This is a genomic window from Flavobacterium denitrificans DSM 15936 (assembly GCF_000425445.1).
GTDB lineage: Bacteria > Bacteroidota > Bacteroidia > Flavobacteriales > Flavobacteriaceae > Flavobacterium > Flavobacterium denitrificans.
This window is the reverse complement of the sequence record NZ_AUDL01000004.1, coordinates 519,042-576,712: the sequence shown is the minus strand read 5'-3', so window position 1 is coordinate 576,712 and position 57,671 is coordinate 519,042. Positions and strand designations below refer to the sequence as shown.

Sequence of the window (57,671 nt, the reverse complement as noted above, 5' to 3'; positions counted from 1 at the left end):
CTTCTACTCTTTCAACAGAAACAAAAATATCTCCGTTTAATTCGTTGCCAACTGTATAATCAAAACTGATAATATCAGTTAGTGTGTCGTGGTTTAAATATTCTACATTAATCTTATGCAGGTATTCATCATCACAAAAAATATAATTTATCTCTCCCTCATTCTTCTTTTCAGAAACAATAACAGCGCTCAACCAATCTGTAAAAGCTTGCTCGTTGTCTAAAGAAAATTCGGTTTCGTAATTAAAGTTTATCATTTTGTATTAAAATATTCTTGAACCTTTTGATTAAAATTCGAGCGCAAAGGTAGCGATTGTCTATTTAAAATTTCTACACTATTTAAATAATCAGTTAATGAGCTTGGTAAAGCATTTGAACGATTCGAAAATTCAGACTTATTTGTTTCAGATTGACGCTTCGTATCTTGCCCTTGTTCCTGAACTGCATTGTTTAATTTTAATAATTCTTGCTGAATATTTAAAATTCTTTGCAGGTTTTCATTCTTAAATCCTTTATTTAAAATCTGTTTTTCCGAAGCTTTCATTTGTTCGATTGCATTTCTTCCTTGCGCATCTAAACCTTTTTTAGCTAACTCTTTTTGAAGTGCTTCTCGAAGTTTAACTTGCTCTTTATAAATCTCCATTATCTTTTCGGCATCTCCTTCTCCATCATTTCCTTCGTTTCCATTCTTGCCATTTCCTCCTTCTTTACTTCCTTGTCCGTTTTTGCCTTGACCATTCTTTCCGTCTTTTCCGTTTCCATCTTTTCCTTGCTGACCATCTTGACCCGGTTTTCCTTCTCCGGTTTTTCCTTGCTGACCAGTTCCGGGTTTATCACCTTGCTTCATTCCGTCTTTCATTTTATCAGCAAGACCTTTTTGTTTTTGAATAATATCTGGAAGTTGCATTCCTTGTCCGTCTCCTGGTTTTGGTTTTCCAGCTCCAGGATTAGCCATTGACATCTGCATATTATTTAAAAGGTCGCTTAAAAAATCGGCCAATTTGTTTGCAGATGAAACAGCGTATTGCTGATGCGAAACTCCTTTTGGGATTTGAACATCGGTTAAAACCTCAATCGCTTTGTCCATATTATATTGTACGTTTCCAATTTCCTTCGTTACATCTTCTGCAATTTTTGGATTTCTTAAAGACATTGCAAACAAACTATCATCAACATGACGGAACTGTTGTTTTAAATTCTGCTGAATTTTAATGTTCTTCGTATAAGCGGAAGAACCTAATTTCATCGATTTAAACTGTTTCATTACATCTTCCTGAGACAATGAAAAAGCTAAAAGATTATCCAGAATCTGACGAAGCATTGCAACATCTTCTTCCAATTGTTCTTGTTCTCCACCTTCCATGGTTGAACTCATTTGTTCCGCCATCGACTTCATTTTCTTAGAAGCACTTTTTTGTTTTGGCTTAGCCGAAGAAGTATTCTTTTTACTTAATTCCTCCGAAGCTTTATTCAAATCATTCTCTACGTCTTTTTCTTTGGAAGCATCTTTCGGAATATCCAAAGGAGATTTCAAAGTATTGTTTTCATCTTTCAAATCTTTAAGATCTTCCTGAATTTTATCAAATGATTTATTGATATCGTCTTGCTTCTCTTTTGTGTTTTCAGCATCTTTATTAGAAAGTTCTTCTTGCTTTTCAGCCAACTTATTTAGCTTCTCTGCAACTTGCTCTGCTTTCTTTTCTACATAAAAACGCTTGGTTAATTCGACTAATTGTTCTAAATTACGAGATTGATTTTTACTGATTTGTTTGAATTTATTCATCTTATCAAACAACTCTTCGCTGTTTAATTTGTCGTTTAAGTTCTTTAACTCATCCATTAATTTCTGATTTTTCTCTAAATCTTTCTCGGCATTATCCAAACGCTTTTGTAAATCTTCGGCAGTTTTATCTTTCTTATCGGTATTGTATTTGTCTAAATTCTTATTCATTTTTTCAGCAAACTGCTTCATCATTTCGTCTTGTTGTTTTTGACGTTTGATAAAATCATTTACTTTTTGCTGATCTTTAAACTCTAATTTATCTTTTTCTTTTCCGGTATTTTTTAGTTTATCCATTTCAGAAAATTGCTTTTCCTGATTCTTTAATGATTTAGATAAACTATTAATATTGGCATTTTGTTGTTGCAATTCGGCATCATGAACTTCATCAGTTGTAGCAACTCTATCTGAAAATGTAGAAGATTTTGTGCTCTTAAATCCGTGCAATGCATCGTTGTCAAAAACCTCAAAATAGTATTCGTACGATACTCCTTCTTCAACTGCAAGATTACTCGGGAAGTTAAAAACGAACTGATCAAATACTCCTTGCTTTACAGGAATAGTTCCGCGTTTTGCAGTTTGAGGTTTGTTTCTTTCGTAATAAACAATCTGTAATTTTGATAAACCGTAGTCATCTCCTAATCTTCCTAAAACATAATTTTTATCTAACTTTAAACTATCCGGTGCTGGCGAAACTGCAATTGTTGGATGCTGATCTTTAATAACTGACAACTGATAGTCTAATTTCTCGTAATTTTTAACCTTATTATTCGAAGTAAGAATTTGATATTCTGTATTTTGATTGATATTTTTAGCCAATTTAAACTCATTTTCGGCCTTATTAAACTTCAAAATCGAGTTTTCATCTTTCCAAACTACTTCTTGAGTGGATTGTGTTTTCATTTTCCATATTACAATTGTACCTTCTGGTACGATTGCATTTCCGGTTCCTTGAATGGTTTCTGATTTCTTTTTTAGATAAGATGGAAAATTCAAAACCATTTCGAAGTTGGCAATTGATGGAACTGTAATAACTTTTAATTCATATTCATTTGATGAAACTGAATTTCCTTCAAAAGAAAATGCCATATCCGAAGTTGGTTTTTCAATCTTGAATTCGAACTTTCCAGTTTGAGAAGATTCCATAAAATAGCTTTCGTTGCCAATATGGATCATCACATTTTCCGGGACAACGTTTCCTTCAGTTTCTACTTTTACAATAAAATCTTTGTTTTGTTCGGTTTGAAGTTTGTCATTTAAAACCACAAATTTGAAAGGAGCTGGTGGTAAAAAAGCAGAATTGAAATGTACTACTCTATTAAAACTTTGCGAAATTATATTACTATTTCCGGAAACAAAAAACACTGCAAAAAGCAAAACCGGAATTAAAGCTAATGGCAAATACTTTTTATTTGAATTAAAATTGATGGCATTTCCAAACGGAATTGGTTGCAATGAATTTGCTTTTTGTTCTATCGAAGCCAACATTAATTCTGAACTTTCTGCTGAATTTTCATTAGAAGAAAGCTGTAAAAAGTTCGTTAGTTTGTCACTTACTTCCGTAAAATGATTTCCAATAATTGCCGAAGCCTGATTATAATCGATTCCCTTTTGAAGTTTAAATAACTTAAAAATCGGAAACAAGATAAATCGAAACAATAGAAAAACTTCTACTGCAATAAATATCCAGAATAAAAATGTTCTTCCTAATGGTTTTAGCCAAAGAAAATACTCAATAAAAAGCGTAAATAAAAAGTACAATAATCCCAAACCAATAAAAAGAAGTCCTCCTTTTATCAATTCGTTCATATAATATTTCTTTATAAATCCTTCTAACTTCTGATATATTGCAGATGATGTTTTCAAAATAAAATCTCTTTTAATTATAACCTATAAAAGTACTAATTTTAATTAGAAAATGATCAATTAGAAAATTAGTCAATTAAGCTACAAACAAGACATTACTAATTAGAAAATGATCAATTAGATAATTAGAAAATTGAGTTACAGGAAAGCATTATCCTCTTAAACTTATTGTATTATTAAATAATGGTAATTAAAAAATTAAGCCAAAAACAAGACATTATCTAATTAAACACATTTTCTAATTCTCTAATTAGAATCGTATCTTTGCATCAAAATTATAAACAAATGTCAAAGCAAGTTCGCGTGCGTTTTGCACCAAGTCCGACTGGACCATTACATATTGGCGGAGTTCGTACTGCCCTATTTAATTATTTATTTGCAAAGAAACATAACGGTGTTTTTTATCTGAGAATTGAAGATACAGATCAAACTCGTTTTGTTCCAGGTGCCGAAGCTTATATTATGGAAGCGCTGGAATGGTTAGGAATTTCTCCTGAAGAAACCGTTGGAAAAAATGAAAAATTTGGTCCGTACAGACAAAGTGATCGTAAAGATTTATACCAAAAATATGCAGATGACTTGATTAATTCAGGTTGGGCTTATTATGCTTTTGATACTCCCGAAGCTTTAGATGCTCACAGAAAACAACACGAAGCTGAAGGAAAAACATTTATTTACAATCACCATAATCGTGAAAAACTGGATACCTCTTTAGTAATTTCTGCAGAAGAAACTGCGAAGAGAATTGCAAATGGAGAGCATTATGTAATCCGTTTTAAAACTCCAGTTGATGAAACTTTACATTTGAAAGACATCATTCGTGGAGATGTAAAGTTCGAAACCAACCTACTTGATGATAAAGTTCTTTTCAAAAGTGACGGAATGCCAACGTATCATTTAGCTAATATTGTGGATGATCATTTGATGGAAACTTCACATGTAATTCGTGGTGAAGAATGGTTGCCATCGATGCCACTTCACGTTTTATTATACAGAGCTTTTGGTTGGGAGGCTCCAGAATTTGCACATTTACCTTTGATTTTAAAACCAGTTGGAAACGGAAAATTATCTAAAAGAGATGGTGATAAATTAGGATTTCCTGTGTTTCCATTAGAATGGAAAACCGAAGAAGGAATTTCATCTGGTTACAGAGAAAAAGGATTTTTCCCGGAAGCAGTTGTAAACTTCCTTGCTTTGTTAGGTTGGAATGACGGAACAGATAAAGAATTATATTCATTAGAAGAATTAGTTGAGGCTTTCGACTTAAGCAGAGTTCATAAAGCGGGAGCAAAATTTGATCCGGAGAAAAACAAATGGTTCAATCACCAATATTTAATCAAACAAAATGATGCCGATTTAGCGAAGAGCTTCTCTCCTATTTTAGTTGAAAAAGGTGTTGATATTTCAAAATATGACGTTACAAGAATCGTTTCTTTGATTAAAGAAAGAGCACATTTTGTTTCTGAATTTTGGGATTTAACCGATTTCTTTTTCCAGGCACCAACATCGTATGATGAAAAAGCAAGCAAAAACTGGAAAGAAGATACGCCAGCTTTAATGCAAGAATTGATTTCGACTCTTGAATATATTGATGGTTTTGATTCTGCAAATATCGAAGCAATCGTAAAAGATTGGTTAACTAAAAATGAAATTGGAATGGGTAAAGTGATGCAACCTTTCCGTTTGAGTTTGGTTGGAGCTCTTAAAGGTCCTCACCTATTTGACATTGTTGAAATCATCGGGAAAGAAGAAACAATTTCGAGAATTCAGAAAGCGATTGCTACTTTATAAAATAATTTACCATTAAGATATTAAGAAAATTAAGCTTTTCTTGATGGTAAAAAATAGTATAAGATTTAAGTTCATAAAGCTAGCTTAATTCTCTTGACAAAGCTTGACTTAATTATCTTAATGCCTTTAATGGTTCAAAAAAACAAACGCTAAGCAACATCACAAAAATGTTCTTAGCGTTTTTTTAATGCTTTAAAATTTATTTTTAGAAGAATTTTCGTAATTTACGAGATCAAAAAACTAAATTAATATTACCATGGGTACAGCATTTATTATTGTAATAGTCTTCGGATTATTTATTTTATTGTCATCTTTCTTTACAGTAAAACAACAAAGTTCTGTCATTATAGAGCGATTTGGAAAATTTCAGAGTGTCAGAAATTCAGGATTACAACTTAAAATTCCGTTGGTTGATAGATTGGCCGGACGCGTAAATCTGAAAATTCAACAGCTCGATGTAATAATCGAAACCAAAACTAGAGACAACGTTTTCATTAAAATGAAAGTTTCAGTTCAATTCAAAGTAATTCAAGAAAAAGTATACGAAGCATTTTATAAACTAGAATATCCGCATGATCAAATTACTTCATATGTATTTGATGTGGTTCGTGCCGAAGTTCCAAAACTAAAATTGGATGATGTTTTTGAAAGAAAAGATGATATCGCAGTTGCAGTAAAACGTGAACTGAACGAAGCAATGTCAACTTACGGATACGACATCATCAATACTTTGGTAACTGATATTGATCCAGATATTCAGGTAAAAAATGCAATGAACAGAATTAACGCAGCCGATAGAGAAAAAACAGCTGCTGAATTTGAAGCAGAAAGTTCAAGAATCAGAATTGTTGCAAAAGCAAAAGCCGAAGCTGAAAGTAAACGTTTACAAGGTCAAGGTATTGCAGATCAACGTCGTGAAATTGCAAGAGGTCTTGTAGAAAGTGTTGAAGTTTTAAATAAAGTTGGTATAAATTCTCAAGAAGCTTCTGCCTTAATTGTTGTCACACAACATTATGATACATTACAATCTATTGGTTCAGATGCAAACTCAAACCTGATTTTATTACCAAATTCTCCTCAAGCCGGAAGTGATATGCTGAATAATATGGTTGCTTCATTTACAGCATCAAACCAGGTTGGAGAAATGATGAAAAAGAACAATAAAAAAATTGAAAAACATAAACCTACTCCACCACAATCTGGTTACGAAGATGATACTCAAGATACTCCACAACAATAATTAAAAAACAAAAAAGAGGCTTAATCGCCTCTTTTTTTATTTATAAACCAACCAATTATGTACGGTAAAATTGATTGCAGGATTTTTACATAATGATTTGAAAAGTATTCTGTATAAGATGAAACAAAGCCATTTACAATTTTTTGTGGTGTTATACAGTCTTTTGTCTTCTGAAAACTTAAAACTAATTTTTGATAATTTATATCTTTTTCCAACTTCAAAATTTCCAAATCTCGATCAATTTCTGCGTACGATGCGTATTTTTTCCTTTCCATAATTCTTAGTCATTAAAAAAGATTTCTGAAAACTTCTCTAAAATCGGACCTTCAACAAACTTATCTTTAACAAAGAAAAGTAAGATGGTAAATAAAAGATAGATCCCTCCTACTGCCAAAAATCCCAAAGCATTGCTTCCAAAAAAAGTCCCAAAAGCATAAGCTAAAGCAATTGATCCAAACAGCAAAACCATACTAAAACACAATAAAATCAAAGTAAATTTAAAAATCAAAGTTGTTGATTTCATTGCAACTTTAAAGCCCCACAGTTTATAATAAGCCAAATGACTCTCAATATATTCTTTAGCTTGGTCCTGAACATTTTCAGTATTTTCTTTTAACTCTTCAAAAGCCATAATTCTGATTTTAAATAAAAAACACATTACTGTCATAAAGATAATCAAGTAATGTGTTTTTAGAATGATATTATTTTTGAAGTTTTGCGTTCTGAGCTTTCAAATCAGCCAATTTAGATTCTAAAAAAGTAATTACCTCTTCTGTTTTATAACTTACATTTGAAAGTAACTCTGTCAATGTACCATCAAGATTTTGAGTTGCACTAGTAAATTTTTCACGAAGAACTTCAGAACTAGCATCAAAAGAATCTTTCAAATTATTTTTAGTATCATCAATACCTTCTTTAATTCTTGCTCTTGTTTTTGATCCTTTATCCGGAGCAAATAAAATTCCGATCGCCGCACCAGCAGCGGCAGCGGCTAAAATTGCAGCTGCAGTATTTAAGTTCTTTGACATAATATTAAAATTTAAATGATTAATAAAGGTAACCTTTTTTAAAATATAAATTACTGAATAAATGCTATTTACAAAAAATTAACATGATAATTAATACATATAAGCAACTGCTTCATATTTTCCATCAGCTTTTTGAACATAACTCACAAAAGGATAACCTTTTACAGCTGATTGTGTCTTGATTCTCATTGCCGTATGATTCTGATTTGCAATAGGCGGTTCACCTTTCGTCTTAGTCGATACTCCTGAAAAATTAGCAGCTTCTTTTAATCCTACTGTCTTTTCTTGAGGCAAAACAGTTACCATTTTGTAATCGTCCTTTGAATCAACTACTATTTTATCAGATATTTTTTGAGTTTGATTTGTTTTTTTATTCGTAATTTTTGAAACCGCATATTTACTGATCTTTACTTCTTCAGCGCTTCCGTTTTGAGAATAATAAATTAAACCATTTTCATTTTTTATGAAATTAACATCAAGTTCTTCACCATTGTGTTTTGTAATTTGATGTGTTTGAGAAATTGCAACATTTGCAAATAATAATGCTAGCGTAAAATATAATACTTTCATGATAATTAAGATTTAAATTAAAAATTAAAAAATTGCCAGATATTGAAATATAAAAAACAATAACAGCCTAAAACCAATATTATGGAATCTCATCATTATGAAAATAATTTGAAAAATACCTTTTACGCGAAATATTATCAAAATCATATCACAATAAAAATTAGAACATAAAATTGTCTTCTCAAGAATTCAATTCTGAATAACACCAAAACTAAAAAAAATCGTCTTTTTTAAATCATGATGAAATTCAACTTGGAATCTAATCGGAAATATTAATTTTTAAAAAATCAACTCTGACTTTTTGTATTGAGATAAAAATACCAACTTTATAAACAATTGTATGTTAACAACCCGTTAAACTGACAAAAATGATAGTAAAAACTTAAATAAGAACTAAAAATAGACAATAATTTAAAAAACGAGTTATCTATCCAACCTTTTAAAATCATCGCTTAAAATCAATTTATGAAGGTTAATTTTAATAAAACAAAACTATATTATTTATAAAAACAATCATTTTTATAAATAATAGAAATAATATATAAATTTATAAAACATAATAATTAAAAATTATAATAAAAAACCAGTCAAAAAAGTGAAATTTGACTCCAATTTTAAAATTCATTTATTTTAAAAAATTTGAAAGAAAAAATTTAAAAAACTAAAATAAGGCTCATAAAGAAACTATCTTTTAAAAAACGAATTATTAACCCACAAAAATTTAATTTCACCTTAAAATCAATTTATGAAAGTCAGTTTTAATATATTTTAATTATAAAATTTAAAAATTCTATAATTAAAATATATAATAAAAAAAAGCGCTTATACAAGCGCTTTTAATAATTTTATTTGATAGTGTTACTTTATTATTTCAGAGAGAATTTCAATTTCTCTCTCCGAGGCATTTTTTGGTGGATTTGAATGTAATTTCAATATTTCCTCTAAAAATTGATTTTTGAAACTTTCGCTTTCAATATCTCTTAAATTTAAAAGTGCTTTTGATCTAACATAAGTTGATTCACTTTTTAAAGACATTGAATACAATTTCTTAATATCTTCTTCTTCAAAATCAGTTGATTTCCAGTTTGAATATTTCAAAATAAACTGAGAAAACAACAACGAAGCTTTATTATTGTTGATATTCTTCTTCAAAGAATTCTGTAAAAGTGAAAAAGTAGAGATATTTTTGATGTTCTCCCCTATTGCGCTTTCAATTGCAATACGCTCTGGTTTCGTCTCAACTTTAAAATATTTGTTGATATCTTTCAAAGAATTATTAATGCTGTTTTCTTCTTTTTTGCCTTTTTCTTCCCAAGCATCTTTCAATCCAACAGTTTTGTTAAATACTAATTTTGAATCAGTTGAGTCTTTATCAACAGTAAAATATCCTAAACGTTGAAACTGAAATTTATCTTCATTTTGAGCTGATGCTAAACTTGGTTCAACATATCCAGTTACAATTTCCAATGAATTTGGATTCACAAAATCTAAGAAATTTTTCTCTTTATAGCTGTCGGGAGCTTCATCTGTAAACAAACGATCGTATAGACGAACTTCTGCTTCTAATGCATGTTGAATTGAAACCCAATGTAATGTTCCAGACACTTTTCTTTGGCTTGCTTCTGTCCCGCTTCCGCTTAAAGAATCAGTATCATATGTTACATGAATTTCAGTAATATTCCCATTTTCATCTTTTATAACAGATTCACCTTTAATGATATAAGCATTTTTAAGACGAACTTCTTTTCCTAAAGTCAAACGGAAAAATTTAGCTGGAGCTTCTTCTAAAAAGTCTTCTCTTTCAATATATAATTCACGAGAAAAAGGCACTTTTCTGAAACCAGCACTTTCATCTTCTTGATTATTTTCAGCTTCTAACCACTCCTCTTTTCCTTCAGGATAATTGGTAATTATCAGTTTTACAGGATCTAAAACAGCCATTACACGAGGTGCAATTTTGTTCAAATCTTCACGAATACAAAATTCTAAAACTGATACATTGATCAAATTATCACGTTTTGCAATACCAATTGTGTTAGCAAAATTACGCAAAGATGCAGCTGTATAACCACGTCTTCTCAACCCAGAAATAGTCGACATTCTTGGATCATCCCAACCGTTAACATGCTTTTCTTTAACTAGTTGCTGTAATTTTCTTTTACTAACAACGGTATGTGATAAGTTACGTCTGGCGAATTCTCTTTGTTTTGGACGCAGTTTATTATCATCAAAAATCTGATCTAAAAACCAATCATATAATTCACGGTGAGGCAAGAATTCTAGTGTACAAAATGAGTGTGAAATTTGTTCCAAATAATCACTTTGTCCATGTGCCCAATCGTACATTGGATAGATTTTCCAAGCATCTCCAGTTCTGTGGTGATGTTTGTGCAAAATTCGGTACATTATAGGATCACGCATCAACATATTTGTTGATTTCATATCAATTTTTGCACGAAGAATATGTGTACCAGCCTCAAATTCACCCTTTTTCATTCTTTCGAATAAATCTAAGTTTTCTTCAACAGAACGATTTCTGTACGGGCTGTCAGTTCCTGGAGTTGTTGGAGTTCCTTTTTGAATCGCCATTTCTTCAGAAGTCTGACTATCAACATACGCTTTATTTTTTTTAATTAATAAAACTGCCCAATCGTACAATTGTTGGAAATAATCAGATGCATAACATTCTTCTGCCCAAGTATAACCCAGCCATTCTACATCTTTTTTAATAGCATCCACAAATTCCTGTTCTTCTTTTTCAGGGTTTGTATCATCAAAACGTAAATTCACAGGAGATTGATAATCAATTCCTAAACCAAAATTTAACGCAATAGAACTCGCGTGCCCAATGTGTAAATAACCATTAGGTTCTGGTGGAAAACGAAAGCGAAGTTTAGTATTTGAAAGACCTGATTTTACGTCTTCCTCTATGATTTGTTCAATAAAATTGAGTGATTTCTCTTCTGATGCCATTATTTTATAGTAATTTTAGCAAAGATAAAAAAAAGGTTTCAGGTTTCAGGTTTAAAGTTATTTAAGTGGCGCAAAACATGAAATGTTAAACCTCAAACTCGAAAATAATTTAATTATTATTTTTGTATAAATATTCAGAATTATGAGACAATTAACCGTTACAATTCCAGACGATTTTTACGAAACTTTTGTTAGTTTTTTCAAACATGTTCCTGATGTTTCTATAAATGAAAACGTTGAAAATGAAATTCCGCTATGGCAACAAGAAATGGTTTTGGATCGTATAAAGAATGCTAAACCAGAGGATTATGTAAGTTGGGAAGAATCTAAAAAAAGACTCAACGCTAAATGGAATAAAAAATAATGTTTGAAATACTTATTCTCTTACGAGCTGAATTAGAAGTAGATGAAATTGCAGAATATTATGAATCACTTTCTAATGGTTTAGGAACAAAATTCTTTAATGAATATCAGGATTATGTAGATACTTTAAATACTTTTCCTTTTTTTGAGGAAAAATATAGTAATGTTAGAATTTTACCATTAAAGAAATTTCCATATACAATTCATTTTACGGTGGATGAAAACTTAAAAATAGTTTCTGTACAAGCTGTAACATCCAATTATCAAGATCCAAATATTACTAGAATAAAACTATAAAAATGGGAGTTATTAAATTAAAAAACATTCGCACTTTTTCGTACCACGGATGTTTAATTGAAGAAGGAAAAATTGGATCTGATTATACTGTTGATCTAAAAATTAAAACAAATCTTCAAAAATCGGCAGAAACAGATCATCTTTTAGACACTGTTGATTATGTACATTTGAATAAAATTGTTGAAGAAGAAATGGCAATTCGTTCGCATTTATTGGAACATGTGGCTAAAAGAATCAATATTCGTGTACTTGCTGAAATAGAAATGGTAGAAAAAACTACAGTTTGGGTTTCTAAAATTAATCCGCCTATTGGTGGTGATGTTGAAACAGTTACCATAAAAATGACGGAAATTAGAAAGTAATTTTAAAAACTAAAAAGGTATTTTTTCAAAATACTTCATATGAAACTTTTGAAATTTAAAGATTTTAGTTACTTTTGCCATCCGTTCAAGCAATGGCGTCGTGGCCGAGCGGCTAGGCTGGGCTCTGCAAAAGCTCCTACTCCGGTTCGAATCCGGACGATGCCTCTAAAAGAGATACAGAAATGTGTCTCTTTTTTTTATGTTTAATTTTTAGAAAAAATTAGATAAAGATTTACGTTCGAATCTGGACGATATCTCAAAACCTCATAAAGCAATTCGAAATTTTTAATAATTTGTAAGAAATATTTTAATTAAAAATATTATTTGTAAGTTTTTTTATATAAATTTAACTAAACTTACAAACCACAGCTTATGAAAAATTTTAGACGCACAACAATTAGATTATTTTTATCTTTATTAATAACTTTATTTTTAAGTAATTGTCAAGATGAAGAATATGAAAAAATAGATCAACCTAAAAGTCTATTACAAACAGTAAGCAAAGATGACGCTATTCAATTTTTAGAACAGCAAAAAAATCGTTCTCTTACTTCTAAATCAGATCAAGTAACATCTCTTACATATGATTATGATCACATTACACAAGAAGAAATTACAAATAGTACAGAATTACTAACTGTAATACCATTGCTCACTAATAATGCACAAGAATATAGCAGAGTACTTATGGTAACAATTCAAAATGAACGACAAACTGTTGTGTATAGTATGTATCCTGAAACAACTATGAATACATCAAATTTTTCAGGTACAATTATGATTCGCACATTAGAAGGCGATTTTATCAACGGTTATAGAGTAAAAAACGGAGAAAATATTTCTCAATTTTTCTCTACAGGTTCAACAAACAAAAGCTCAGGCGCAATAGGTCTTAAGGAGGTAGTAATACAAAATAATTACCATGCTCCAAATTACTACATAAGCTTTATTACGATCTTTCAAATGGGATCTTATTATTACAATAATGTCTATACCCAATTGTACCACAATAGGTGGAATTATGGTGGTAGTTATAATTATGGATATTCGACTTCAGGTTATTTTGATAGCTTTCCATGCGATCAATTAAAAAAAGCAGTTGATCCACTTAATATAAATAATATGATGCCAAGCATAGAATGGTTAAAAACAAAAGTTAGTGAAGCACAAAATAACAAAGAATTTGGAGTAGAAGTAAAAATGAGGATGAATCCCGACCAAACCTATACCAATATCTACAACCCAATAGAATCTCCAAACGAGTTTAATGTTGAGTTAACAACCGGAGGAACTTATATTGGCGGATGGCATACACATCCTTCAAATGCTGACAAAATGTTTTCGTTTGGCGATGTTAGTTTTTTACTTGATGCCTACATTAATGCATCTGATAGTAGAAAAGCTACTGTTTTTTATGGAGTAGTAGTTAATAATAATGGCAGTGTAAATACCTACGTGCTTAAAGTTAGCGATGCTGCTACCTTACAAACTAAAGTAGATAGAGTTTTAAATGATCCTATTTATTCAGAGCTAACAGAAAAAGAAAAATATAATGCAATACATAAAAAACAAGCTATAATATATAACAAAAATAAAGGAGATCTGGAAAAAAGCTTTTTAGAACAATTTAACGACTACGGGATAGAACTTTATAAAATAAGCCAAACCCCCTCAGAAACAAAATGGAATAAACTCGGACTAAATTCTAACAAAACTGCAGTTAGCAGTATCCCTTGCAATTAAAACTTAAACATATGAAAAAATATATAACCCTACTATTCTTTTTTGCCGTGCTTACAAATTGTAGAGCACAAATGCCAATATATGATTTAGAAGATCTTGATAATATTATAAAAGAAATTCCTAACTCTTATCGTAAAGATACCAAAAAGCAGCTAGAAGCCTATGAGGGTACTTATGTGTACACCAATGGAACTACTACTTGGAAAATTGTGCTGCAGAAAAAGAAAGAATCCTATAATCGTGTCTATTTTGAAGACCTTTTAATTGGCGAATACCAATACATAGAAAATGGAATAGAAAAAGTCAATACACTAAACAAATTGAACACCTACTATGAAGATCAAAATCGTCATAGTATCTCTTCAAATCAAATCCTTACGGGAAAAGAGTTAGGTTGTCCTGACTGTTCCTCAACAGAAAAAAGATTGAGAGGAGGATTAATTGATCCAAATTATCATAAGACTTTTGCTGATATACAAATTAGGAGAGTAACAGTAAATGGCAAAGCTGCCATTACACTAAGTTTATACTGGGTGGGTCCTGTTGCCCGCAAAGAAGGAGAAATCCTGCCACAACCTTTTATTGCTCCTGGCACCTATACCTTGATTAAGCAATGATTTAAGTAAATACTTTAAAATATTTTTTAATTGGCAACTATATCACAAAAAAAACCTCTGAAATTCAGAGGTTTAATTTTATATTTTTGAGTTATTAACAACTACTTATTTTCAATCTTTTCAAAAGCATTTTTAACCATTTCTTTTTCTTTTGGAAACCAACCTTGAATTACTAAAGCAAATCCGAAAACCATTAAAACAATACTAATTCCTTTTTTGATTTTAAGAATATTTGTCGGCGTCATTTTTGATTTTAACTGTTTGGCTAATAAAATTTTACCACAATCAATTAATAAATAAGTAATAATTACTGAAGTAAAAAAGGTCATCATTCTTGATGTTTGCATATCTAATTTTGGTCCTACAGAAATAATTACGGCAAGCCAAAAACCAAGAACACCAATGTTGATAACATTAAGTAAAAAACCTTTTACAAACAAGCTTCCATAATTTCTTTTTAAAATATCGCGATCAATTTCTTCATCATTGATTTTTTCTTCTTTTTTCAATTTAACAAAAGAAATTACACCATATGCAAGCATTATTATACCTCCAAAAATAAACAATGCCGGATCATCTTTTAAACTGGAAATCAACCTATAACTTCCTAAATAAGCAATAGCTATAAAAAAAACATCACCTAAAACAACTCCAAAATCAAAAGCTATTGCAGCTCTAAATCCTTTAGTAATACTGGTTTCTATTAAAACAAAAAATACCGGACCTACCATAAAGCTTAATACAAGTCCCCATGGCAGACCAGCCAGAATATCATTTATCATTCAAATACTATTTTACTTCTTCTATTTTACCACCAAAAACTGTTTTTTGGTTAATTTGTTTTGGTTTTCCATAAATGTAAATAGAGCCTCCTGCGCTTACTTTTGCGTCAACAAGGGTTGATGCATTAACATCGGCTTTTCCGCCCGCAGAAACGCTTACAGTAGTCTGAGATGTCTCTAATTTACTTGCCAGCAAATAACCTCCAGCTCCTAAACTTGCATCTTGATTTGCAGCTTTACCAGCTAATGTAATTGAACCTCCTGATACTGAGCTAACTTTGAGTTTATCAACATCCAAATCAACATTTATAATACCTCCTTCTTGTGCACTTACTTTGAACGAAGTTGCCTTGATAGCTTCATTGCTAGTTACTGTTGCTCCTTCATTTACATCTATAAGTTCGATATGTTTGTAATACAAAGTAATACTCAAATCATTTCCTGACAAAAGTTTTGGAAAAGGCATTCTTAATTTCAATATACCATTTTTATTAACAACTTCGACTTCGGCTTCTCTAGCACCTTTTATCACAATTCTATTTTCAGATGCCTGAACTACTTTTACGCTTAATTTATCAAAAACCTTAACGGTATCAAAATCTCCCAACTCTTTGGTAACCTGACCAAAAGATAGTTGTGCAAATAAAATTACCGCTCCTATAATTAGCTTTTTCATACTTTTATTTTTTTAATTAATACTTATTCTGCTCTTCTCAAAAAATGAAAATCAAGTTGCTTTTTAACTAAATCTGCATTTTTTACTTTAACATAAATCTCGTCTCCTAACTGTAATAAACGGTTAGAAGTTGCTCCAACCAATGCATATTGCCTTTCGTCAAAAGTATAGTAATCCTCTTTTATTTCTCTGATTCTCACCATTCCTTCGCATTTGTTAGAAACGATTTCAACATAAATTCCCCATTCAGTAACACCAGAAATAACGCCAAGGAATTCTTCATCCTGATGATCCTGCATGTATTTAACCTGCATGTATTTAATACTGTCGCGCTCTGCATTTGTTGCCAAATTTTCCATGCTTGAACAATGCAGACATTTGGTTTCGTAGGTTTCTTCATCTACAGAAGCTCCGCCATCCAAATAATATTGCAGTAATCTATGTACCATAACATCTGGATAACGACGAATTGGCGATGTAAAATGGCTATAATAATCAAAAGCTAAACCATAATGACCAATATTATCAGTTGAATATTTGGCTTTACTCATACTTCTAATGGCAAGAGTATCAATAAGATTTTGTTCTTTCTTACCGTTTACTTCTTCCATCAACGCATTTATTGATTTGGCTATATCATCTTTTGTCCTAAAATCAATTTTGTAACCAAATTTAGCAATTACAGTTTGCATTGCAATTAATTTATCCTCATTTGGCTCGTCGTGAATACGGTAAACAAAGGTTTTCTTTTGTTTTCCAATATATTCTGCCACTTTTCTATTGGCCAAAAGCATAAATTCTTCAATCAAATGATTGGCATCTTTTGATATTTTAAAATATACTCCTTCTGGTTCTCCTTCTTCATCCAAATTGAATTTAACTTCCACTTTATCAAAAGAAATAGCGCCTTGCTGCATTCTTTTCTTTCTTAAAATCTTAGCTAATTCATCTAATTTCAAAGTAGCTTCCACAATTTCATCTGAAACCACATAAGAATCACCAGTGATAGAAATATCAACCGGAATCGTATTGTCTTTTGTTTCAATGATATATTGCGCTTCTTCATAAGCAAAACGTTGATCAGAATAAATTACTGTTCTTCCAAACCATTGATTGATGACCTGAGCTGTTGGAGAAACTTCAAATATTGCTGAAAAAGTATATTTCTCTTCATTTGGACGAAGTGAACAGGCAAAATTAGACAAAACTTCTGGAAGCATTGGCACTACCCTATCAACCAAATATACCGAAGTTGCACGTTGGTATGCTTCATCATCCAGGATTGTTCCTTCTTCCAAATAATACGAAACATCGGCAATGTGGATTCCGATTTCGAAGTTTCCATTTTCTAACTTTTTGAAAGACAAGGCGTCATCAAAATCTTTTGCATCTTTTGGATCTATCGTAAACGTAAGCGTATCGCGCATATCACGACGCTTTGCAATCTCAGATTCCTGAATTGAAGTATCTAGCTTTTGTGCAAAAACTTCTACTTCTACCGGAAAATCAGCTGGTAAACCATATTCCGCTAAAATAGCATGGATTTCTGTATTATGTTCTCCAGGTTTTCCTAAAACTCGAATTACAGATCCAAACGGACTATCAGCTCTTTTTGGCCAATCTTCAATCTTAACCAACACAACATCACCGTTTTCTGCTTCACCAATTTTATCTTTAGGGATAAAAATATCGGTATACATTTTAGGATTTGCGGTCGAAACAAAAGCAAAATTTGCCTGAATGTCAATAACTCCAACAAACTCTGTTTTATCTCTTTCTATAACTTCAATTACTTCACCTTCAGGTCTTTTTCCTTTTCTTCGGTTATAAACATAAACTTTTACTTTGTCTTTATCTAAAGCACGATTCAAATTATTGGTCGGAATAAAAACATCTTCTTCAAATTCATCACAAATAAAATATGCCGTTTTTCTGCTCGTCATATCTATTGTTCCTTCATAGTAATCTTGGCTTTCAGCTTTGACTAAATATTTTCCAGGTTCTGTTTCTATAATCTTCTTTTGCGAAGCTAGAATTTTTAAATCTTTAATAATCTGATTTCTACTTTTTGTATCATCAAGTTCTAACTTTGCTGCTATTTGTTTATAATTGAATGTTTTATTAGCACTTTGCGATAAAATTTTTACTATCTTACTAGAGAAATCTTTCTCTTTTTTTATCGGCTTTCTAATTTTCTTACTCATATATCTTTTCTTATAAGGTTTAAAATTACAAATAAGATATCAGAATATAGATTTTAACAATTAGAATTATTAAAAATATAACTTTTCGTACATTTACAAAAAGACCTTTATGGAAAGCTTTAAAACCATCGCCATATTCAATTATCAGCACGAAACTGTGGTTCTGAAACACTTACTTGAGCAGGAAGAAATTCCTTATTTCTTCGAAAACGAAATGACGCTTTCAGTCGCACCAATGTACTCTGCAGCGCTGGGAGGCATCCGTCTGAAGGTTCATCCGGACGATTTCGAACAAGTTCAGGAAATTTTGGACAATCTCAACAATCCTCTGAAAATCGTCTGAAACAAAAAATAAAAAAAATTCCAATTTCAAAAATCAATTTCAAATCAGAATAAAATTCAATTCAAAAATTAAAATTTTTTCCTTTTCAACTTTTTTAGTTTTCAACATATATTAAATACAACAAAAAAGAATTTTTAAAATTTAAAAAAATTTGGTTGTTATTATAGCTTGTTAATATGTCGAATAATTTTTTTTTTGAAGTCATTGAAATCTCGTTTTACTTATTTATTCTGAGTTATCAACATAGTTATTTTTGGTTAAATTATTAATTTATAAGACTTTTTGTATTTTAATTAACAACGGTTGACAACCAAAAATGAATTCATTTTGTAGATAAGTTGATATGTTGATTTCTGTTGAAAATGGCATTTTTGATATTGATAACTTTTCCAAAAATTCACGAAACTTTTCTTGCATATTTAATTTCACTTTTGGATTATGAAATTTTTCAAAACAACCAAAAAAAACTTCTAATTTTCTTTTCGAACTTATTAACATTTTCTGTTAACTTAAAGTTAATTGAATATCAAGCAATTACAAACTCCTATTAACACCTCAAAATTTTAACAAATATTCTGAATATTATTTATTGATTATGAGATACTTATAGAGTTATCAAAATTGTTAATAACCTATAAAGTTTTGACTATAAGATAGTTGTAAAACGAGGTTATTTGCCACGAATTGCACGAATGTACAGGAATTTATATTGGAATGTTTATATAGTATTCAAAAAGAAAAAAATTTGTGAAAATTGGTGTAATTCGTGGCATCCATTTATTAATTGAGTAAATTTGCAAGACACAACTAAATAGATAGAAAAATGAAAATTTCGATAGGAAACGACCACGCTGGCCCTGAATACAAAAAAGCAATTGTTGAAATGCTGAAAGCAAGAGGATATGAAGTAACAAATTACGGCACAGATACAGATTCTTCTGTAGATTATCCAGATTTTGGACATCCTGTTGCCAATGATGTATCGGAAGGAAAAGCCGATTTTGGAATCGTAATCTGCGGAAGCGGTAACGGAATCGCAATGACTGTTAATAAACACCCAAAAGTGAGAGCTGGCTTATGTTGGACTAAAGAAATCGCTTATTTAACACGTTTACACAATGATGCTAATATTGTGAGCATTCCGGCACGTTTTACTTCTATTCATCAGGCTGTTGAAATCGTTGAAACTTTCTTAGATACAGCTTTTGAAGGTGGAAGACACCAAAATAGAGTGAATAAAATTGCTTGCGCATAAAAAGTCAAAAAAAAAATCGGTGCTTCGCACCAGTATAAATAAAACACACCGGGCGGATTTTAAAAATTCATCCGGTGTGTTTATTTTTAAGAATATAAATTAGACCATTTTAGCGAATGAATTAACGTTAATTTGATCAATTTATTGACTGAATTAATGTAAATTCAGTCAACGTACTGACTGAATTTACATTTTTTAGTTATCTTTGTACTCTAATTTTAAGCTAATTAGAATGAAAAAACATTTAGAAAGAGCTGTAATTGCTGAGTTTAAGAAGAAGTTAGTGCCTAATAAAGTATTAATTTTGCTCGGAGCTCGTCGTGTTGGAAAAACAGAACTAATTAAAAGCTATTTAAGTGAAATTTCTTCTGAAAATTATCTTCAGCTCAATGGAGAAGATATTAATGATGTAAATTTATTAAAAGAACGTTCTGTTAATAACTATAAAAGATTATTGTCAGGTATTGATTTACTGGTTATTGACGAAGCGCAAAATGTACCAGAAATAGGAATGATTCTTAAATTAATTGTAGATTCAATTGACGGAATAAAAGTTATTGCCACGGGATCTTCCATGTTTGATTTAAGTAATAAGTTAGGAGAACCACTTGTGGGACGTAAAAATACACTTTACTTATTTCCACTAGCGCAAATCGAATTTTCTCAAAAGGAAAACTATAAACAAACAATTGAAAATTTAGAAGAAAGACTGCTTTTTGGCGGTTATCCTGAATTAATTCAATACGATAATTGGGAAGATAAAAAGGATTATCTTTTTGAAATTATCAATTCGTATTTATTGAAAGATATTTTAGTTTTTGAAGGCATTAAACATGCAGATAAAATTTACGATTTACTTCGTTTAATTGCGTTTCAGGTTGGAAAAGAAGTTTCTATTCAGGAATTGGCCAATCAATTGCAATTGTCTAAAAATACGGTTGCAAATTATTTGGATTTGCTTTCGAAGGTATTTATTCTCTTTAAAATTGAGGGATTCAGTAGAAATTTACGAAAAGAAATTGTCAAATCCAGCCGTTGGTATTTTTATGATAACGGAATAAGAAATGCAATTATCAACAATTTTAACAGGTTAGATTCAAGAAATGATATTGGTGATTTATGGGAAAATTATCTGGCATACGAAAGAATTAAAAAACAACATTATCAGAAAATAAAAACAAATAATTATTTCTGGCGTACTTATGATCAGCAAGAATTAGACTGGTTGGAAGAAATAGGAGATAAGCTGGAAGGATTTGAATTTAAATGGAATGAAAATAAGAAGGCAAAAATCCCAACAGCGTTTGTAAAAGCTTATCCAGAAGCAGATTTCACAGTTGTTAATAAGTCAAATTACTTAGATTTTATCAGTTAAATAGAGGTAAACTACAACAGCCTGAATTAAAAAAATCAGCACGAATTTGACAATAAATGATGTTTTACTCGTTTTATGTCTGAAGATTAACATCGCTGTTAATAAACCTGGAGTCCCTCCTATTAATTGTAGAAAGAACAGTGTGTTTTCAGGGATTCTTCGTTTGTTTTTTCTGGCTTGATTTTTATCATATCCGGCAAGAATAAAAACGATGATATTTATAAATAAAAAAAAGAGTAAAAAAATTTCCATTGGTATAATATTCAAAACAAAGATATTATTTTAGCCGAACGGTTAGTAATTTTCCTTGTATATTTTAACAAGTAAATTATACTAATTTTAATTAAGAATTTATTTCATTAAAAGTATGACTAACATTCAATTCATTGCCAAGTCTGTTCAGGCGCCGGCAGTAAGTATTCAAAACACAGTAAAATTATTAGAGGAAGATTGTACGATTCCGTTTATTTCGCGATATAGAAAAGACGCAACCGGAAACCTTGATGAAACTGTAATTGAGCAGATTGCAAAACTTCAAAAAGATTATGATACGCTTGTAAAACGTAAAGAAGCCGTTTTAAAATCGATTGAAGAGCAAAAAGCACTTACGCCAGAATTGAAGAAAAAAATTGAAGAAAGTTTTGATTTACAAGAAATAGAAGATTTCTACCTTCCATACAAAAAGAAGAAAAAAACAAAAGCTGATGTGGCTCGCGAATTCGGATTGGAACCATTAGCAAAATTAATAATTTCTGAAAGCGATGTTGATTTTGATTTTATTTCGACGCAGTATTTGAATGAAAATGTTATTAATGAAGAAGCTGCCATTCAGGGTGCAAGAGACATTGTAGCCGAATGGATCAACGAAAATATTTATGTTCGTAAACAATTAAGAAGATTGTTTCAACGAAAAGCGACGATTGCTACAAAAGTGGTTAAAAAGAAAGCGGAGGAAGAAGGCGCACAGAAATTCAGTCAATATTTTGATTGGGAAGAACCGTTGACAAAAGCGCCAGCACACCGTTTATTGGCCATGTTACGTGCAGAAAACGAAGGCTTTATCAAAATGAAAATAGATGTTGATATCGACGATGCCTACGATGTAATTGATGAAATTATCATTAAAAAACAAAACAATTCAACAGCTCATTTACAGCTGGCAATTGAAGATAGTTATAAACGATTATTAAATCCAGCAATTGGTAACGAGACTTTGCAAGAAGCAAAAGCAAAAGCGGATGCTAACTCGATTCAGGTTTTTGCTAACAATTTAGGACAGTTGTTATTGGCTCCGCCATTGGGAGAAAAACGAATTTTAGCAATTGATCCAGGTTTCAGAAGTGGTTGTAAAGTAGTTTGTCTGGACGAAAAAGGCGATTTGTTATATAACGAAACGATTTATCCGCATGCACCTCAAAATGAGGAATCAATGGCAATCAAGAAAATCCGTTCAATGGTAAATGCGTATCAAATTGATGCGATTTCAATTGGTAACGGAACGGCTTCAAGAGAAACCGAATTCTTCATCAAAAAAATCGCGTTCGACAAACCGGTTCAGGTTTTTATTGTTTCTGAGGCTGGAGCTTCGGTTTATTCGGCTTCAAAAATTGCGAGAGAAGAATTTCCAAATTATGATGTAACCGTTCGTGGTTCAGTTTCTATCGGTCGACGACTTTCAGATCCGTTGGCTGAATTGGTAAAAATCGATCCAAAAGCAATTGGAGTAGGGCAATATCAGCACGATGTTGATCAAACCAAACTAAAAGAAGAATTAGACAGTACCGTTATTCGTTGCGTGAACTCAGTTGGAATCAATATCAACACCGCAAGTAAACATTTACTAAGTTATGTGAGTGGAATAGGAGAGAAGCTGGCTGAAAATATCGTACAATATCGTTCTGAAAACGGACCTTTTGAAGACAGAAAACAGTTGAAAAAAGTACCTCGTTTAGGAGATAAAGCGTATCAGCAAGGCGCAGCGTTTATTAGAATCACCAATGCTAAAAATCCGTTGGATAATTCGGCAGTGCATCCTGAAGCTTATTCGGTTGTTGAAAAGATGGCGAAAGATTTGAATATTTCTCTGAATGAATTAATTGCAAACAAAGAAAAAACAGCGCTTATTAAGCCAGAAAAGTATGTAACACCTGAAATTGGTTTACTTACGCTGAAAGACATCATAAAGGAGCTTGAAAAGCCTGGATTGGACCCAAGAAAATCGGCTAAGGTTTTTGAATTTGATGCGAATGTAAAATCGATCAAAGATTTGAAAACAGGAATGATATTACCGGGAATTGTTAATAACATCACCAACTTTGGCTGTTTTGTTGACATCGGAATCAAAGAAAGCGGATTGGTTCACATTTCGCAATTAAAAGCTGGCTTTGTAAGCGATGTAAACGAAGTGGTAAAACTGCATCAGCATGTAGAGGTCAAAGTTACTGAAGTTGATGAGGATAGAAAGAGAATTCAATTAACGATGGTTTTGTAAAAATTCCAAATTCCAATTTTGAAAAAACAAAAAAAATCCCAGATTACAATTTGTAATCTGGGATTTTTAATGCGTTCGAATTTCTTATTTCGTTTCGTCTTCTTTTTTAGAAGTCGCAGGCTGATCGTCTTTAGCAGCGTTTTTAAATTCCTTAATTCCACTTCCTAAACCTTTCATTAATTCTGGAATTTTTTTACCTCCAAAAAGTAATATCACAATACCTACGATAACAAGGATTTCTGTAAGACCTAATCTTCCCATGACTATTATATTTAATGCCGAAGCAAATTTATTTTTTTATTTTCACCGCAAAGGTATATAGAATATACGAACAACAAGAGTTTTTGGATTAAAATATTTGTTTATTACCGCGTTAAATATTTTATAAAATAATAAAATCAACTTATTTGCCGTTTTTTCACCACTACCAACAATACTATTAATTGCTATATTTGCTCATAATAATCATCCGAAATGACTAAGAAAAAATTTGATTTCAGAAAAAAATTATTCATTAAAAACCGATTGGTAATTTTGAATGAAAACACATTTGAAGAGATTTTTTCATTTAGGCTGACTTTAATGAATGTGTTTGTAACGTTTACTTTAGGAGGAATATTTCTAATTTTAGTAACCACTTTCATTATTGCATTTACACCGTTGCGCGAGTTTATTCCAGGGTATTCTTCAACTGAATTAAAGCGAAATGCAACTAAATTGGCTATAAAATCAGATTCTTTGGAAACGGCACTAAAGAAAAATGAAGCCTATTTGCAAGGTGTTCAGAAAGTTTTGAAAGGAGAATTGGAATACGCAAAATTCAACAAAGATTCAATTTTAGCTGAAGTTGACGAACCTTCGGAAGTGGATATGAAAGCTTCTGAAGAAGAAATAAAATTGAGAGAAGAAGTAGCTAAAATCGAAAAAGAATCGAGTGGAAGCAAATCAAAGAAGAAAAGTGATAAAAAATAATACCACTAAAAATGTCAATTAAGTCAATTGCTGCAAAAATATTTGCCCGAAAAATATATAATCAAACAGTATCTTGGTCAAGCAAACCAATTGAAACACAATTTAACGTTTTCAAAAATTTGATTCAGAATGCAAAAGAAACCGAATTTGGAAAAGATCATCATTTTGATCAAATAAAAAGCATTAGTGATTTTCAAAAAAACGTCCCCATTCGGGATTATGAAGATTTGAAAACGTATATTGAAAAAGTCAAAATTGGTGAATCAGACATTCTCTGGAAAGGAAAACCAATTTATTTTGCCAAAACTTCTGGAACAACTTCAGGTGCCAAATATATTCCGCTTACAAAAGAATCCATGCCTTTTCATGTTGAAGCAGCGCGTGATGCAATTCTCCATTATATTCACGAAACCGGAAATGCCAATTTTGTTGATGGCAAAATGATTTTCCTGCAGGGAAGCCCGATTTTGACTGAAAAACACGGAATTAAATTTGGAAGACTTTCTGGAATTGTAGCGCATTTTGTTCCGAAATATTTGCAGAAAAACCGAATGCCTTCATGGGAAACCAATTGTATTGACGATTGGGAAACCAAAGTAAACGCTATTGTTGACGAAACGATCAAAGAAAATATGTCGGTTATTTCGGGGATTCCGTCTTGGGTACAAATGTATTTTGAGCGTTTACAGCAAAAAAGCGACGGGAAAAAGATCAGCGAAATTTTCAAAAACTTTAATTTATTTATTTACGGAGGTGTTAACTACGAACCGTATCGCGCCAAATTTGAACAAATGATTGGCAAAAAAGTAGACAGTATTGAACTGTTTCCGGCTTCCGAAGGTTTTTTTGCGTATCAAGATTCTCAGAAAGAAAAAGGAATGCTTTTATTGTTGAATTCGGGAATTTTCTATGAATTCATCAAAGCGGATGAATTTTTTACAGAAAATCCAAAAAGATACACGATTGGGGAAGTTGAACTTGGCGTAAATTATGCTTTAATAGTTTCTACAAACGCTGGACTTTGGGGTTATAATATTGGTGATACCGTGCAGTTTACATCCTTAAAACCTTATCGTGTTATAGTTTCGGGACGTATCAAACATTATATTTCGGCTTTTGGAGAACATGTTATTGCTAATGAAGTCGAAAATGCGATGAAAGAAGCAACCGCAGGAACGAATATCGTAATCAACGAATTTACGGTCGCTCCTCAAATTACGCCGTCAAAAGGATTGCCGTATCACGAATGGTTTGTTGAGTTTGAAAATGAACCCGAAAATATGCAGGCTTTCGCCGAAGCTATAGACGATTCGATGCGAAAACAAAACATCTATTACGACGATTTAATTACGGGAAATGTTTTGCAAAAAGTAGTTATAACCAAAGTTTCAAAAAACGGATTTCAGGAATACATGAAATCACAAGGAAAATTGGGAGGACAGAATAAGATTCCGAGATTGTCGAATGATAGAAAGATTGCCGATAATTTAAAGTAGGAAAATATTTATATTTGTAAGTTAATGCTTTTTTTAGTGAATAAAGAAAAGATAGAAGCATTAAGTTTTTATGAATAAAGAAAAATTTCAAAATAAATATCGCACTTCTTCAATAAGAGCGCAATGGTGGGATTATGGTTGGAACGGAGCGTATTTTATAACAATTTGTACACAAGACAGAAAACATTATTTTGGAGAAATTCAAAATAATAAAATGATTTTGTCAGAGGTCGGAATTATTGCCGATCTATTGTGGCATCAAATTCCCACACACCATAAAAACGTTGAATTGGGTGATTTTGTCGTCATGCCAAATCATATTCACGGGATTTTGATTATTGATAAACAATCGATCAATATTGATAATATAAATATTGTGGAGACAGGGCATGCCCTGTCTCCACTGTCTCAGGGACAAAATCCAGGATCACACCGTTTTCAAAATATTGGAAAAAACACCATTTCGTCAATTGTTGGATCCTATAAATCTGCGGTAACCAAACATGCCAACAGATTAGGATATCCACATCAATGGCAAAAATTATTTTATGATAATATCATTAGAAGCAATAATGATTATCAAAGAATTTCTGATTATATTGTTTCAAATCCGGAAAATTGGACAAAGGATAAATTTAAAACAGAGAATAAATCAAAATGATTAAAAAAAAATGATATTGTAGATACAAGGCATGCCTTGTATTTCCCTACATTTGAGTTTATAAATATAGAATAGCATGAAAGAAACCAAACATATATCAAGATCAAGAGCGCAGGAATCATCTGCGGCTATTGAAAAAATGTACATTACAATGCGCCATTTATTCAACCGTGGTTTTTATAAACCAATGGGAGTTTCTGGCGACAGCTTACGCGAATCATTATTGGCTTTACGTCCAGAAATCTATGGAAATATTGCAGAGGAAAAAGTAGAACTTAACGGGCTTTTGTATGTTATAGAGCGTCTACCAATAGGAATTGAGCAATGCCGATTCATCAATTTAACTTCAGATGAAGGATATTCAAAATCGCATTTCCAGCCAATTGTTCCTCCAAAAAGAAGAAGAAATTGTTACCGAATCGACGAAGAACAAATGAATGTTGAAATCACTCGTGGACGCTCGGATATTTACGATATTTTGACGCATTTGACTTTCATTTTCATAGAATCACATAAAATCAAAAACCGTGTTTTAATTGATGACGGAGGTGAAGTTTCACGCGATTGGCTAAAATTGGAACAAGCCGTAACGCAAACCAAAAAATTAACGCAGATTGAAAAAGAAAAAGCAATTTCGCACGTTGCTAATATTTTAGCCAGAACTTTTGAAGAAGTTTTGGATATTTACGATGCTTTTGGTTCAGAAAATGCTCCAGATCGTTTCTTGCATGTGATTTATTGGTTAGGAAAACTAGCAATTGAAGAAATTGTTGAGAATAATAAACGAACAATTACGTTCAGTCCCGTTTTGCGCGAGCGTTTAGGACATCACATTCATGGAGAAATCTGGGCGACAAACATCAAGGAAGTTTTAAAAGCAAATGATCTTTTAAAACGCCCAATTCACGTGATTAGCGCTAATATGCATAGCGTTATGAACTCGATTTTTGCAACGCCTTTATTGACACCAAAATACAAAGGCAAAACCGATTTCTTTATTTATGAAGAATTAAGTAGTTCGGGTTCAAAAGAAATAAGAGGACAAGTTGAAGAATTGGCTTTGAAAAACGGAATGATTTCGTTGCCAGATTGTTCAGGAACAAATATCGACGTTCAGATTTTTGATACAGCCAAAATTGATTGGTCAAAAACGGCATTTTCAAATGCAAATGTTGGGGAAGAAAAACCTGTTATTATCGTAATGGATTATGCCTTTGGCGAGCAGGCTTATGAAACAATCGATGAACTTTTAAAACCATTTAAAAAAGAAACGTTGCTGAATGTAAAATCGGTTTCGATTATGGGGAAAGCGGGAATTCTGGAAGGTGGAAAAGGCGATATCATGATTCCGACGGCGCATATCAACGAAGGAACTGCGGATAATTATTTCTTTGAAAATGAATTAACAGGTGACATGTTTAGAGGAAATGATATTGATGTTTATGAAGGTGCAATGGTAACTGTTTTAGGAACATCTTTGCAAAACAGAGATTTGTTGAAATTTTTCCACGAATCGACCTGGGGCGTAATTGGTCTGGAAATGGAAGGATCTTATTACCAAAAAGCGATTCAGTCGGCATCAAAAATTAGAAAAAGCGTACCACATGATATTAAGGTTCGTTATGCCTACTATGCATCTGATAATCCACTTGAAACGGGGAGTACACTGGCTTCAGGCGGATTAGGAACAACGGGTGTAAAACCAACTTATTTGATTACCATTAAAATTTTGGAACAAATTTTCAACGTAAAATAAAACCAATAAATGAGCACAAAAGTACCTCAAAATTCAGATCAGGAAATAGATATTTTTCAGCTTTCAAAAAGCATTGGCGGTTTTTTTGATCGAGTGAATAGATCAATTTTTAGAGTCATTCAGTTTTTTATCCGAAACTGGATTACTGTTCTAATTTTGTTTGTACTTGGTGTCGTTTTCGGATTTTATTTAGATTCAAATAAAAAAACATTTCAAAATCAAGTAGTTGTAACACCAAATTTTGAAAGCGTTGATTATTTATATGCCAAAATCGATTTGATTCAAGCAAAGATTATTTCTGGTGATGTGGAATTTCTAAGTAATACTGTTGGAATTCCGCATCCGGAAAGCATTCGAAAAATTGAAATCAAACCCGTTGCCGATGTTTATAAATTTATAGAAGACAAGGAACAAAACTTGGAATTAATCAAATTAATGGCTGAGGTAGGCGAGATCAAAAAGGTTTTAGAAGATAATGTAACTAGCAAAAACTATACCTATCATACCATTTCTTTTGTCTCCTCTGAACCGGCTACCGAAAAAGAAGTTGTCGAACCACTTTTAAACTATCTAAACAATTCAGCATATTACAATTCGATTCAAAAAATTGGATATAAAAATTTGGAGCGCGAAATTGCGCAAAACGATACTATAATTTCGCAGATCGATCAAGTCTTAAGTAGTCTTTCGAGTGGCGCAAAAAGCGATAAATTGGTTTATAATAATGAAAATTTACAGTTAAACGACATTATAAAAACCAAACAAAAACTGGTTACTGAACAAGGAAAAAACAGATTCAGGTTAATCACTTTTGATAAAACGATTAAAGAAATCAACTCAACGCTGAACATTAATGAAAATAAAACGGTGAACGGAAATCTGAAAATTATTTTGCCGTTTGTCCTTATTTTTCTTTTTGTTTTAGTGAGTCTGTTTTTCAAATTTTACCGCAAACAGCTTGCTCTTTCAAAGGCAAATCAACTCTAATAAAATTGAAAGCCAATTCACTTTTTGAAAGATTTTCACAAAATTCGTTTTTAAAACAAAGCTTCGGTACTTTGTTTTTAAGGATTTTTGGAGTTCTTTTATTGTTTGGTTTTACCGTTTTCCTTACCAAATCCTACAGTCCAAAATTGGTTGGGCAATATGATTTTGCACGTTCCTTTCTTATCGCTGTCGGAAGTATTTGCTTGTTGGGTTTCGACCAATCGATCTTATATTTTAAAGGACGATTAGCGAGTTTAGATGCGCTCGAAGAACTCAAGAAAATCTATTTCAAAATGGTTGCAATGCTTTTTGCAACCTCAATTGTTGCTGTGCTCGTTATTTTAATAATTGACGAAAAAATAATCAACAATTATTTTGGCGATTCTGAAGTTTATTCCATTTTTTTGAAAGGCTCTACGACACTGTTTTTTTACGGATTATCGACTTTGAACACTGAGGTTATCAGAGCTTTGGACAAACTTTATATTGCAGAATTATTTCGAAACATCATCAAATATATTCCATTGATTATTGGTTCTGTTGCATTGTTTTATTGGCACAAAGAAACTTATTTGGTTGATGTATTTTTGCTCGGATTTGTTTTTTTGGCAGTAATCAGTGCGATATTCGTTTTTTATTATTTCAATAAAAGTGGCTCGGAAGAAAAAATGGCCATTTTTTCACACAAAGAAATCTTCGTAAAATCATATCCAATTGCTATAAGCGGAATGGCTATTTTTTTATTGATGTGCTTTGATATCATGTTTTTGAAAAAGTACAGAAATGATGAAACAGTCGCTTTTTATTCGGTTGGAGTGAAATTAATGACTATTATTTCGGTTGTGATTTTGACGATAAACATTACAGTTTCGGCTAAAATTTCGGAATATTTTGCAAGTGAAAATAGAGCCGAATTAATCAAAATCGTAAAAAACTGTTCCAGATTAATCTTCGGAATAACATTTCCGGTGATTCTCTTAATCAGCATTTTTTCAGAATATATTTTGTCCTTTTTCGGATCTCAATATATCGTAGCGAAAGAGGCATTTTTGATTTTAGTTATTGGTCAAGGAATTTGCTCGGCATTTGGTTCTGCGCCCATTTATTTGAATATGACGGGAAGACAACATACTTTTCAAATAATTTTAATTATTGCAGTAATTTTAAATTTTGTTTTAAACCGATTTTTAATTCCCGACTACGGAATGACCGGAGGTGCAATTGCATTTGTTTCGAGTTCATTTTTTTGGAATTTTGCCGTGGCGGTTTTCATCTACAAAAAAGATAAAATAAAGGTGTTTTTGAATTAATTTAATCTATTTTGAGCATTGAAAATATTACAAATTATAAATAGTTTTAATTCGGGAGGCGCTGAAAAATTGCTTTTAGAGACAATTCCACTGTATATGCAAGAGGGAGTTCAAGTTGATCTTTTATTGCTTGACGGAACAGATTCTCCATTTTTAAAAGAATTAAAAGTGAAGAATTGCTGTACTATTTATTCTTTAGGCTCAAAATCTGTTTATAATCCTATTCATATTTTTAAGATTATTCCGTTTTTAAAAAAATACGATATTGTTCATTCACATTTATTTCCCTCCCAGTATTGGGTTGTTTTAGCTAAAATTATTTCTTTTTCTAAAGTAAAAATTTTAGTTACAGAACATAATACTAAAAGTCCAAGAATTGAAAAATACTTTTTTAGTAAAATAGATAAATTTTTTTATCAATTTTACGATAAAGTGATTTGTATTTCAGAAGAAGTCTTCAGTATTATTTCACAGCACACAAAACTCACAGAAGACAAATATTCAATTATAGAAAACGGAGTTGATCTAAATGAAATTTATAATGCTAAACCGTATGTGAAAAGCGAAATTTCGAGCTTAATTGCTGAAAATGATATTTTGTTAATTCATGTGGCAAGATTTACAAAACAAAAAGATCAACAAACAGTAATTAGAGCAATGAAATATTTGCCATCAAATGTAAAATTGATTTTTGTTGGTCAAGGAATTTTAGAAAACAGTTGTAAAAGCCTTGTAGAAGACCTTGATTTAAACAATAAAGTTATTTTTTTAGGTTCAAGAATGGATGTCGAAAAACTTTTAGTTACAGCAGATATATCAATTTTGAGTACGAATTGGGAAGGTTTAAGCTTGACGGCAATAGAAAGCATGGCATCGGGAAAACCATTTGTCGCATCTGAAGTTTCTGGAATTACAAATCTTGTAAAAGACTCCGGAATTTTATTTGAAAAAGGAAATGAAAAAGATTTAGCATTAAAAATTCAAAAGTTGCTGGACGACCAGGATTTGTATGCAAAAACGGTAGAGGCGTGCAAAAGAAAAGTAAAACAATACGATATTAAATTTATGATTGATAAACATATAAATTTATACAAAACGATAATTTGATCATGTCAATTTTAATCAAAAAAAATAGTGCAGCATTTTTACTCATTGCATTGGCCAATCTGGTTATTGCATTTGCGGGTTATTTTGTTTTGCCACCAAGATTTTTTTATGATTCCGCTATAATTATATATGATAAACTAAATGAGATTGGGTATTTTGGAAGTTATCCTTTAACGATCTTATTTTATAAAATTACAGGTTTGCGATATCTTCCGTTTCCAGTAATCGCATTAGTGCAATTTCCTATTTTGATGTATGTTCTTTACAAAATAGGAATTCCAGATAATTTCGAAAAAATAAACATAAAGAACATTTTGATCTATTTGGCTATTTTAATGATTGCTATTTTTATTTCAATGCCGTCAAAAGAGTTTATTACTTATTTATATGTTGCGCCAATTGTTTTTATGTGTAAAAACAAGCAGTTTACATTAAAAAAAACAGCAACCCTCTCAATATTGCTCTTAATTGTTTTTGGAGCCATTTACAGGCCTTATTTTGCCTTAATTCCTGTTGTGGCGGGCGGAATGTATCTAATAAGTTTTGTCAATTTTAAAAACAAAACTGTGACTACCCTATTTTACGGATTGATAATTGCATTTTTACTTTCATTGAGTTATGGTATTTTGAAAGGAGAATATTTTTCTGAAATGAGCCGTGAGTTTGTAAATAAAAGCCGAATAGGATCAGCAGATGCTAATTCGATAATTATTTCACCAGTAAAACCAGATACATGGTATGGAGAAATAGTCGCTATATTTTATGGATTTTTTACAGTTAATATTCCCGTAAATGGTTTAAAACATATCTTATCGCCTCAAATTATAGTATTTATTATTTGGCAACTTTTATTGTTTTATATTCTACTCGTTCGTTTTTCTAAATGTTTAAAAGAGAGAAAAAAATATCAATATGAGCTTTTTATCTTGCTTATTATTTTTTCGTTTTTTATTCTTCAAGGCGTTTTTGAACCTGATTTAGGATCTGCGATTAAACATAAAATTGGGATTTTTCCATTAATTTATTTTGCACTTTATTATGACCGTTTCCGAAAAGAACTTCAATAAAATATTTCACCTTTTCTTGTGTATGATTGCGGTCGCAATGATTTTCAGAAAGCCGTGTTCATTACTCATTATATTATTTGCAGCGTTTAATTTGATGTTTTTCAAGAAATTGAAATATTCTAAAAAACAGCTCATTTTAATGGTTTGTATTGCTTCTCCAGTTTTGTTGGAATTATTGCTTTTTTGGAATAATGATTCCTTTTCTCAAGGATTGAAAGCGATTGAAAAAAGTACCTCATTGCTGATCTTTCCACTGTTTATAATTGGAAATTATCAGCGTATTGATTTTTTAGAAATAATTCGAACTTACGTTATTGCAACAACGGCAATTATGTTTTTTTATCTGATTCGTTTTGTTGTTTATTTCCCAAATTTAATAGACAAATATTTAAATCAAATTGATTTGTGGGAAATGGGTTATCAATTTGCAGACAGTATTGGCATTCATGCACCGGCGTTGAATATGCATTTGGCCTTTGTATCAGTTTGTGCGTTGTATTTTGTTTTTGATAATTTTAAAAAACAGCAAAAAACGGGATTTAAAATTGTAAGTATTGTTGTTTTTCTATCGTCTTTTTTCTTTGTGTTGTTGGTAAATACTAGAATGGCTTTAGTAAATGTTTTAATCGGATTTTTGATTGTTTTCTTTTATGAAATTAGATCTAAATTTAATCCGAAGAAAATTCTTTTGGCAGGTTTTGGAATTGTCATTTTATTGGGCGGAATTCTGTTTTTATTTGTTGATAAGAATCCCTATATGAAAGAAAAATATTCATCAGTAACTTTTGCCTATATGGATAAAGTTGGAAAATTGGACGAAATCGATCATCCCGAATACAGAGTTTATAATTCGTTGGTAACGAGAGTTTCAATTTGGAAATCGGCTTGGGAATTGTCTTTAAAAAATCTTCCTTTTGGTGTCGGAGCTTCTGATGGAAAACCAGAATTATTCAAATATTACAAATATACAAATCAGCAATTTTTGGCTAAATACGAATTCCCGACGCACAATCAGTTTTTGGATTTTTTATTGAAATTCGGAATCCTCGGCCCACTTGTCGTTACACTTTACATTTTTACGATTGGATATGTGGGTTACGATTTGAAAAATGCAATGATACTTTCATTTTTCCTGATTTTTTTCACCTCAAATTTAACCGATGATTTTTTGCTTCGTTTTGATGGAATAGCTTTCAGCGGACTTTGGTCGTCAATTTTTTCAAGTTATTGGTTGCAACAAAAAACTATTCTTGATAAAGTTTCAGAAGCTGTTTAAAATTTTGATTTTTATCGAATAATTCTCGGCATCTTGCCAAAGCATTTTCACCAAATTTTGATCTAGTTTTCTCGTCTTTTAAAATTTCGAAGAAACCGTCTAATTCGGCAATATCAGAGAAAAGAAATCCTGTTTTTTCATGTAGCACAGCATCTTTATTTCCAATGATATTCGTTGCAATAACTGGTTTTTGTAGTGCCATGGCTTCTAAAACGGCAATTGGCAAGCCTTCCCAAAGCGAAATTTGCATATAAACATCAATATTGTTGAGTTCTTTTAAAACGGTTTTTCGGTCTAAAATCCAGCCTGTAATTCTAATATTTGGAGCGGTAATTAAATGTTTTAATTCGCCATCACCAATCCATACAAAATTAAAATCGGGAAATTTTAAAGCAATTTGGTTGAACATTTCAGGATTTCTCGCAGCCGTAATTCTGGCCATGATGCCAATAGTCAGCTTTTCATTTTGATGAGGTGCATAATGTTCTTGAACACTTACAATATCAATTCCGTTTCGAACTAATTTGGCTGGGCCTAATTTTTGTGCAATCTTTTGTTCTGTATCACCACAAGCGACAATTGTGCCACCAAAAAAGCGTTGAAAACCCTTTTCAATTGTCCAATAAAATGTTCGGAAAGTATTAGAAATATCGGTTCTTAAAAATGAATATCCGTGTGGTGTATAAAAGAGTTTCTTTTTTTTGAATAAGAAAAAATAAGCCACACGTCCCAAAACTCCAGCTTTTGAAGAATGGAGATGAATAATATCAGGATTGATTTTTTTAAGTTCTCTGGCTAAGTTGTAAGCCGATTTCAAATCTTGGAATGGAGAAAGCTCCCGAACCATATTAACTTGGATCAGTTTAACGCCATCTGAAAACTCAGATTTGATTTTTTGAGCATCTATTTCTTTTCGATTACCACTATAAATTATAATGGTTTCTACGTTTTTGTTTATTTCATCATTTCCAAAGAAAGTCGATAAATCTCTAAAATAGGTATAAACGCCGCCACCGAGCGCCTCAATTACATGTACAACTTTCAAAATCGTGGTTTTATTTGTGGGTAAAAATAGAGAAATGAGTTTAATATTATTTGAAAACAGTAAACTTCTTTTTAAAGATATAGTTTTATGTGTCATTTGAAAGGAAAGATATTTTAGTACATTTGTGCGTCTATCTTGGATTTCATTGCCCAATGAAATTCGAAAATGTTCAATTAAAATCAATTATGAAAAGAATACTTATTACTGGAGCCGCGGGATTTTTAGGATCGCATTTATGTGATCGATTCATTAAAGAAGGCTATTTTGTTATTGGAATGGATAACCTGATTACGGGAGATTTAAAAAATATTGAGCATTTATTTAAGTTAGAAAACTTCGAATTTTATCATCATGACATTACTAAATTTGTACATGTTCCTGGCGATTTAGATTATATATTGCATTTTGCTTCGCCTGCAAGCCCAATAGATTATTTAAAAATCCCGATTCAAACTTTAAAAGTTGGATCGCTTGGAACTCATAATTTATTAGGATTAGCAAGAGTTAAAAAAGCCAGAATTTTGATTGCTTCAACTTCTGAAGTTTATGGAGATCCGCTAGTTCATCCTCAGACTGAAGAATACTATGGAAATGTAAATACAATTGGACCACGTGGCGTTTATGACGAAGCAAAACGTTTTCAGGAATCAATTACCATGGCATATCATACTTTTCATGGCGTAGAAACTAGAATCGTGCGTATTTTTAATACTTACGGACCAAGAATGCGACTAAACGACGGTCGTGTAATTCCAGCTTTTATTGGACAAGCGCTTCGTGGCGAAGATTTAACAATTTTTGGCGACGGTATGCAAACGCGTTCGTTCTGTTATGTAGACGACCAAGTTGAGGGTATTTTTAGATTATTGCATTCTGATTATGTATATCCAGTAAACATTGGAAATCCAGATGAAATCACTATTAAAGATTTTGCAGAGGAAATTATAAAATTGACGGGAACAAATCAGAAAGTGGTTTATCATCCGTTGCCAATAAACGATCCTTTACAGCGCCAGCCAGATACTACGAAAGCGAAAGAATTGTTAGGCTGGGAGGCGAAAGTAAGCCGAGCAGAGGGAATGAAAATTACGTATGAGTATTTTAAATCATTATCTCCTGAAGAACTGGCTAAAGAAGAACACAAAGACTTTTCTAGTTATATAAAATAAAAATTTACACAGCTCGAATTTTAAATTGAATTCGGGCTGTTTTTAATTAAAATTCCAAAAACACTCCATTTCAATGAACGAATTAGTTTCTATTATTGTTCCAACATATAATACTGAAAAGTTCATTAGACAAACAATTGAATCAGTTCAAAGTCAAAGTTATACCAATTGGGAAATGATTTTGGTTGATGATGCGTCAACCGATCAAACGGTTGCTATTATTGGGGAGTTTGCCCAAAATGATAACCGAATCAAATTATTCAAATTAGAAAAAAATTCAGGAAATGGTTTTGCTCGAAATATTGCTTTAGAAAAAGCTTCGGGAAAATACATTGCTTATTTGGATGCCGATGATTTATGGTTTCCCGAGAAATTGGAGAAACAAATTCGGTTTTTAAAAACAAATAATCTTCCTTTTACGTTTAGTTTTTACGATTGTATTGATGACGAAGGAAACAATTTAAACAGAAGAGTTGAAACTCCGGTTCCACTGACATATAATCAGCTGTTTTTCTGTAATTATGTCGGGAATTTAACTGCAATTTACGATGTAGAATTTTTCGAAAAAATCAAATTAGAATCTACACAAAAAAGACAAGATTGGCGATTATGGCTTACCGTTTTAAAACAAATAAAAACGGCAGAAGCTATTCCAGAATCGTTAGCATTTTACAGAATTAGGAAAGATTCTATTTCGTCATCAAAATTCAAATTGATCAAACACAATTTTGGAGTTTACAGGGAATTTCACGGATATAATTTCGTTTTTTCTGTTTTATTGATGATGAGGTTTTTGTTTACTCAGTTGATAATCAAACCAAAATATATTAAGAAAATTTAAAATTCAACTTGAGGTCGCAAATTGTGACATCAAGTTTCAAGGTCACAATTTGTGACCTTGAAGAATTTCATTTAGAATTGGAGGTCGCAATCTGCGACCTCCAATTTTTTTGATAGTAAGTTTCGGTTTCTAAGGTCGCAAATTGCGACCTTAAAGAATTTTACTTAGAATTGGAGATCACAATTTGTGACTTCCAATTTTTTCAAACCGTAATATAAATGACAAACTTGAGGTCACAAATTGTGATATCAAGTTTCTAAGGTCACAATTTGTGACCTTAAAGAATTATTTTTTATAACCAATCTTCACTCGTTCAGACTCATTTTCTTTCTTTTCAGTTAATTCGTCCAAATAAGAAAAGACCAATTCAATATTTTTGTCATGATTTTCTAATTTCTTCTGGATCTGAAGTATATCAACTTTAATTTCGGTTGTATCTAAAAGTATTTGTCTCACTTTCGTGAAAATGCGCATAATTTGAATATTAGTTTGAATTGCTTTGTCGCTTTTTAGGATACTTGAAAGCATCATAACTCCATGTTCAGTAAAAGCCATTGGTGCATATCGTAAACCAATCTTATCTGAATTGGAGGTCACAAATTGTGACCTCCAATTTTCAAACTCTGATTTATTAAGTTCAAACATGAAATCTTCAGGAAATCTTGAAATATTCCTTTTGACAGATTGTTTTAGAACTTTAGTTTCAACTTGATAAAGCAAAGCCAAATCACGATCAAGCATCACTTTTTGACCACGGATGAAATATATTTTATTAGAAATTGTTTCTTCAGAAAGCAAGGATTGATCTTCCATAAGTTTTTAATTAGAAAAACAAATGTAAGATTTTATTTATATTTATAAATAGGATTTAAATTGTTTTAGTTTCCCGCGATTAGTTCTTTCTAAAAGGGCTTTTCGAGTAAAAGTGAAGTGTAAATTAGGTTCTAAATACAAATCGATGGCTTCTTTTATTTTTTGAATCTGTTCTGAAATCAATTCTTTTTCAGCAACATATTCAATTTCAAAAGCATCGATTTTGGTTTGTTTGATGATAAATTCTTTTACGTTTCCATCGTCTTCAATGATGCTTTTGGTTACATAATAAAACGTCAAACCAGGCGATTTTTTCCCACTTGGAAGAATCGCAACGTCGTTGGTTCTTCCAATTAATTTTTTTAGAATTGGTTTTTGCGGAGTGCTTTTCTCATCCAAAATTCCAATGTCGCCAATTTCATATCGAATGAAAGGATTTGCTTTGTTGAATAACGAAGTAATCACAATTTTTCCTTCTGTTCCATGTGGAACAGGATTATTGTTTTCATCTAAAATTTCTACAAAAAGAGTTTCTGCATTTACCTGCCATTCGCCTTGTGGATTTTCAAAAGCAATTAAATCTAATTCAGAAGCGCCGTATTCACTGACAATCGGAATTCCGAATTGTTTTTCTAAGATTTTTTTATCCGTTTCAAAAAGCATTTCTGAAGTAACAAAACAAGCTTTTAAAGTTGGACAAATTTCTTTTAAAATGATATTTTTCTGCTCCAAAAATTTAGCAAACAAAACAATAGAACTCGTATAACCGTTGATATAATCGAACTTTTTAGTTTTGAATTTTTTCAGAAATCTTTCTAAAACTTCATCTGATAAATCAAAAACAGGAAAACGAAAACGGTGCGTTAAAAAGTCTTTGAAACGTTCTTTTTGATATCCAATCAAATCCATCGGAATGCCATAAAAACGTGCCTGATACGAATGATTAAAATCGATCCCAAACCATCCAAAACGCATAATATTTGATGCCCAAGTCAAGGCATGGGAATATTTATCTTTAGCAAAAACAAAAGGAGTTCCGCTTGATCCGGAAGTTTTGTTGAGGTAAATGTTTTTTTTAGAATATCCTTTTGAAAGCCTTTCTTCGAGTGGTTTTTGAAGATTTTGTTTGTTTAAAATTGGAAGATTTCCCCAGTTTTTGGCAGTCGCATTTCCGACTAAATCCTTGTAAAAAGCATTGTTTTTAAGATGAAAATCAACAATTTCTGCTTTTTTGTTTTCAAGAAACAAAGCATATTCTTCTTCAGAAAAATGAACAATTTTGTATAATTCGGCTTTGGCTTTCTTTATCGGAAAACCATTTAATTGAAGTGAAATATCAAAAAGGCGAATCATTTTTCAGCATAATTTTCGTCAAAAATAGCATTTAGGAATTACTAACAAGTTAGAACCAACAATTTTTTGAAGATTTAATTATTTTTTACGTGCAAAAGCAAGTATTTTTGCACCACAACTAAATACAACAACACCATGACAATTTTATTATTGGGATCAGGCGGAAGAGAGCATGCTTTTGCTTGGAAAATGACTCAGAGTCCGCTGTGCGAAAAACTTTTTGTAGTGCCTGGAAATGCAGGAACTGCTGCAATTGCTGAAAACGTGGCAATCTCTGCGACAGATTTTGAAGCTGTAAAAGCTTTAGTGCTTAAAGAAAATATTAGTTTAGTAGTCGTAGGGCCAGAAGATCCGTTGGTAAAAGGTATTTACGATTATTTCAAAAACGACGAAAGTTTAAAAAATATCCCGGTTATCGGGCCATCTCAATTGGGTGCACAATTAGAAGGAAGTAAAGAATTTGCGAAAGAATTCTTGATGAAACACAATATTCCAACTGCGGCTTATGACAGTTTTACTGCTGAAACGGTTGAAAAAGGATGTGAGTTTTTAGAAACTTTACAACCTCCATACGTTTTAAAAGCAGACGGATTAGCAGCAGGAAAAGGAGTTTTGATTATTCAAGATCTTGAAGAAGCAAAAACAGAATTAAGAAACATGTTGGTTCATGCAAAATTTGGAACAGCAAGTTCAAAAGTTGTTATTGAAGAATTCTTGGACGGAATCGAACTAAGCTGTTTTGTTTTAACTGACGGAAAAAGCTATAAAATTCTTCCAACAGCAAAAGATTACAAAAGAATTGGTGAAGGCGATACAGGTTTAAATACAGGCGGAATGGGAGCAGTTTCTCCAGTTCCTTATGTAGATGCTGTTTTGATGGAAAAAATAGAAACTCGTATCGTAAAACCAACAATAGAAGGTTTCCAGAAAGACGGAATCGAATATAAAGGTTTTGTATTTATTGGTTTAATCAACGTAAAAGGCGAGCCAATCGTTATTGAATATAACGTGAGAATGGGAGATCCTGAAACTGAAGTTGTGGTTCCAAGATTAAAATCAGATTTAGTTGAATTGTTTTTATCTGTTGCAGATCAAAAATTAGGAGACTTTAATTTAGAAGTTGATCCAAGAAGCGCAACAACTGTAATGGTTGTTTCTGGCGGATATCCTGAAGATTTCGAGAAAGGAAAAGTAATTTCTGGATTAGAAAATGTTACAGATTCGATAGTTTTTCATGCAGGAACAAAATTAGATGGCGAAAATGTCGTTACTAATGGAGGACGTGTAATTGCAGTGACATCTTATGGAGATAATTTCCAGGAGGCCATAAAAAAATCTTACCAAAACATAGATAAACTAAGCTTTGATAAGATGTATTTTAGAAAAGATATCGGATTCGATCTAATTTAAAAATAAATTCGCCAGCCCTTTTTAATTAAAGGGTTTGGTTTTTATTATTTTAAGAAAGAGTGAGCCGTTGTATCTTGGTTTTCTGTTCCAGCGTCATCAAAAATGCGTAATTGCTTAATCCAATATACGATTGCAATAGAGCAGATGATCATGAAAATCCAGTTAATAGTGTTTGCACCAAACCATGTAATTAATTCCAAACGACGTAAAAAGTCAAGAGGAGCAAACAAAATGTTAACGAATAAGTATTGTATTCCTTCAAAAAAAGCTGTCATAATTCTTTAAAATTATATGTTATTTATTGTTGTGTAATGCTTTGAAGATAAAATTCGATTAATCGAATCATTTTTTCAACTTGTTCGGTTTTTCATTTTAAACAAGTAGTATCTTTACAATCACAAAAGTATAAAATATCCTTATGATAACAAGTGTTTTTAAAAAATCTACACCATTAAATTATTCTTTGGTTGTAATTTTAATACTGGTTTTCTTTTTTCTGTTTCAAATTCAAGAGCCATCTTGGATCACTTCTTATTTTTTGGCGTTTCAAAAAGTAAGCCTTCTTTGCTTTATTTTGGCTTCTTTTTTCTTGATTAATTTCATTGCAAAAAAGAACGGACTCAGCAAAGACAACGGATATGCGATTTTTTTCTACTTATTGTTCATCTTATTTTTCCCAACCATATTTAACAATTCGAATGTTATTTACGCCAATTTTTTTCTGTTGCTGGCACTCCGAAGATTGATTTCCTTACAGTCTTTAAAAGCTTCGAAGGAAAAAATATTTGATGCTTCTTTTTGGATTTTAATAGCCTCGTTGTTTCAATTTTGGTGTGTTCTTTTTCTAATTTTAGTTTTTATTTCGATTATTTTTCACGTTTCACGCGATTATCGCAACTGGGTTTTGCCGTTTGTGGCACTTTTAGCCGTTGCATTAATCTTTTTATTGGTATCACTTTTATTCCATTTTGATGCCATTGCATTTTTTGAAAAAAGAGCTGAAATCGATTTAAGAATAGATTACTTTAAAAACAATTATGAAAACGGAGCACTTTCAATTTATGTTGCTGTTGCACTTTTCTTTGTAGTTTCAATGTTGACGACATTATCAAACAGACCTCAAATCGTACATTCTTCATACAAAAAAATTGTAGCTTGTTTTTTTATAGCGGCGTTCGTTTTTATTCTTTCACCAAACAAAAGCAATGATTTGCTGTTGTTCAGTATAACGCCTTTAACCATTATGGCATCGAGCCATGTAGAATATATGCAGCAAAAATTAAATAACGAAATAGTGTTTTATGTGCTTATTTGCTGCAGTTTATTTACTTTTTTCTCTCAATTATAATTTGCTTCCGTAAGCAAGATCGCCGGCGTCGCCAAGTCCAGGAACAATGTAGTTTTTCTCATTAAGTTTTTCGTCTAGTGAAGCAACCCATAAATGACAATTTTCAGGCAGATTTTTCTCTAAATGAGCAATTCCTTCGGGCGCAGCAATAACAACCACAATATGAAATTCTGAAGGAGTTGCATTTTCCATCAGTTTTTTATGAACCGCTACAATTGATTGTCCTGTTGCCAACATTGGATCGAGCAGCAAAACCGTTTTATTATTCAAGTTTGAAATCGCTTGATATTCAACTAAAATTTCAAAATGGTCATCGTTGTTTGGATGAAATCTGCAAGCTGAAACGAAGCTGTTTTCAGCGTGATCAAAATAATTCAAAAAGCCATTATGAAGTGGCAATCCCGCTCTTAAGATTGGACATAAAACTAAATCAGTTTCAATTTCAGTCGTTTTTTTAATTCCGAGCGGCGTTTGAATATCGACATTTTTGTATGGTAATGTTTTGCTTAGTTCATACGCCATAATTTCACCAATCCGTTCGATATTTCGTCTAAAACGCATGCTGTCATTTTGAACATTTACATTCCTTATTTGGCCTAAAAAATGATTCAGAACGCTATTGTTTTCAGATATATAATGAATTTTCATATTTAAATTTTAAAAGAATTGATTGTTTTTAAGACAAAAATGAAAAAATAATGCTTTTTTTCACACTATAAAAGTATAAAAAGTATCTTTGTGTCTCTAATAATTAAAGACATGTTTTCAAAATTAGCATATTCTGTTTTCGAACAAAGCATCAAAGATTATCATCAATTTGATAATGTTGATCAGCCTATCAATAATCCTTACCCAAAGGATAAATTTGAGCATTTATTATATCTAAAAAATTGGATTGACACGGTTCAATGGCATTTTGAAGATATTATTCGTGATCCGCAAATTGATCCTGTTGCAGCATTGACTTTAAAAAGAAGAATTGATGCTTCAAATCAGGAAAGAACTGATATGGTGGAATATATTGACAGCTACTTTTTGCAAAAATACAGCTCAGTACAAGCTAAAGATGGAGCAAAAATCAACTCTGAAAGTCCAGCTTGGGCGTTTGACAGATTGTCAATTTTAGCTTTGAAAATTTATCACATGCACGAAGAAGCTACACGTGCTGAGGCTTCGCAAGAACATAGAGATAAATGTCAGGAAAAACTAAATGTACTTTTAGAACAAAGAACAGATTTATCTACAGCAATTGAAGAATTGTTGACAGATATTGAAAATGGAGACAAATTCATGAAAGTGTACAAACAAATGAAAATGTACAATGATGATGATTTGAACCCTATTTTATACCAAAATAAAAAATAATTTGGCTGACTTGTCTACCAAAATTAAACACATAGCCGTCATGAGACTATCCGCAATGGGAGATGTCGCCATGACGGTTCCTGTTTTACGAGCTTTTGTAAAACAATATCCAGAGGTAAAACTTACGGTTATTTCACGCCCTTTTTTCAAACCTTTTTTTGATGGAATTCCGAATGTGGAATTTTTTGCTTTTGATGAAAAGGAAAGACATAAAGGTTTTCTGGGACTTTTGAGATTGTTTAAAGATGTGAAAAAATTGAAAATCGATGCTTTTGCAGATCTTCATAATGTTTTGCGATCAAAAGTGGTGAGCTTGCTTTTCGCTTTAAGCGGAAAAAAAAGAGCAACGGTTGATAAAGGCAGAGAAGGAAAAAAAGAATTAACTCGCGCCGAAAATAAGATTTTCAAACAATTGCCAACCATGTTTGAAAGACATGCAAAAGTGTTTTCAGCGCTTGGTTTTCCGGTTGATTTATCATCCCGAAGCCTCGGGACAGAGTTTCCTAAAAAAGCAGTTTTAAGTGCTGAAATCACGGATTTAATTGGAGAAAATTATCAAAAATTAATCGGGATTGCACCTTTTGCACAATATGATTCTAAAGTTTATCCTTTGGATTTAATGCAGGAAGTAATTGCGAAACTTGCCGAAAATAAAGATCAGACGATTTTGCTTTTTGGAGGCGGAAAAAAAGAAATCGAAATTTTAGATTCGCTTTCTGAGCCTTTTAAAAATGTAATAAATGTTGCCGGAAAAATTAAATTTCAACAGGAATTAAAATTGATAAGCAATCTGGACGTTATGCTCTCTATGGACTCTGGAAATGCACACATTGCAGCAATGCTTGGCGTGAAAGTTGTTACGCTTTGGGGCGCAACACATCCTTATGCAGGATTTTTGCCATTTAACCAAACTTTGGAAAACGCTTTAACTTCAGACCGTGATCAGTATCCAAAATTGCCTACATCTGTTTATGGAAACAAAATAGTTGAAGGATACGAAGATGCGATGAGAACAATTTCTCCGAAGCAAGTGGTAAAAAAAATAGAATCAGGCATATAATCCGTTTAAATCGTGAATAAAATAGCCAATTGTTTTCTTTTTGTTTCGATCAGCAACAATGACAACAAAATGGTTTTCTTTTTCGGTAGACAGTAAAATGTGCTCAAAATCTTCGGTTGAATTTCTGTAGACTTTATGCACCAATTCAGATTCTTTAATTTTGTGTGAGAGTATTTTGGCAGCTTTAAGTTTGCTTATAAATGGCCAAATATTGAATATATTTTTATCGGAAACGGCTATTTCAGTCATTGTACCGCGAGTTGTTGTAGCCAACTTTTCTTGGGTTAATAACTTAGGACCTTTTTTATTTTGGTGTTTTTTTATTATAAAATAAACACAAAAAATGGCTGTTACTACAAAAAGTGCTATAAATGATAAACGAAGGATGTGATGTATTGTCATGATATTTAAGTTTAAATTGACAAATTTGAATCTAGTTCTGAAAATCTCTTTAGGCCATGAGATTTAAATTATTTTCAGTACACCACTAATATAATAAAAAATCCGCAATATTTTCGCGAAAAATTGGTTTTATTTCAATTTGAATTTTGACCCCAATTTCTGATCAATAGCAACTATTTTAAAATAAATGCGGAGTAAAAAAAATCCCAAATTCTAATTTAGTTAGAATTTGGGATTTTTTATTTGGAGTTTTAACGATTAAACATCATCGTAATCAACATAAATTGTTTCTGATGTTGGATGTGCTTGGCAAGTTAAAATCAAGCCTTCAGCGATTTCGCTATCTGTTAAAATTGAATTTTTTGTCATTTCTGCGCTTCCTGATGTCACACGGCCTAAACAGCTGCTACAGATTCCGCCTTGGCAAGAATAAGGAGCGTCAACACCTTGTTTTAGAGCAGCATCAAGAATGGTCTGTTTTTTAGACATTTCAAAAGTAACTTCTTCATCATCAACTAAAACAGTAATTTTTGTATGTCCTTCTTGAGAACCTTGAATTTCATGTTCTTGAGTAGAAGATGTAAAAAGCTCAAATTTAATAGCTGATTCCTTTACATTCTTTTCTTTTAAAATATCTGAAACCGTATTGATCATTTCTTCTGGTCCGCACAAGAAAAACTTGTCAAACTTAAGTTCTTTGTGTTTGTTGTTCAACACGAAATTAACCGCCGATTTATCGATTCTTCCAAACAAAGCATTTTCGGCTTTAGTTTGACTAAATACATAATGCACAAAGAAACGTCCAACATATTGCAATTGCAAGTCGTGTAATTCTTGATGGAAAATAGTTTGTTCAGGAGTTTTATTTCCGTAAACCAATACAAATGAGCTTTTTGGCTCACTTTTTAAAACGGATTTAATGATCGAAATGACCGGAGTGATGCCGCTTCCCGCTGCAAACGCAACGTAATTTTTTTGTTTGTCGGCATCTGGTTCAAGTGTAAATTTCCCTTCTGGATGACCTACTTCAAGAACATCGCCAGCTTTTAAAGTTGTATTGGCAAACTGAGAAAAAAGACCGTTTTTTACTGCTTTAACTGCGATTCGCAATTCACCACTTTCTGGCGCAGAACAAATTGAGTAAGCACGTCTTATTTCTTGATTATCAAGTGTTAATTTTAAATTTATGTATTGTCCAGCTACAAATTTGTAGTCTGATTTTAGTTCTTCAGGAACATTAAAAAGTACTGAAACTGCATCTGCTGTCTCGCGTTTTACCTCTTTAATTATAAGTTTTAAGAATGAAGGCATGGTTATTTTTTTTTGCAAAAGTAGCAAACACTAAGTAATTGACGCTTACTAAAATAATTTTTTTAACTTTTTTTGTAACGTTTTCCTACATTTGGTCTCTTACTGAAAAACTAAAACTGAATAACCATGATTAAAAAGTTTATTTTTCTTGAATGGAAGGCCTTTATAAGATCGGCATCGTTTGGTAAAAACCTTGCAATGAAAATTCTATTAGGATTCTTAATGATTTATTTCTCCTTAATTTTTGTTGGAATGGGTGTAGGTGCATTCTACATTTTGAAGAAAATGAATCTTGAACCCTTGTATACGGTCAATAGGTTTATGATTTATTATTTTTTATTGGATCTATTAGTTCGGTTGATGTTGCAATCAATTCCGGTTTTAAATATTAAGCCGTTGTTAGTATTGCCGTTTAAAAAGCCTACAATTGTCCATTTTTCATTAGGCAAAACGGCTTTATCCTTTTTTAATTGGATTCACGCCTTGTTTTTTGTTCCTTTTTCAATTGTATTAATTATCGAAGGATATGATATTATTGGAATCATTTTTTGGAATTTAGCTATGATCTCATTTACTTATATCAATAATTTTCTGAATATTATTCTAAGTAATATTGATAAATTATTTGTTGGATTTTTAGTCTTTATTGTTGCTTTGGGAACGGCGCATTATTATCAAATATTTGACATCACAATTTTTACAGCACCTTTTTTTCAAGGTCTTTACGAAATCCCTGGATTGTTTTTACTTGCAGTTTTAGTATTGACAGGCTTGTATATTTTTAGCTTTAGATTTTTCAAAAACAATCTCTATCTCGATGCAGGACTTTCGGTTAAAGAAGATATTGCTCAAACAGAAAACTTTTCTTGGCTGAATCAATTTGGAACAGTAGGAACATTCCTTAAAAATGACATTAAACTTATTAAAAGAAACAAAAGGTCTAAAACGACAATCTTTATGAGTTTTCTTTTCTTGTTTTATGGACTTTTATTTTTTTCAGGAGGCATAGAAGCATATGATAAACCAGTTATGCATCTCTTGGCAGGTATTTTTGTGTCGGGTGGTTTTTTATTTGTCTTTGGTCAATTTGTGCCAAGCTGGGACAGTTCATATTACCAATTAATGATGACACAAAATATTCCGTACCGTGGTTACATTATGGCTAAGTGGTGGATGATTGTTATCGCTACGGTAGTTTCTACTATTCTTGCATCATTTTACCTTTATTTTGGCTGGCAGATTTATTTGACAATTGTTGTTGCCGCAATTTATAATATCGGAGTTAATTCACATTTGGTTCTTCTAGGCGGTGCATTTACTAAAACACCAATTGATTTAACTAATGCGGGAGGTGCTTTTGGAGATAAAAAAGCATTTAATGTCACTGCCATGTTATTGACTCTTCCAAAAATGTTATTGCCTTTATTGCTTTACGGAATAGGAATTTACTTCGAGAACAAAAACTTAGGATTATTATTGGTTGCTGGAACAGGAATTTTAGGATTTATTTTTAAAGACAAGGTTTTTACTTTAATCGAAAAAAGATATAAAATCGAAAAGTACAGTACAATAAGCGCTTATAAACAAAAGAATTAATTAGATAATTTGCCAATTTGAAAATGAGATAATTTTATCTCAAAGGAATCTAAAATCTAAAATCAACAATCAAAAATTACACCATGATACAAGTAAATCAACTTTCAAAAAAATATAACGATACTACAGTTCTAAACATTAATAATCTTGAAATTCCAAAAGGACAAAGTTTTGGACTTGTTGGAAACAACGGCGCAGGAAAAACTACTTTTTTTAGTTTGCTTTTGGATCTTATTCAGCCTTCGACAGGAAATATTAAAACAAATGACATTCAGGTAAATACCAGTGAAAATTGGAAATCTTTTACAGGATCTTTTTTAGATGAAAGTTTCCTTATTGGCTATTTGACTCCTGAAGAATATTTTTATTTTATTGGTGATTTGCGCCATCAGAACAAAGCTGATATTGATGCACTTCTTGCCAAACATGAAGAATTCTTTAACGGTGAAATTTTAAAAAACAAAAAATATTTGCGTGATTTATCAAAAGGAAACCAGAAAAAAGTGGGTATTATTGCTACGCTTATAGGTAATCCAGAAGTAGTAATTTTAGACGAACCTTTTGCTAATTTAGATCCTACTACTGTAAGCCGTTTGAAAAAAATCATCAAAGAATTAGCCGAGGATCCAAATGTTACTGTTTTGGTCTCAAGCCATGATTTACAGCATACTGTTGAAGTTTGCGATAGAATCGTTGCACTTAATAAAGGCGAAATTGTGAAAGATATTCAAACCTCTAAAGAAACCCTGCAAGAACTGGAATCGTTTTTTGCTGTTTAAGTTTCTATATTTCAAAAAGAAGCGTAATTTTACAAGTCATTATACTAAAAATGCTTTTTATAAGTTAATGCTTTAAAAATTGATTCTATTGAAAAAGAACACTCTTAAATATAGTTTTTTTCTCACTTTTGCATTGCTTTTGATAGCGTGTTCGACCAAGAACAATACCTTTGTGAACAGGAATTCGCATGCTTTAAGTACAAAATATAACATTTTGTATAATGGAGGAATTGGCCTTGAAAAAGGACTTAAATCGATTCAGGCCAATAATCAAGATAATTTTTGGAAAATTTTGCCAATTGAAAAAATGCAGTTCGATGAAAATTTTTCAGAAGGAGAAAAAACAAAAAACCCAGATTTTGAATTAGCTGAAACAAAAGCGACAAAAGCTATTCAAAAACACTCCATGAATATTGGAGGAAGAGAAAAAAATTATCAAATAGATGAAGCATATTTGATGCTTGGAAAAGCGAGATATTATGATCAGCGTTTTATCCCTGCATTGGAAGCATTCAATTATATTCTTTATAAATATCCAAACAGCAGCAATATTTATACGGCAAAAATTTGGCGTGAAAAAACCAATATGCGTTTAGGCAATGATGCAATTGTTATTAAAAATATTAATCAGCTTTTAAAGAAAACGGATTTAGACAAGCAAACTTTTTCAGATGCAAATGCCTTATTGGCCGAAGCATTTTTAAATACAGAGCAAAAAGACAGCGCGGTTACTAAATTGAAAATCGCAGAACAATTCACAAAAATAAATGAGGATCGAGCACGTTACCGTTTTATTTTAGGACAATTATATCAGGAAGCAGGAAAAAGAGACAGCGCTGTTTACTTTTATAATGCTGTAATCGATATGAACCGAAAAGCGGATCGCAAATACATGATGCACGCTTATGCGAAAAAAGCGCAGATGTTTGATTATGAGAAAGACGATCAGAATTTGTTTATTGAACGATATAATAAATTGGTTGAAGATCGCGAAAACAGACCTTATTATGACATTCTGTTTTATGAAATGGGCGTGTTTTTTGACAAAAATAATGAGCAAAAAGATGCGTTAGAATTCTACAATCATTCGTTGGCTCGAAAATCTAAAGATCCATATTTAGTTGCGGCCACCTATCGAAATATTGGAAATATGTATTTTAGAAATACAGATTATACAATGGCAGCGAAATATTATGATAGTACTCTAATAAAATTAAATCCAAAAACGAGAGAGTTTGCCTTAATTGAAAAGAACAGAAAAAATCTTGATAACGTAATTAAATACGAAGGAATTGCAAAACGTAATGACAGTATTATTAAGGTTTACAATTTGCCAGAAGCAGATCGAAAATTGTATTTTGAAATATACATAGCAGAACTTAAAAAGAATGACGATGCAAAACGATTGTTAGAAGAAAAAGAAAAAGAAAAACTAGCAAACGTTCAGCGTAATACAGACGCAAATAATTTTTCGTCGCCAATAAATTCGCAACAGCCTAATAAAACGGATTTAGTTTCGGGCGCATTTAATCCACCATCAGGAAATGACGTTTCTAGCACTTTTTATTTCTATAATCCAACAACAGTTGCTTACGGAAAACTTCAATTTAGAAAACAGTGGGGAAATCGCGTTGTAGATGGAAACTGGAGAATTTCGTCATCAAAATCAATTGTCAATACGAATTTAAAAGACTCATTAAATATAAATCAGGATTCTATAAATGCATTGCAGGAAGTTATTCCGCCAAAATACACCACGGCATTTTATACAAATCAGATTCCTACTAGTCCGGCAGTTATGGATAGTATTGGAAAAGAGCGAAATTTTGCATATTATCAATTAGGGCTTATTTACAAAGAAAAGTTTAAAGAATACAAATTAGCCAGCGATAAATTAGAACAATTATTACAAAATAATCCTGAGGAAAAATTGGTTTTGCCATCGATGTATAATTTGTATAAAATTTATCAGATTATAGATCCCGCAAAAGCTGAAAGGATAAAATCGGAAATAACAACCAAATATTCCGGTTCAAGATATGCGCTGATTTTAAACAATACTAATTCTGACGATTTAGCTTCCGCCGATAAGGAATACAAAAAATGGTATAAATTATATGAAGAAGAACAGTTTACAGAAGTTTTAAATAACATCGATAATCTGATCAATCAATATTCTGGCGAAGACATTGTTTCTAAATTTGAATTGCTGAAAGCAAATAGTTTAGCAAAAGTAGAAGGTTTAGCAGCATATAAAAAAGGGCTTGAAAACGTTGCAGATAATTACCCAAACAGCGACGAAGGAAAAAGCGCTCGTGAAATTTTGGAAAAACAAATTCCGACTTTAGAAAAACTTGATTTTACAGCAGTTGATGGAAAAAACTGGAAAATTTTATATCCAGTTCAAAACAACGACAGCAAAACGGTTAAAAAAATTGAGGAAGCAATTAAGGTATATATGTTGGTTGAAAATTTCGAAAGGCTAACAACTTCATTTGACAAATACAATAAAACAGAAAGTTTTGTAGTTATTCATGGTTTAAAATCAGAGGCATATGCCAGAGATGTTTCAGGAGTTTTGAGAGAGGATAAAAAATATAAAATCTCGAATATGCCTATTATCATTTCAAGTGATAATTATAAGGTAGTTCAAATCAAAAAAAATCTTGACACTTATTTAGCCCCAAAAACCCCATAAAAGCCATGTTTGAAAAAGTCAAAAAAAGCAGCACAGAGAATTTAGGAAAAACCAACAGAATTGTAGAGGGAACTTCTATTGTTGGAGATATTGTTTCAAAAGCTGATTTTAGGCTGGATGGCGAATTAATTGGAAATTTTACTTCACAAGGAAAACTTGTTATAGGTGCTTCAGGAATTGTTAAAGGCGAAATTATTTGCCATAATGCCGATATTGAAGGAGAATTTCAAGGAAAATTAAAAGTTTTAGAAGTCCTTAATATAAAAGGAACGGCGCGCATTCATGGCGAAATCGCCGTTGGAAAATTATCAATAGAACCTGGAGCTGATTTTACAGCAACTTGTACAATGCTAAATTCGAATCCGGTAATACTATTAGAAGATGGAAAAGGAACCGAATAATAATAGGAGAAATAAATGGCTAGCATTAATTAATATTCCATTTCAAATGGGGGTCATTATTTTTTTATTTTCTTATTTCGGTACTTGGCTTGATGAAAATCATCCGAGCGAAAAAGTTTATTATAATACAATTTTTGTAATGGCCGGTGTAGGCCTTGCTTTATATAATGTTATCCGCCAAGTTAATGATATTAATAAATTAAAGTAAATTTTTCATTTATAGCCACTTTAGATAAAAGTTGCATCTTTGCAAAAAATTACTTGAAATGTCATTAAAAAATTACAAACCTGTTTTTCATTTATTTTGTTTTGCTGTTGTTGCATGTATAGTGCATATAGCCGCTTTCTTTTTGCTGGAAATTAAATTTCAGAAGTTTCATTATAGTATAGAATTACTGTATTTAATTTTCTTCGGATTGTCAGCTTTGCTATACCTTATATTATTAAAGGTAAAAAACAAGAATTTTGAGATCGTGGGAATGGTTTTCTTATTCGGAACTTTTACTCAAATGTTGTTGGGATATTTAATTTTGCAGCCAATTTTAGAAAACAAAACCGAAACGGTCATTGTTGAAAAAGTCAGTTTTTTTATAACATTTATTTTGTTTTTGTTATTTCAGACGCTTTTAACTGTCCGATTATTAAATGAAAAGCGTTAAAATCGCGAATATGTAAAACAAGGTTCAAAAATAATTTTTCATATCCTTTTGAATATTAATAAAAAATGTACCTTTGCACCAAATTTTAGAAACGTAAAAAAATAAGATTTTCCACGATATGGTGATTTCAAACAAACCACTCAGCTTTATTCTAGCAGCTTTTGTAGCTTCTCTACCAATTATGGGTTTTGCAAATCCAGAGAATGATTCAACGCATGTACAAACAGAAACGGCTCACGAAGCGAAAGTAATTTCACACGAGGCTCCTTCGGAAGGAGAGCATGCAGTAGCTCTTGACCCAAAAGCAAAAGTGGATGCTTTTATTGATCACCACTTACAAGATTCTCATGATTTTGTTTTCTTTCAAGATGAGAAAGAAAACAAGCACTTTGGTTTTCCATTACCAGTTATATTAATTGACGGAGGTTTAAAAGTTTTCTCTTCTTCAAAATTCCACTTTGGTGAAACAGTTGCAGAAGTTGACGGAAACTTCTACAAATTAGTACACGGTAAAATTTACAAAACTGATGCAGCCGGAACAATTACCTTTAATGAGCACGGTCATCCGGAAAACGAAAAACCTTTAGATTTTTCTATTACTAAAAATGTTGTTTCAATGCTTTTCGTATCAGTATTATTATTCTTTATGTTTACTGGTTTAGCAAAATCATATAAAAAAGGACCAATCCCAACTGGATTTGGTAGAGTTTTAGAACCACTTGTAATTTTCATCAGAGACGAAATTGCAGTTCCAAATATTGGAGAGAAAAAATACCGTAAATATATGGGTTACCTATTAACTGTATTTTTCTTTGTTTGGGTTTTAAACTTATTAGGAATGACGCCGCTAGGAATCAACGTAACAGGAAACATCGCTATCACAGTTTGTTTAGCAGCCTTTACATTTATCATTACTCAATTTAGTGCAAACAAAGATTATTGGGGACACATCTTCTGGATGCCAGGAGTGCCAGTTCCAATGAAAATCATCTTAGCTCCAATTGAGGTTTTAGGAACATTAACAAAACCATTCGCATTATTAATTCGTTTGTACGCTAACATTACTGCAGGTCACGTAGTAATTATGAGTTTGATCGGAATGATTTTCGTTGGAAAAAATTTAGCAGCAGATTTGCCAATCTCTTTAGGATTAACATTATTTATCTCTGTTATTGAAGTTTTAGTTGCATTTTTACAGGCTTTCATTTTTACAATGTTATCATCATTGTTTATTGGTATGGCGGTTCAAGATCATGATCACGCTCACCACCATGAAGATGAAACAGCAATTATTTAATTTAGAAGTTTAATTTTATATATATAAATAGTTATGGGAACAATTCCAACTTTAGTAGGTGCTGGTTTAGTAGTAATCGGTGCAGGTTTAGGTTTAGGTAAAATCGGTGGATCTGCTATGGACGCTATTGCTCGTCAGCCAGAAGCTGCTGGTAAAATTCAAACTGCGATGATTATTATCGCGGCTTTATTAGAAGGTTTAGCATTTGCTGCTTTGATCTTAGGAAAAAACTAATAAAGAAAAAAAATAACAACATCTTTAACGGTTGGTTAAAGGTGTTGTTACTTTAAAAAAGAAATTAAATATTTAATATAGTTATAAAATGGATAAGTTAATTAACGATTTTTCATTCGGATTATTCTTCTGGCAAGCTTTAATCTTGTTAGTATTGATTTTACTTTTAGTGAAATTTGCATGGAAACCAATTATGGAATCTATTACTGCAAGAGAAGAAGGTATTAAAAACGCATTGCTTTCTGCTGAAAACGCAAAGAGAGAAATGGAAAACTTACAAGCTGACAATCAAAGAATTTTGAATGAAGCTCGTGCAGAACGTGACGCGATGTTGAAAGAAGCTCGCGAAATGAAAGAGAAAATGATAGCTGATTCTAAAAACGAAGCACAAGAAGCAGGTCAAAAAATGATCGAGCAAGCTAAAGCTGCTATCGAAAGTGAAAAAAATGCTGCTATGGCTGAATTGAAATCTCAAGTTTCAACTTTATCATTAAGCATCGCTGAGAAATTATTGAAAGAAGAATTATCTAACAAAGAATCTCAAACTAAATTAGTAGAGAAAATGTTAGGTGACGTAAAGTTAAACTAAGATTATGGCAGGTACAAGAGCAGCAATTCGTTATGCAAAAGCAATTCTGGACTTAGCAAACTCTAAAGGTGTTGCCGAAGCTGTAAATAACGATATGAAATCAATTGCAAACGCAATTGAGACTAACACAGAATTGAGTACGTTTATTCAAAACCCAACAACAACTGTTGAAGTAAAAGAAAGTGCTCTTTTAGAAGTTTTTGCAAATGTAAATGGAGTGACTAAAAGTTTGTTTCGTTTATTATTTGAAAACAAAAGATTTGAAATTCTAGATGCAATTGCATCAGAATACAATAAATTATTTGATGCAAGTAATGGTGTTCAAGTAGCGAAAGTTACAACAGCTATTCCAATGGATGCTGCTTTAGAAGCTAAAGTTTTAGCAAAAGTTGCAACTTTATCAGATAAAAAAATTACAATTGAAAATATAGTAGATCCTTCAATCATTGGTGGATTTATTTTGAGAATAGGAGATGATCAGTACAACGCTTCAGTTGCTTACAGATTACAAGTATTAAAAAGAGAGTTAAGTAATTAGTTTTATAACACAAAAAGTGTCTAAATTATAAATTAAGATGGCGGAAATCAAACCTGCTGAAATTTCAGCAATATTAAGAAAGCAAGTAGAAGGTTTTGAATCTGGTGCTACGCTAGAGGAAGTAGGATCAGTACTTCAAGTTGGAGATGGTATTGCTCGTGTTTACGGGCTATCTAATGTTCAATATGGTGAGTTAGTAGAATTTGATAACGGTATGGAAGGTATCGTATTGAATCTTGAGGAGGATAATGTTGGGGTTGTATTATTAGGACCATCAACAGGAATTAAAGAAGGATCTACAGCAAAAAGAACTCAACGTATTGCTTCTCTTAAAGTAGGTGAGCAAATGGTAGGACGTGTAGTTAACACTCTTGGTTTTCCAATTGATGGAAAAGGACCAATCGGTGGTGACTTATACGAAATGCCTTTAGAAAGAAAAGCGCCAGGAGTTATCTTCCGTCAGCCAGTAACTGAGCCATTACAAACAGGAGTAAAAGCAGTTGATGCTATGATCCCGGTTGGACGTGGACAGCGTGAGCTTGTAATCGGTGACCGTCAAACAGGTAAATCAACTGTTTGTATCGATACAATCTTAAATCAAAAAGAATTTTACGATGCAGGAAAACCTGTATTCTGTATATATGTTGCAATTGGACAAAAAGCTTCAACTGTAGCAGGAATCGCTAAAATGTTAGAAGAAAAAGGAGCAATGGCTTATACAGTTATCGTTGCTGCTAATGCTTCTGATCCAGCTCCAATGCAAGTTTACGCTCCATTCGCTGGTGCTGCAATTGGAGAATATTTTAGAGACTCTGGTCGTCCAGCTCTTATTGTTTATGATGATTTATCTAAACAAGCTGTTGCTTACCGTGAGGTTTCTCTTTTATTAAGAAGACCACCGGGACGTGAGGCTTATCCTGGAGACGTTTTCTACTTACACTCTCGTTTATTAGAGCGTGCTTGTAAAGTAATCGCTGATGATAGCATCGCTAAAAACATGAACGATTTACCAGATTCTATCAAATCTATCGTAAAAGGTGGTGGTTCATTGACTGCATTGCCAATTATCGAAACTCAAGCTGGTGACGTTTCTGCATATATTCCAACAAACGTAATCTCTATTACAGATGGTCAGATTTTCCTTGATGGAGATTTGTTCAACTCTGGGGTTCGTCCTGCTATCAACGTAGGTATCTCTGTATCTCGTGTTGGAGGTAATGCACAAATTAAATCAATGAAAAAAGTTTCTGGAACTTTAAAATTAGACCAAGCTCAATTCCGTGAATTAGAAGCTTTCGCTAAATTTGGTTCTGACTTGGATTCTGTTACATTAAACGTAATTGAAAAAGGAAAAAGAAACGTTGAAATCTTGAAACAAGGTTTAAATGATCCTTATCCTGTTGAAAACCAAGTTGCTATTATTTACGCTGGATCTAAAAACTTATTGAAAAGTGTTCCTGTAAATAAAGTAAAAGAATTCGAAGCTGATTTCTTAGCTTACATGAACAGTAAACATAAAGATACGCTTAACGCATTAAAAGCTGGTAAATTTGACGACAACATTACTGATGTTATCGAAAAAGCAGCAAAAGAAGTTTCAGCAAAATATAACTAATTAGATAATTCGTTAATTAGATAATTAGATAATGTAAAACATTATTCTAATTATCTAATTTTCAAATTGTCACATTTTCTAATTAATAGATGGCAAATTTAAAGGAAATCCGTAATAGAATTACTTCCGTTTCATCGACGATGCAGATTACATCGGCTATGAAAATGGTTTCTGCTGCAAAGCTTAAGAAAGCACAAGATGCAATCACTGCAATGCGTCCTTATGCCGAGAAATTAACGGAATTATTGCAAAATCTTTCAGCAACGCTCGATGGTGAAGTTGGAGGAGATTACACAACTCAACGTGAAGTGAAAAAAGTATTGCTTGTAGCAATTACTTCAAATAGAGGTTTATGTGGTGCATTCAATTCGAATATTATTAAAGAGGTTAAAAACCGTTCTGAATTTTATGCAGGAAAACAAGTTGATGTTTTTCCTATTGGGAAAAAAGGAAACGATGTTTTGTCTAAAACTTTTAAAGTTCACGGGCATCATAATGCAATTTTTGATAATTTGACTTTTGAAAATGTTGCTGGAATTGCCGATAATTTGACTCAAAAATTCTTATCTGGAGAATATGACAGAATCGAATTAATCTACAATCAGTTTAAAAATGCGGCGACTCAAATTGTTCAGACTGAGCAATTTTTACCGTTAGCTCCAATTAAATCTGATGCAGCAACTGCTACTGGAGATTATATTTTCGAACCTTCAAAAGAAGAAATTGTATTGACATTGATTCCAAAATCATTAAAAACACAA

Annotated in this window: 56 protein-coding genes and 1 tRNA gene (2 of these 57 cut by a window edge); 38 read left to right on the top strand and 19 right to left on the bottom strand. The window is 31.8% G+C overall.

What is annotated here, in order from left to right; translation table 11 throughout:
- Positions 1-256 carry the 5' portion of an rRNA maturation RNase YbeY gene (gene ybeY / locus H600_RS0102640; protein ID WP_026727334.1) on the bottom strand. Its footprint begins 164 nt before the window's first position, so the window shows 256 of its 420 coding nt (coding positions 1-256); it begins with the start codon at positions 254-256; its stop codon lies off the left edge, out of view.
- Positions 253-3,645: a DUF4175 family protein gene (locus H600_RS0102635; RefSeq protein WP_026727333.1), complete on the bottom strand. Its 3,393-nt coding sequence runs from the start codon at positions 3,643-3,645 to the stop codon at positions 253-255. Before H600_RS0102635 ends, ybeY begins: the two co-directional genes overlap by 4 nt.
- Positions 3,646-3,930: 285 nt before the next feature.
- Here H600_RS0102635 and gltX point away from each other — a divergent pair, with 285 nt between their 5' ends.
- The gene (gene gltX / locus H600_RS0102630) at positions 3,931-5,436 is read left to right on the top strand and encodes a glutamate--tRNA ligase (RefSeq protein ID WP_026727332.1); all 1,506 of its coding nucleotides are present in this window, start codon (positions 3,931-3,933) and stop codon (positions 5,434-5,436) included.
- A 256-nt stretch (positions 5,437-5,692) separates the two neighbouring features.
- Entirely contained in the window at positions 5,693-6,676 is a 984-nt protein-coding gene (locus H600_RS0102625) for an SPFH domain-containing protein (protein WP_026727331.1), read from the top strand.
- Between the two features lie 20 nt (positions 6,677-6,696).
- Here the strand turns inward: H600_RS0102625 and H600_RS0102620 are convergent, their stop codons facing one another.
- The 5 genes from H600_RS0102620 to H600_RS0102600 all read right to left on the bottom strand — a co-directional run bounded on the left by H600_RS0102620 (position 6,697) and on the right by H600_RS0102600 (position 11,247).
- Positions 6,697-6,951: a DUF6327 family protein gene (locus tag H600_RS0102620; RefSeq protein ID WP_026727330.1), complete on the bottom strand. Its 255-nt coding sequence runs from the start codon at positions 6,949-6,951 to the stop codon at positions 6,697-6,699.
- Between the two features lie 5 nt (positions 6,952-6,956).
- Positions 6,957-7,307, bottom strand: a complete 351-nt coding sequence (locus H600_RS0102615) for a hypothetical protein (protein WP_026727329.1) — start codon at positions 7,305-7,307, stop codon at positions 6,957-6,959.
- A 70-nt stretch (positions 7,308-7,377) separates the two neighbouring features.
- Positions 7,378-7,704, bottom strand: a complete 327-nt coding sequence (locus tag H600_RS0102610) for a YtxH domain-containing protein (RefSeq protein WP_026727328.1) — start codon at positions 7,702-7,704, stop codon at positions 7,378-7,380.
- A 90-nt stretch (positions 7,705-7,794) separates the two neighbouring features.
- Entirely contained in the window at positions 7,795-8,274 is a 480-nt protein-coding gene (locus H600_RS0102605; RefSeq protein ID WP_026727327.1) for a hypothetical protein, read from the bottom strand.
- Between the two features lie 858 nt (positions 8,275-9,132).
- The gene (locus tag H600_RS0102600) at positions 9,133-11,247 is read right to left on the bottom strand and encodes a glutamine--tRNA ligase/YqeY domain fusion protein (RefSeq protein WP_026727326.1); all 2,115 of its coding nucleotides are present in this window, start codon (positions 11,245-11,247) and stop codon (positions 9,133-9,135) included.
- A gap of 142 nt (positions 11,248-11,389) precedes the next feature.
- On the opposite strand from H600_RS0102600, the gene H600_RS0102595 reads away from it, so the two are divergent.
- The 6 genes from H600_RS0102595 (at position 11,390) to H600_RS0102575 (ending at position 14,629) form a co-directional block, all read left to right on the top strand.
- On the top strand, positions 11,390-11,611 hold the full coding sequence (locus H600_RS0102595) for a hypothetical protein (protein ID WP_026727325.1): 222 nt from the start codon (positions 11,390-11,392) through the stop codon (positions 11,609-11,611).
- On the top strand, positions 11,611-11,907 hold the full coding sequence (locus tag H600_RS0102590) for a hypothetical protein (protein WP_026727324.1): 297 nt from the start codon (positions 11,611-11,613) through the stop codon (positions 11,905-11,907). The genes H600_RS0102595 and H600_RS0102590 overlap by 1 nt, the downstream gene beginning before the upstream one ends.
- Positions 11,908-11,909: 2 nt before the next feature.
- Positions 11,910-12,269, top strand: coding sequence for a dihydroneopterin aldolase (gene folB / locus H600_RS0102585; RefSeq protein WP_026727323.1), 360 nt, complete (start codon positions 11,910-11,912; stop codon positions 12,267-12,269).
- Positions 12,270-12,363: 94 nt separating this feature from the next.
- Positions 12,364-12,434, top strand: a tRNA-Cys gene (locus tag H600_RS22840).
- 207 nt (positions 12,435-12,641) lie between these two features.
- Positions 12,642-14,012, top strand: a complete 1,371-nt coding sequence (locus H600_RS0102580) for a hypothetical protein (RefSeq protein WP_026727322.1) — start codon at positions 12,642-12,644, stop codon at positions 14,010-14,012.
- Positions 14,013-14,023: 11 nt separating this feature from the next.
- On the top strand, positions 14,024-14,629 hold the full coding sequence (locus H600_RS0102575) for a DUF6705 family protein (RefSeq protein WP_157509865.1): 606 nt from the start codon (positions 14,024-14,026) through the stop codon (positions 14,627-14,629).
- A 101-nt stretch (positions 14,630-14,730) separates the two neighbouring features.
- Here the strand turns inward: H600_RS0102575 and H600_RS0102570 are convergent, their stop codons facing one another.
- The 3 genes from H600_RS0102570 to rnr are packed head-to-tail and all read right to left on the bottom strand — an operon-like array spanning position 14,731 to position 18,291.
- Positions 14,731-15,411 (bottom strand): LysE family translocator, encoded by a 681-nt coding sequence (locus tag H600_RS0102570; protein ID WP_026727320.1) that lies wholly within the window; start codon positions 15,409-15,411, stop codon positions 14,731-14,733.
- Positions 15,412-15,418: 7 nt separating this feature from the next.
- Positions 15,419-16,087, bottom strand: coding sequence for a head GIN domain-containing protein (locus H600_RS0102565; RefSeq protein WP_026727319.1), 669 nt, complete (start codon positions 16,085-16,087; stop codon positions 15,419-15,421).
- A 23-nt stretch (positions 16,088-16,110) separates the two neighbouring features.
- Positions 16,111-18,291: a ribonuclease R gene (gene rnr, locus H600_RS0102560; RefSeq protein WP_026727318.1), complete on the bottom strand. Its 2,181-nt coding sequence runs from the start codon at positions 18,289-18,291 to the stop codon at positions 16,111-16,113.
- Positions 18,292-18,400: 109 nt separating this feature from the next.
- Between rnr and H600_RS0102555 the strand changes: the two genes are divergently transcribed.
- The 3 genes from H600_RS0102555 to H600_RS0102540 all read left to right on the top strand — a co-directional run bounded on the left by H600_RS0102555 (position 18,401) and on the right by H600_RS0102540 (position 21,264).
- On the top strand, positions 18,401-18,634 hold the full coding sequence (locus H600_RS0102555; protein ID WP_026727317.1) for a putative signal transducing protein: 234 nt from the start codon (positions 18,401-18,403) through the stop codon (positions 18,632-18,634).
- An 823-nt stretch (positions 18,635-19,457) separates the two neighbouring features.
- Positions 19,458-19,889, top strand: coding sequence for a ribose 5-phosphate isomerase B (gene rpiB, locus H600_RS0102545; protein WP_026727315.1), 432 nt, complete (start codon positions 19,458-19,460; stop codon positions 19,887-19,889).
- Positions 19,890-20,121: 232 nt separating this feature from the next.
- Positions 20,122-21,264 carry an ATP-binding protein gene (locus tag H600_RS0102540; protein WP_051234347.1) on the top strand — a complete coding sequence of 381 codons (1,143 nt, stop codon included), beginning with the start codon at positions 20,122-20,124 and terminating at the stop codon, positions 21,262-21,264.
- Here the strand turns inward: H600_RS0102540 and H600_RS0102535 are convergent.
- Positions 21,247-21,516 carry a DUF1294 domain-containing protein gene (locus H600_RS0102535; RefSeq protein ID WP_026727313.1) on the bottom strand — a complete coding sequence of 90 codons (270 nt, stop codon included), beginning with the start codon at positions 21,514-21,516 and terminating at the stop codon, positions 21,247-21,249. The two genes, H600_RS0102540 and H600_RS0102535, sit on opposite strands and share 18 nt — an antisense overlap.
- A 115-nt stretch (positions 21,517-21,631) precedes the next feature.
- On the opposite strand from H600_RS0102535, the gene H600_RS0102530 reads away from it, so the two are divergent.
- Positions 21,632-23,755, top strand: a complete 2,124-nt coding sequence (locus H600_RS0102530; protein ID WP_026727312.1) for a Tex family protein — start codon at positions 21,632-21,634, stop codon at positions 23,753-23,755.
- Between the two features lie 84 nt (positions 23,756-23,839).
- Here H600_RS0102530 and H600_RS0102525 read toward each other — a convergent pair whose 3' ends face one another.
- Entirely contained in the window at positions 23,840-24,016 is a 177-nt protein-coding gene (locus H600_RS0102525) for a Sec-independent protein translocase subunit TatA/TatB (RefSeq protein WP_026727311.1), read from the bottom strand.
- A 213-nt stretch (positions 24,017-24,229) separates the two neighbouring features.
- Here H600_RS0102525 and H600_RS0102520 point away from each other — a divergent pair, with 213 nt between their 5' ends.
- The 9 genes from H600_RS0102520 (at position 24,230) to H600_RS0102480 (ending at position 34,387) form a co-directional block, all read left to right on the top strand.
- Positions 24,230-24,727: a hypothetical protein gene (locus H600_RS0102520; protein WP_026727310.1), complete on the top strand. Its 498-nt coding sequence runs from the start codon at positions 24,230-24,232 to the stop codon at positions 24,725-24,727.
- An 11-nt stretch (positions 24,728-24,738) separates the two neighbouring features.
- On the top strand, positions 24,739-26,223 hold the full coding sequence (locus H600_RS0102515) for a GH3 auxin-responsive promoter family protein (RefSeq protein ID WP_026727309.1): 1,485 nt from the start codon (positions 24,739-24,741) through the stop codon (positions 26,221-26,223).
- A 70-nt stretch (positions 26,224-26,293) separates the two neighbouring features.
- A complete protein-coding gene (locus H600_RS0102510; protein ID WP_026727308.1) occupies positions 26,294-26,884 on the top strand; it encodes a transposase in 591 nt (196 codons plus the stop codon).
- A 76-nt stretch (positions 26,885-26,960) separates the two neighbouring features.
- Positions 26,961-28,640, top strand: coding sequence for a DUF6909 family protein (locus H600_RS0102505; protein ID WP_026727307.1), 1,680 nt, complete (start codon positions 26,961-26,963; stop codon positions 28,638-28,640).
- A gap of 9 nt (positions 28,641-28,649) precedes the next feature.
- Positions 28,650-29,627 carry a hypothetical protein gene (locus H600_RS0102500; protein ID WP_026727306.1) on the top strand — a complete coding sequence of 326 codons (978 nt, stop codon included), beginning with the start codon at positions 28,650-28,652 and terminating at the stop codon, positions 29,625-29,627.
- Between the two features lie 5 nt (positions 29,628-29,632).
- A complete protein-coding gene (locus H600_RS0102495; protein ID WP_035108264.1) occupies positions 29,633-30,937 on the top strand; it encodes an MATE family efflux transporter in 1,305 nt (434 codons plus the stop codon).
- 18 nt (positions 30,938-30,955) lie between these two features.
- A complete protein-coding gene (locus tag H600_RS0102490; RefSeq protein ID WP_026727304.1) occupies positions 30,956-32,044 on the top strand; it encodes a glycosyltransferase family 4 protein in 1,089 nt (362 codons plus the stop codon).
- Positions 32,045-32,046: 2 nt separating this feature from the next.
- Positions 32,047-33,111: a hypothetical protein gene (locus H600_RS0102485; protein ID WP_026727303.1), complete on the top strand. Its 1,065-nt coding sequence runs from the start codon at positions 32,047-32,049 to the stop codon at positions 33,109-33,111.
- A 109-nt stretch (positions 33,112-33,220) separates the two neighbouring features.
- Entirely contained in the window at positions 33,221-34,387 is a 1,167-nt protein-coding gene (locus H600_RS0102480) for an O-antigen ligase family protein (RefSeq protein WP_245176532.1), read from the top strand.
- Here H600_RS0102480 and H600_RS0102475 read toward each other — a convergent pair.
- Positions 34,356-35,432: a glycosyltransferase gene (locus tag H600_RS0102475; RefSeq protein WP_026727301.1), complete on the bottom strand. Its 1,077-nt coding sequence runs from the start codon at positions 35,430-35,432 to the stop codon at positions 34,356-34,358. The genes H600_RS0102480 and H600_RS0102475 overlap by 32 nt on opposite strands.
- 185 nt (positions 35,433-35,617) lie before the next feature.
- Between H600_RS0102475 and H600_RS0102470 the strand changes: the two genes are divergently transcribed.
- Positions 35,618-36,601: a UDP-glucuronic acid decarboxylase family protein gene (locus H600_RS0102470; protein ID WP_026727300.1), complete on the top strand. Its 984-nt coding sequence runs from the start codon at positions 35,618-35,620 to the stop codon at positions 36,599-36,601.
- Between the two features lie 73 nt (positions 36,602-36,674).
- Complete coding sequence (locus H600_RS0102465) at positions 36,675-37,442, top strand: glycosyltransferase family 2 protein (RefSeq protein WP_026727299.1); 768 nt, start codon at positions 36,675-36,677, stop codon at positions 37,440-37,442.
- A gap of 285 nt (positions 37,443-37,727) precedes the next feature.
- Here H600_RS0102465 and H600_RS0102460 read toward each other — a convergent pair whose 3' ends face one another.
- Together H600_RS0102460 and H600_RS0102455 are read right to left on the bottom strand one after the other, a co-directional pair.
- Positions 37,728-38,255, bottom strand: coding sequence for an ORF6N domain-containing protein (locus H600_RS0102460; protein WP_026727298.1), 528 nt, complete (start codon positions 38,253-38,255; stop codon positions 37,728-37,730).
- 42 nt (positions 38,256-38,297) lie between these two features.
- Positions 38,298-39,608 carry a phenylacetate--CoA ligase family protein gene (locus H600_RS0102455; RefSeq protein WP_026727297.1) on the bottom strand — a complete coding sequence of 437 codons (1,311 nt, stop codon included), beginning with the start codon at positions 39,606-39,608 and terminating at the stop codon, positions 38,298-38,300.
- 135 nt (positions 39,609-39,743) lie between these two features.
- On the opposite strand from H600_RS0102455, the gene purD reads away from it, so the two are divergent.
- On the top strand, positions 39,744-41,018 hold the full coding sequence (purD, locus tag H600_RS0102450; protein ID WP_026727296.1) for a phosphoribosylamine--glycine ligase: 1,275 nt from the start codon (positions 39,744-39,746) through the stop codon (positions 41,016-41,018).
- Positions 41,019-41,062: 44 nt separating this feature from the next.
- Here the strand turns inward: purD and H600_RS0102445 are convergent, their stop codons facing one another.
- Positions 41,063-41,293 carry a DUF6341 family protein gene (locus tag H600_RS0102445; protein WP_026727295.1) on the bottom strand — a complete coding sequence of 77 codons (231 nt, stop codon included), beginning with the start codon at positions 41,291-41,293 and terminating at the stop codon, positions 41,063-41,065.
- A gap of 143 nt (positions 41,294-41,436) precedes the next feature.
- Here H600_RS0102445 and H600_RS0102440 point away from each other — a divergent pair, with 143 nt between their 5' ends.
- Positions 41,437-42,366, top strand: coding sequence for a DUF6427 family protein (locus tag H600_RS0102440; protein ID WP_026727294.1), 930 nt, complete (start codon positions 41,437-41,439; stop codon positions 42,364-42,366).
- Here the strand turns inward: H600_RS0102440 and upp are convergent.
- Entirely contained in the window at positions 42,361-43,014 is a 654-nt protein-coding gene (gene upp / locus H600_RS0102435) for a uracil phosphoribosyltransferase (RefSeq protein ID WP_026727293.1), read from the bottom strand. The two genes, H600_RS0102440 and upp, sit on opposite strands and share 6 nt — an antisense overlap.
- Before the next feature lie 111 nt (positions 43,015-43,125).
- Here upp and H600_RS0102430 point away from each other — a divergent pair, with 111 nt between their 5' ends.
- Both H600_RS0102430 and H600_RS0102425 read left to right on the top strand, forming a co-directional pair.
- Positions 43,126-43,731, top strand: a complete 606-nt coding sequence (locus H600_RS0102430; protein ID WP_026727292.1) for a DUF4254 domain-containing protein — start codon at positions 43,126-43,128, stop codon at positions 43,729-43,731.
- Between the two features lie 40 nt (positions 43,732-43,771).
- Positions 43,772-44,791, top strand: a complete 1,020-nt coding sequence (locus H600_RS0102425) for a glycosyltransferase family 9 protein (RefSeq protein WP_026727291.1) — start codon at positions 43,772-43,774, stop codon at positions 44,789-44,791.
- Here H600_RS0102425 and H600_RS0102420 read toward each other — a convergent pair.
- On the bottom strand, positions 44,780-45,193 hold the full coding sequence (locus H600_RS0102420; RefSeq protein ID WP_026727290.1) for a hypothetical protein: 414 nt from the start codon (positions 45,191-45,193) through the stop codon (positions 44,780-44,782). The two genes, H600_RS0102425 and H600_RS0102420, sit on opposite strands and share 12 nt — an antisense overlap.
- Positions 45,194-45,451: 258 nt before the next feature.
- Positions 45,452-46,504, bottom strand: coding sequence for a ferredoxin--NADP reductase (locus tag H600_RS0102415; protein ID WP_026727289.1), 1,053 nt, complete (start codon positions 46,502-46,504; stop codon positions 45,452-45,454).
- Positions 46,505-46,630: 126 nt separating this feature from the next.
- On the opposite strand from H600_RS0102415, the gene H600_RS0102410 reads away from it, so the two are divergent.
- The 11 genes from H600_RS0102410 to atpG form a co-directional block, all read left to right on the top strand.
- The gene (locus H600_RS0102410) at positions 46,631-48,100 is read left to right on the top strand and encodes a DUF5687 family protein (RefSeq protein WP_026727288.1); all 1,470 of its coding nucleotides are present in this window, start codon (positions 46,631-46,633) and stop codon (positions 48,098-48,100) included.
- Positions 48,101-48,183: 83 nt separating this feature from the next.
- Entirely contained in the window at positions 48,184-48,879 is a 696-nt protein-coding gene (locus H600_RS0102405) for an ABC transporter ATP-binding protein (RefSeq protein WP_026727287.1), read from the top strand.
- A gap of 88 nt (positions 48,880-48,967) precedes the next feature.
- Positions 48,968-51,577, top strand: a complete 2,610-nt coding sequence (porW, locus tag H600_RS0102400; protein ID WP_026727286.1) for a type IX secretion system periplasmic lipoprotein PorW/SprE — start codon at positions 48,968-48,970, stop codon at positions 51,575-51,577.
- A 5-nt stretch (positions 51,578-51,582) separates the two neighbouring features.
- Positions 51,583-51,978, top strand: coding sequence for a bactofilin family protein (locus H600_RS0102395; protein ID WP_026727285.1), 396 nt, complete (start codon positions 51,583-51,585; stop codon positions 51,976-51,978).
- A complete protein-coding gene (locus H600_RS0102390) occupies positions 51,959-52,186 on the top strand; it encodes an AtpZ/AtpI family protein (protein WP_026727284.1) in 228 nt (75 codons plus the stop codon). The genes H600_RS0102395 and H600_RS0102390 overlap by 20 nt, the downstream gene beginning before the upstream one ends.
- 569 nt (positions 52,187-52,755) lie before the next feature.
- A complete protein-coding gene (gene atpB / locus H600_RS0102380; RefSeq protein WP_026727282.1) occupies positions 52,756-53,934 on the top strand; it encodes a F0F1 ATP synthase subunit A in 1,179 nt (392 codons plus the stop codon).
- A gap of 33 nt (positions 53,935-53,967) precedes the next feature.
- Positions 53,968-54,168: an ATP synthase F0 subunit C gene (gene atpE, locus H600_RS0102375; protein ID WP_026727281.1), complete on the top strand. Its 201-nt coding sequence runs from the start codon at positions 53,968-53,970 to the stop codon at positions 54,166-54,168.
- An 88-nt stretch (positions 54,169-54,256) separates the two neighbouring features.
- Positions 54,257-54,757, top strand: coding sequence for a F0F1 ATP synthase subunit B (locus H600_RS0102370; RefSeq protein WP_026727280.1), 501 nt, complete (start codon positions 54,257-54,259; stop codon positions 54,755-54,757).
- Between the two features lie 4 nt (positions 54,758-54,761).
- Positions 54,762-55,295, top strand: coding sequence for an ATP synthase F1 subunit delta (gene atpH, locus H600_RS0102365; protein ID WP_026727279.1), 534 nt, complete (start codon positions 54,762-54,764; stop codon positions 55,293-55,295).
- A gap of 37 nt (positions 55,296-55,332) precedes the next feature.
- Entirely contained in the window at positions 55,333-56,910 is a 1,578-nt protein-coding gene (gene atpA, locus H600_RS0102360) for a F0F1 ATP synthase subunit alpha (RefSeq protein ID WP_026727278.1), read from the top strand.
- Between the two features lie 89 nt (positions 56,911-56,999).
- Positions 57,000-57,671 carry the 5' portion of an ATP synthase F1 subunit gamma gene (atpG, locus tag H600_RS0102355; RefSeq protein ID WP_026727277.1) on the top strand. Its footprint extends 189 nt past the window's final position, so only the first 672 of its 861 coding nucleotides appear in the window; its start codon is at positions 57,000-57,002; its stop codon lies off the right edge, out of view.

Coding starts and splice junctions, on each gene's coding strand:
- gltX (WP_026727332.1), top strand. CDS start 3,931: ATGTCAAAGCAAGTTCGCGTGCGTTTTGCACCAAGTCCGACTGGACCA.
- H600_RS0102625 (WP_026727331.1), top strand. CDS start 5,693: ATGGGTACAGCATTTATTATTGTAATAGTCTTCGGATTATTTATTTTA.
- H600_RS0102620 (WP_026727330.1), bottom strand. CDS start 6,951: ATGGAAAGGAAAAAATACGCATCGTACGCAGAAATTGATCGAGATTTG.
- H600_RS0102615 (WP_026727329.1), bottom strand. CDS start 7,307: ATGGCTTTTGAAGAGTTAAAAGAAAATACTGAAAATGTTCAGGACCAA.
- H600_RS0102610 (WP_026727328.1), bottom strand. CDS start 7,704: ATGTCAAAGAACTTAAATACTGCAGCTGCAATTTTAGCCGCTGCCGCT.
- H600_RS0102605 (WP_026727327.1), bottom strand. CDS start 8,274: ATGAAAGTATTATATTTTACGCTAGCATTATTATTTGCAAATGTTGCA.
- H600_RS0102600 (WP_026727326.1), bottom strand. CDS start 11,247: ATGGCATCAGAAGAGAAATCACTCAATTTTATTGAACAAATCATAGAG.
- H600_RS0102595 (WP_026727325.1), top strand. CDS start 11,390: ATGAGACAATTAACCGTTACAATTCCAGACGATTTTTACGAAACTTTT.
- H600_RS0102590 (WP_026727324.1), top strand. CDS start 11,611: ATGTTTGAAATACTTATTCTCTTACGAGCTGAATTAGAAGTAGATGAA.
- folB (WP_026727323.1), top strand. CDS start 11,910: ATGGGAGTTATTAAATTAAAAAACATTCGCACTTTTTCGTACCACGGA.
- H600_RS0102580 (WP_026727322.1), top strand. CDS start 12,642: ATGAAAAATTTTAGACGCACAACAATTAGATTATTTTTATCTTTATTA.
- H600_RS0102575 (WP_157509865.1), top strand. CDS start 14,024: ATGAAAAAATATATAACCCTACTATTCTTTTTTGCCGTGCTTACAAAT.
- H600_RS0102570 (WP_026727320.1), bottom strand. CDS start 15,411: ATGATAAATGATATTCTGGCTGGTCTGCCATGGGGACTTGTATTAAGC.
- H600_RS0102565 (WP_026727319.1), bottom strand. CDS start 16,087: ATGAAAAAGCTAATTATAGGAGCGGTAATTTTATTTGCACAACTATCT.
- rnr (WP_026727318.1), bottom strand. CDS start 18,291: ATGAGTAAGAAAATTAGAAAGCCGATAAAAAAAGAGAAAGATTTCTCT.
- H600_RS0102555 (WP_026727317.1), top strand. CDS start 18,401: ATGGAAAGCTTTAAAACCATCGCCATATTCAATTATCAGCACGAAACT.
- rpiB (WP_026727315.1), top strand. CDS start 19,458: ATGAAAATTTCGATAGGAAACGACCACGCTGGCCCTGAATACAAAAAA.
- H600_RS0102540 (WP_051234347.1), top strand. CDS start 20,122: ATGAAAAAACATTTAGAAAGAGCTGTAATTGCTGAGTTTAAGAAGAAG.
- H600_RS0102535 (WP_026727313.1), bottom strand. CDS start 21,516: ATGGAAATTTTTTTACTCTTTTTTTTATTTATAAATATCATCGTTTTT.
- H600_RS0102530 (WP_026727312.1), top strand. CDS start 21,632: ATGACTAACATTCAATTCATTGCCAAGTCTGTTCAGGCGCCGGCAGTA.
- H600_RS0102525 (WP_026727311.1), bottom strand. CDS start 24,016: ATGGGAAGATTAGGTCTTACAGAAATCCTTGTTATCGTAGGTATTGTG.
- H600_RS0102520 (WP_026727310.1), top strand. CDS start 24,230: ATGACTAAGAAAAAATTTGATTTCAGAAAAAAATTATTCATTAAAAAC.
- H600_RS0102515 (WP_026727309.1), top strand. CDS start 24,739: ATGTCAATTAAGTCAATTGCTGCAAAAATATTTGCCCGAAAAATATAT.
- H600_RS0102510 (WP_026727308.1), top strand. CDS start 26,294: ATGAATAAAGAAAAATTTCAAAATAAATATCGCACTTCTTCAATAAGA.
- H600_RS0102505 (WP_026727307.1), top strand. CDS start 26,961: ATGAAAGAAACCAAACATATATCAAGATCAAGAGCGCAGGAATCATCT.
- H600_RS0102500 (WP_026727306.1), top strand. CDS start 28,650: ATGAGCACAAAAGTACCTCAAAATTCAGATCAGGAAATAGATATTTTT.
- H600_RS0102485 (WP_026727303.1), top strand. CDS start 32,047: ATGTCAATTTTAATCAAAAAAAATAGTGCAGCATTTTTACTCATTGCA.
- H600_RS0102470 (WP_026727300.1), top strand. CDS start 35,618: ATGAAAAGAATACTTATTACTGGAGCCGCGGGATTTTTAGGATCGCAT.
- H600_RS0102465 (WP_026727299.1), top strand. CDS start 36,675: ATGAACGAATTAGTTTCTATTATTGTTCCAACATATAATACTGAAAAG.
- H600_RS0102460 (WP_026727298.1), bottom strand. CDS start 38,255: ATGGAAGATCAATCCTTGCTTTCTGAAGAAACAATTTCTAATAAAATA.
- H600_RS0102455 (WP_026727297.1), bottom strand. CDS start 39,608: ATGATTCGCCTTTTTGATATTTCACTTCAATTAAATGGTTTTCCGATA.
- purD (WP_026727296.1), top strand. CDS start 39,744: ATGACAATTTTATTATTGGGATCAGGCGGAAGAGAGCATGCTTTTGCT.
- H600_RS0102445 (WP_026727295.1), bottom strand. CDS start 41,293: ATGACAGCTTTTTTTGAAGGAATACAATACTTATTCGTTAACATTTTG.
- H600_RS0102440 (WP_026727294.1), top strand. CDS start 41,437: ATGATAACAAGTGTTTTTAAAAAATCTACACCATTAAATTATTCTTTG.
- upp (WP_026727293.1), bottom strand. CDS start 43,014: ATGAAAATTCATTATATATCTGAAAACAATAGCGTTCTGAATCATTTT.
- H600_RS0102430 (WP_026727292.1), top strand. CDS start 43,126: ATGTTTTCAAAATTAGCATATTCTGTTTTCGAACAAAGCATCAAAGAT.
- H600_RS0102425 (WP_026727291.1), top strand. CDS start 43,772: ATGAGACTATCCGCAATGGGAGATGTCGCCATGACGGTTCCTGTTTTA.
- H600_RS0102420 (WP_026727290.1), bottom strand. CDS start 45,193: ATGACAATACATCACATCCTTCGTTTATCATTTATAGCACTTTTTGTA.
- H600_RS0102415 (WP_026727289.1), bottom strand. CDS start 46,504: ATGCCTTCATTCTTAAAACTTATAATTAAAGAGGTAAAACGCGAGACA.
- H600_RS0102410 (WP_026727288.1), top strand. CDS start 46,631: ATGATTAAAAAGTTTATTTTTCTTGAATGGAAGGCCTTTATAAGATCG.
- H600_RS0102405 (WP_026727287.1), top strand. CDS start 48,184: ATGATACAAGTAAATCAACTTTCAAAAAAATATAACGATACTACAGTT.
- H600_RS0102395 (WP_026727285.1), top strand. CDS start 51,583: ATGTTTGAAAAAGTCAAAAAAAGCAGCACAGAGAATTTAGGAAAAACC.
- H600_RS0102390 (WP_026727284.1), top strand. CDS start 51,959: ATGGAAAAGGAACCGAATAATAATAGGAGAAATAAATGGCTAGCATTA.
- atpB (WP_026727282.1), top strand. CDS start 52,756: ATGGTGATTTCAAACAAACCACTCAGCTTTATTCTAGCAGCTTTTGTA.
- atpE (WP_026727281.1), top strand. CDS start 53,968: ATGGGAACAATTCCAACTTTAGTAGGTGCTGGTTTAGTAGTAATCGGT.
- H600_RS0102370 (WP_026727280.1), top strand. CDS start 54,257: ATGGATAAGTTAATTAACGATTTTTCATTCGGATTATTCTTCTGGCAA.
- atpH (WP_026727279.1), top strand. CDS start 54,762: ATGGCAGGTACAAGAGCAGCAATTCGTTATGCAAAAGCAATTCTGGAC.
- atpA (WP_026727278.1), top strand. CDS start 55,333: ATGGCGGAAATCAAACCTGCTGAAATTTCAGCAATATTAAGAAAGCAA.